Annotated in this window: 46 protein-coding genes (2 of these 46 only partly in view); 20 read left to right on the top strand and 26 right to left on the bottom strand. The window is 68.1% G+C overall.

The window, feature by feature from the left end:
* Nucleotides 1–401 carry the 3' portion of a hypothetical protein gene (locus Q368_RS0105030; RefSeq protein WP_029457824.1) on the top strand. It extends 1,870 nt beyond the left edge of the window, so only the last 401 of its 2,271 coding nucleotides appear in the window; its start codon lies beyond the left edge, outside the window; it ends in the stop codon at nucleotides 399–401.
* 63 nt (nucleotides 402–464) lie between these two features.
* Here the strand turns inward: Q368_RS0105030 and Q368_RS0105035 are convergent, their stop codons facing one another.
* The 20 genes from Q368_RS0105035 to Q368_RS0105130 form a co-directional block, all read right to left on the bottom strand.
* Nucleotides 465–1,529 (bottom strand): methyltransferase domain-containing protein, encoded by a 1,065-nt coding sequence (locus Q368_RS0105035; protein WP_084158684.1) that lies wholly within the window; start codon nucleotides 1,527–1,529, stop codon nucleotides 465–467.
* Between the two features lie 32 nt (nucleotides 1,530–1,561).
* Nucleotides 1,562–2,947, bottom strand: a complete 1,386-nt coding sequence (locus Q368_RS0105040; protein ID WP_029457827.1) for an NADH-quinone oxidoreductase subunit N — start codon at nucleotides 2,945–2,947, stop codon at nucleotides 1,562–1,564.
* A gap of 17 nt (nucleotides 2,948–2,964) precedes the next feature.
* Nucleotides 2,965–4,461: a complex I subunit 4 family protein gene (locus Q368_RS0105045; protein WP_029457828.1), complete on the bottom strand. Its 1,497-nt coding sequence runs from the start codon at nucleotides 4,459–4,461 to the stop codon at nucleotides 2,965–2,967.
* An 11-nt stretch (nucleotides 4,462–4,472) separates the two neighbouring features.
* Nucleotides 4,473–6,344, bottom strand: a complete 1,872-nt coding sequence (locus Q368_RS0105050; RefSeq protein ID WP_029457829.1) for an NADH-quinone oxidoreductase subunit 5 family protein — start codon at nucleotides 6,342–6,344, stop codon at nucleotides 4,473–4,475.
* Nucleotides 6,344–6,658, bottom strand: a complete 315-nt coding sequence (gene nuoK / locus Q368_RS0105055; protein ID WP_029457830.1) for an NADH-quinone oxidoreductase subunit NuoK — start codon at nucleotides 6,656–6,658, stop codon at nucleotides 6,344–6,346. The genes Q368_RS0105050 and nuoK overlap by 1 nt, the downstream gene beginning before the upstream one ends.
* Nucleotides 6,655–7,173, bottom strand: a complete 519-nt coding sequence (locus tag Q368_RS0105060; RefSeq protein ID WP_029457831.1) for an NADH-quinone oxidoreductase subunit J family protein — start codon at nucleotides 7,171–7,173, stop codon at nucleotides 6,655–6,657. The genes nuoK and Q368_RS0105060 overlap by 4 nt, the downstream gene beginning before the upstream one ends.
* 174 nt (nucleotides 7,174–7,347) lie before the next feature.
* Complete coding sequence (nuoI, locus tag Q368_RS0105065) at nucleotides 7,348–7,911, bottom strand: NADH-quinone oxidoreductase subunit NuoI (RefSeq protein WP_029457832.1); 564 nt, start codon at nucleotides 7,909–7,911, stop codon at nucleotides 7,348–7,350.
* A gap of 9 nt (nucleotides 7,912–7,920) precedes the next feature.
* Nucleotides 7,921–8,913 carry an NADH-quinone oxidoreductase subunit NuoH gene (gene nuoH, locus Q368_RS0105070; RefSeq protein WP_029457833.1) on the bottom strand — a complete coding sequence of 331 codons (993 nt, stop codon included), beginning with the start codon at nucleotides 8,911–8,913 and terminating at the stop codon, nucleotides 7,921–7,923.
* A complete protein-coding gene (gene nuoG / locus Q368_RS0105075) occupies nucleotides 8,910–11,279 on the bottom strand; it encodes an NADH-quinone oxidoreductase subunit NuoG (protein WP_029457834.1) in 2,370 nt (789 codons plus the stop codon). The genes nuoH and nuoG overlap by 4 nt, the downstream gene beginning before the upstream one ends.
* Nucleotides 11,267–12,628, bottom strand: coding sequence for a complex I 51 kDa subunit family protein (locus tag Q368_RS0105080; protein WP_029457835.1), 1,362 nt, complete (start codon nucleotides 12,626–12,628; stop codon nucleotides 11,267–11,269). The genes nuoG and Q368_RS0105080 overlap by 13 nt, the downstream gene beginning before the upstream one ends.
* Nucleotides 12,619–13,119 (bottom strand): NADH-quinone oxidoreductase subunit NuoE, encoded by a 501-nt coding sequence (nuoE, locus tag Q368_RS0105085; protein ID WP_029457836.1) that lies wholly within the window; start codon nucleotides 13,117–13,119, stop codon nucleotides 12,619–12,621. Before nuoE ends, Q368_RS0105080 begins: the two co-directional genes overlap by 10 nt.
* 111 nt (nucleotides 13,120–13,230) lie before the next feature.
* Entirely contained in the window at nucleotides 13,231–15,603 is a 2,373-nt protein-coding gene (locus Q368_RS0105090; protein WP_043785051.1) for an NADH-quinone oxidoreductase subunit B/C/D, read from the bottom strand.
* Nucleotides 15,600–16,019 (bottom strand): NADH-quinone oxidoreductase subunit A, encoded by a 420-nt coding sequence (locus Q368_RS0105095; protein WP_029457838.1) that lies wholly within the window; start codon nucleotides 16,017–16,019, stop codon nucleotides 15,600–15,602. Before Q368_RS0105095 ends, Q368_RS0105090 begins: the two co-directional genes overlap by 4 nt.
* Nucleotides 16,020–16,219: 200 nt before the next feature.
* On the bottom strand, nucleotides 16,220–16,447 hold the full coding sequence (locus Q368_RS0105100; RefSeq protein ID WP_029457839.1) for a hypothetical protein: 228 nt from the start codon (nucleotides 16,445–16,447) through the stop codon (nucleotides 16,220–16,222).
* A gap of 117 nt (nucleotides 16,448–16,564) precedes the next feature.
* The gene (locus tag Q368_RS0105105; protein WP_245611284.1) at nucleotides 16,565–18,517 is read right to left on the bottom strand and encodes a glycosyltransferase; all 1,953 of its coding nucleotides are present in this window, start codon (nucleotides 18,515–18,517) and stop codon (nucleotides 16,565–16,567) included.
* Nucleotides 18,510–19,811, bottom strand: coding sequence for a tetratricopeptide repeat protein (locus tag Q368_RS23740; RefSeq protein ID WP_052360028.1), 1,302 nt, complete (start codon nucleotides 19,809–19,811; stop codon nucleotides 18,510–18,512). Before Q368_RS23740 ends, Q368_RS0105105 begins: the two co-directional genes overlap by 8 nt.
* Entirely contained in the window at nucleotides 19,798–21,048 is a 1,251-nt protein-coding gene (locus Q368_RS0105115) for a glycosyltransferase (protein WP_029457843.1), read from the bottom strand. Before Q368_RS0105115 ends, Q368_RS23740 begins: the two co-directional genes overlap by 14 nt.
* A gap of 123 nt (nucleotides 21,049–21,171) precedes the next feature.
* Nucleotides 21,172–22,398 carry a hypothetical protein gene (locus Q368_RS0105120; RefSeq protein ID WP_029457845.1) on the bottom strand — a complete coding sequence of 409 codons (1,227 nt, stop codon included), beginning with the start codon at nucleotides 22,396–22,398 and terminating at the stop codon, nucleotides 21,172–21,174.
* Between the two features lie 28 nt (nucleotides 22,399–22,426).
* Nucleotides 22,427–23,788: an HlyD family type I secretion periplasmic adaptor subunit gene (locus tag Q368_RS0105125; protein ID WP_245611285.1), complete on the bottom strand. Its 1,362-nt coding sequence runs from the start codon at nucleotides 23,786–23,788 to the stop codon at nucleotides 22,427–22,429.
* Between the two features lie 79 nt (nucleotides 23,789–23,867).
* Nucleotides 23,868–26,048, bottom strand: a complete 2,181-nt coding sequence (locus Q368_RS0105130) for a peptidase domain-containing ABC transporter (RefSeq protein ID WP_029457849.1) — start codon at nucleotides 26,046–26,048, stop codon at nucleotides 23,868–23,870.
* Nucleotides 26,049–26,316: 268 nt separating this feature from the next.
* Here Q368_RS0105130 and Q368_RS0105135 point away from each other — a divergent pair, with 268 nt between their 5' ends.
* A complete protein-coding gene (locus Q368_RS0105135) occupies nucleotides 26,317–26,580 on the top strand; it encodes a hypothetical protein (protein ID WP_029457850.1) in 264 nt (87 codons plus the stop codon).
* Between the two features lie 9 nt (nucleotides 26,581–26,589).
* Here Q368_RS0105135 and Q368_RS23745 read toward each other — a convergent pair whose 3' ends face one another.
* Nucleotides 26,590–28,545, bottom strand: a complete 1,956-nt coding sequence (locus tag Q368_RS23745; protein ID WP_052360029.1) for a glycosyltransferase family 4 protein — start codon at nucleotides 28,543–28,545, stop codon at nucleotides 26,590–26,592.
* Nucleotides 28,546–28,726: 181 nt separating this feature from the next.
* Here Q368_RS23745 and Q368_RS0105145 point away from each other — a divergent pair, with 181 nt between their 5' ends.
* The 5 genes from Q368_RS0105145 (at nucleotide 28,727) to Q368_RS0105165 (ending at nucleotide 35,658) form a co-directional block, all read left to right on the top strand.
* Nucleotides 28,727–31,075, top strand: a complete 2,349-nt coding sequence (locus Q368_RS0105145; RefSeq protein ID WP_029457853.1) for a GGDEF domain-containing protein — start codon at nucleotides 28,727–28,729, stop codon at nucleotides 31,073–31,075.
* A gap of 106 nt (nucleotides 31,076–31,181) precedes the next feature.
* Nucleotides 31,182–31,943 carry an ABC transporter ATP-binding protein gene (locus tag Q368_RS0105150; RefSeq protein ID WP_029457854.1) on the top strand — a complete coding sequence of 254 codons (762 nt, stop codon included), beginning with the start codon at nucleotides 31,182–31,184 and terminating at the stop codon, nucleotides 31,941–31,943.
* 31 nt (nucleotides 31,944–31,974) lie between these two features.
* Nucleotides 31,975–32,736, top strand: a complete 762-nt coding sequence (gene budA / locus Q368_RS0105155; protein WP_029457855.1) for an acetolactate decarboxylase — start codon at nucleotides 31,975–31,977, stop codon at nucleotides 32,734–32,736.
* Nucleotides 32,737–33,669 (top strand): hypothetical protein, encoded by a 933-nt coding sequence (locus tag Q368_RS0105160; RefSeq protein WP_029457856.1) that lies wholly within the window; start codon nucleotides 32,737–32,739, stop codon nucleotides 33,667–33,669.
* Between the two features lie 9 nt (nucleotides 33,670–33,678).
* Nucleotides 33,679–35,658 (top strand): O-antigen ligase family protein, encoded by a 1,980-nt coding sequence (locus Q368_RS0105165; RefSeq protein WP_052360030.1) that lies wholly within the window; start codon nucleotides 33,679–33,681, stop codon nucleotides 35,656–35,658.
* A gap of 9 nt (nucleotides 35,659–35,667) precedes the next feature.
* Here Q368_RS0105165 and Q368_RS0105170 read toward each other — a convergent pair whose 3' ends face one another.
* Nucleotides 35,668–36,123, bottom strand: coding sequence for a hypothetical protein (locus Q368_RS0105170; RefSeq protein ID WP_029457861.1), 456 nt, complete (start codon nucleotides 36,121–36,123; stop codon nucleotides 35,668–35,670).
* Between the two features lie 254 nt (nucleotides 36,124–36,377).
* Here Q368_RS0105170 and Q368_RS0105175 point away from each other — a divergent pair, with 254 nt between their 5' ends.
* From Q368_RS0105175 to Q368_RS0105190, 4 genes are all read left to right on the top strand, one after another.
* Nucleotides 36,378–37,373, top strand: coding sequence for a polysaccharide deacetylase family protein (locus tag Q368_RS0105175; protein ID WP_084158685.1), 996 nt, complete (start codon nucleotides 36,378–36,380; stop codon nucleotides 37,371–37,373).
* A 13-nt stretch (nucleotides 37,374–37,386) separates the two neighbouring features.
* On the top strand, nucleotides 37,387–38,553 hold the full coding sequence (locus tag Q368_RS0105180; RefSeq protein ID WP_029457865.1) for a hypothetical protein: 1,167 nt from the start codon (nucleotides 37,387–37,389) through the stop codon (nucleotides 38,551–38,553).
* A gap of 77 nt (nucleotides 38,554–38,630) precedes the next feature.
* Nucleotides 38,631–40,154 (top strand): sigma-54 dependent transcriptional regulator, encoded by a 1,524-nt coding sequence (locus tag Q368_RS0105185; RefSeq protein ID WP_029457867.1) that lies wholly within the window; start codon nucleotides 38,631–38,633, stop codon nucleotides 40,152–40,154.
* A gap of 6 nt (nucleotides 40,155–40,160) precedes the next feature.
* Complete coding sequence (locus Q368_RS0105190) at nucleotides 40,161–41,375, top strand: glycosyltransferase family protein (protein ID WP_029457869.1); 1,215 nt, start codon at nucleotides 40,161–40,163, stop codon at nucleotides 41,373–41,375.
* 152 nt (nucleotides 41,376–41,527) lie between these two features.
* Here Q368_RS0105190 and Q368_RS0105200 read toward each other — a convergent pair whose 3' ends face one another.
* The 4 genes from Q368_RS0105200 to Q368_RS0105215 form a co-directional block, all read right to left on the bottom strand.
* Nucleotides 41,528–42,136, bottom strand: a complete 609-nt coding sequence (locus Q368_RS0105200; protein ID WP_029457870.1) for a LysE family translocator — start codon at nucleotides 42,134–42,136, stop codon at nucleotides 41,528–41,530.
* An 81-nt stretch (nucleotides 42,137–42,217) separates the two neighbouring features.
* A complete protein-coding gene (locus Q368_RS0105205; RefSeq protein WP_029457872.1) occupies nucleotides 42,218–42,733 on the bottom strand; it encodes a DinB family protein in 516 nt (171 codons plus the stop codon).
* Complete coding sequence (locus Q368_RS23750; RefSeq protein WP_162179627.1) at nucleotides 42,730–44,658, bottom strand: response regulator; 1,929 nt, start codon at nucleotides 44,656–44,658, stop codon at nucleotides 42,730–42,732. Before Q368_RS23750 ends, Q368_RS0105205 begins: the two co-directional genes overlap by 4 nt.
* A gap of 158 nt (nucleotides 44,659–44,816) precedes the next feature.
* The gene (locus tag Q368_RS0105215; protein ID WP_052360032.1) at nucleotides 44,817–46,754 is read right to left on the bottom strand and encodes a B12-binding domain-containing radical SAM protein; all 1,938 of its coding nucleotides are present in this window, start codon (nucleotides 46,752–46,754) and stop codon (nucleotides 44,817–44,819) included.
* Between the two features lie 232 nt (nucleotides 46,755–46,986).
* Between Q368_RS0105215 and Q368_RS0105220 the strand changes: the two genes are divergently transcribed.
* From Q368_RS0105220 to Q368_RS0105260, 9 genes are all read left to right on the top strand, one after another.
* Entirely contained in the window at nucleotides 46,987–47,436 is a 450-nt protein-coding gene (locus Q368_RS0105220) for a VOC family protein (RefSeq protein WP_029457877.1), read from the top strand.
* 185 nt (nucleotides 47,437–47,621) lie between these two features.
* Nucleotides 47,622–51,080 (top strand): DNA polymerase III subunit alpha, encoded by a 3,459-nt coding sequence (gene dnaE, locus Q368_RS0105225; protein WP_029457879.1) that lies wholly within the window; start codon nucleotides 47,622–47,624, stop codon nucleotides 51,078–51,080.
* 324 nt (nucleotides 51,081–51,404) lie between these two features.
* Complete coding sequence (locus tag Q368_RS0105230) at nucleotides 51,405–51,794, top strand: 6-carboxytetrahydropterin synthase (RefSeq protein WP_029457880.1); 390 nt, start codon at nucleotides 51,405–51,407, stop codon at nucleotides 51,792–51,794.
* A gap of 3 nt (nucleotides 51,795–51,797) precedes the next feature.
* Nucleotides 51,798–52,271 carry a D-aminoacyl-tRNA deacylase gene (gene dtd, locus Q368_RS0105235; RefSeq protein WP_029457882.1) on the top strand — a complete coding sequence of 158 codons (474 nt, stop codon included), beginning with the start codon at nucleotides 51,798–51,800 and terminating at the stop codon, nucleotides 52,269–52,271.
* Between the two features lie 75 nt (nucleotides 52,272–52,346).
* Nucleotides 52,347–52,778: an ATP-binding protein gene (locus Q368_RS0105240; RefSeq protein ID WP_029457884.1), complete on the top strand. Its 432-nt coding sequence runs from the start codon at nucleotides 52,347–52,349 to the stop codon at nucleotides 52,776–52,778.
* A complete protein-coding gene (locus Q368_RS0105245) occupies nucleotides 52,766–53,110 on the top strand; it encodes an STAS domain-containing protein (protein ID WP_029457885.1) in 345 nt (114 codons plus the stop codon). Before Q368_RS0105240 ends, Q368_RS0105245 begins: the two co-directional genes overlap by 13 nt.
* Nucleotides 53,111–53,117: 7 nt before the next feature.
* Nucleotides 53,118–54,806, top strand: a complete 1,689-nt coding sequence (locus tag Q368_RS0105250; protein ID WP_043785055.1) for a CgeB family protein — start codon at nucleotides 53,118–53,120, stop codon at nucleotides 54,804–54,806.
* Between the two features lie 17 nt (nucleotides 54,807–54,823).
* Nucleotides 54,824–56,521: a glycosyltransferase family 2 protein gene (locus Q368_RS0105255; RefSeq protein WP_245611286.1), complete on the top strand. Its 1,698-nt coding sequence runs from the start codon at nucleotides 54,824–54,826 to the stop codon at nucleotides 56,519–56,521.
* Nucleotides 56,511–57,428, top strand: partial view of a glycosyltransferase family 9 protein gene (locus Q368_RS0105260; RefSeq protein WP_029457890.1) — the 5' portion only. Its footprint extends 501 nt past the window's final position; the window shows 918 of its 1,419 coding nt (coding positions 1–918); the start codon lies at nucleotides 56,511–56,513; its stop codon lies beyond the right edge, outside the window. Before Q368_RS0105255 ends, Q368_RS0105260 begins: the two co-directional genes overlap by 11 nt.

Here is a 57,428-nt window from a genome sequence, read left to right on the forward strand (position 1 = left end):
TCGGCACGAGCTACGAGATCAACATGGCGTTGACGTTCATGAAGATCGGCCAGTGCCTGCCCGCGCCGTACATCTTCATCGACCCTGTGGGCCTTGGGCCCGGCGGCGCGCCCTTCTGGCGGCAGACGCTCGAACAGTTCCGCGAGCTCTCGGGCGACCTGTCCGGCGGCGGACACGAACTCGGCCCTCTGGGGCCGCGTTGGATCGTCAACTGCTGCCACGAGGTCGGCAGCTACGAGGAAGGCTACGCGGTCATGGCCGCGTTCCTGGACGACCCGGGCGCCTACTGGCGCGAGCGGGGGATTCCTTTGGAAAAGGTGCGCACGGCGCGCGAGAACCTGCGCGCGGCGGGCATGCCCATCCCGCCCTACATCGACGAGGCGCTGGAGGCGGACTCCTGACGCGGCCCTGAAAAATACGTCAGTGGTCTTTAGGATAATAACTATTCGAGACGGTTGTCCTCGTTACCGGTCCTCATCGAGGACGGGACTCGAGGCCGGCGAACGTCGCGCCACGATCGTTTCGCTGCGGATGCGCTCGAAACGGTTCGCGTGGTCGCGGATGCTCCAGGCAACGCCGACGCTTTCCTGGGCCATCCAGCCGGGGACGCCTTCCAGCAGCGCGGCGAGGCGGGGACCGCTCGGTCCGGTTTCCGGCGTGCCACCGATCCAGTCCCCGGGCGCGGCGATTTCCGGCGACCAGGAAAAGGGATCGGCCACGAGGAGCGTCGCAGGCGCGGCGCAGACCCGTTGGCACTCCGTGATGTGGCGGCGGGGCGCGGGCAGCTTGTCCACGACGTTGAGCGATGCCGCGACGCCGAAGCGCTCCCGGGCAAAGGGCAGGCGCAGGGCGTCGGCGCGCACGAATTCCGCCGTGCCCCGGCGCAGCCGCTGCGGCAGGGCGAAGTCGAAGCGGGTGGTGATGCGGCCCTGCCAGGGCGCGTCGAAACTGAGCCCGCCGTCGCGTGCGATGCGCCGGGCCAGCGCCACGAAATTGCGCGAGAGGTCGATGCCGACGGCAAGCCCTGTGCGCGCGGCCAGTTCCAGCGTGAAGCGGCCCACGGCGCAACCGGCGTCGAGTCCCGCTCCGGCGCAGTCCCCGAGCGCCGCCATCCAGGCCGCGTAGGCCCCGGTCGCTTCGGGATCGTCCCAGAGATCGGAAAAATGGCTCCAGAGGTAGGAGGCGGCGAGCCGCTCCCGCTCGTACTTCGCCTGGGGCGCGGGCACGTCCGTCCCCGCCGTAACGAGGTCGGCGATGCCGTCTTCTATGGCATACGCTGCGCCGCAGGCCGGGCACGTGAGCGCGCCCGCGATGATGTCCCCGCCTTCGCGCTTTCCCGCCGTCAGGTGCAAGGCATGTTCCTGCGGCAGACACGCCGGACACACCAGAAAATCCAATATTGCTTCAATCATAACGAAAGAATTCGCCGCTTTTCCCTTCGGAGAGATCGGAATACGCTCTGACCCCGCCCTTCCCCCCCTTTCGGGAGGTCCAGGAGGGGCAGTGCCCCTCCTGGCCGCCGGAGGCATCTTTTCTCTCTTTCCTCTCCCTCTTCCACTCCCTATCCCACTACGCGCGCTATCGCGGCGAGCAAGGGGCCGGGGAACAGCCCCAGCGCGAGGACGCCGGCGGCCACGGCCCAGAGCGCGGCGGAGGCCGCCGGCCCGGCCGGGGCGGGCACGGCCGGGTAGGCTTCGACGCCGTCGCGCATGTAGAGCGCGGCGACCAGGCGCAGGGCGTAGAAGACGCCGACGGCGGCCATGAGGATGCCGAAGACGGCAAGGCCCGTGTAGCCGGCGCGCAGCGCCGCGCCGAAGACCAGGAATTTGCCGATGAACCCGGCCGTCGGCGGAAGCCCGGCCAGGGAGAGCAGGCAGGCGCAAAGCGCGCCCGCGCGCCAGGGATGGACGTAGCCGAGGCCGCGGTAAGAGGCGATGGCGTCGCGGTCGCCGCTTTCGCCGGAGAGCGTGCCCACCGCGCCGAACGCGCCGAGGTCCATCAGCGCGTAGGCCGCGAGGTAGAACAGCGCGGCCTCGCCGCCGCCGTCGTTGACGCCGAGCGCGGCCATGGCGATGTAGCCCATCTGGCCGATGGAGGAAAACGCCAGCATGCGCTTGACGCTTTTTTGCAGCAGCGCGCCGATGTTGCCGACCGCCATGGTCAGGGCGGAAATGGCGACGAGCGCCGGCCCGAGCACGTCCCAGGCGTCACCCGGGGCGTCGGCGCAGACGTGGAGCAGGGCGGCGGCCACGGCGGCCTTGGAGCCCGTGGAGAGAAACGCGGCAATGGGCGCCGGCGCGCCCTGGTAGACGTCGGGCGTCCAGAGGTGGACCGGGGCCAGGGAGAGCTTGAAGGCCAGCCCGACGAGGATGAGCCCCAGGCCCGCGGCGACGATGGGGCCGCCGGCGGCCAGGGAATCGCTGATGTCGAGGCTGCCGCTGCCGGCGTAGACGAGGCTTATGCCAAAGGTCATGACCGCAAGCGCCACCGCGCCGGGCAGGAAGTATTTGAGCGCCGCCTCGGCCCCCGGGACGTCGCCCGGGCGCGCGGCGACCAGGGCGTAGAGGCAAAGCGAGGACAGTTCCAGGCCGATCAGCAGCATGATCCAGTCCGTGGATTCGGCAAGGAGCAGCATGCCGAGCGCCGACCACAGGAGCAGGCCGTAGAGCGCGTCGCCAGCGAAATCGCGCCGCTCGGCGTAGCGGGCGAGCAGGGCGATGGTCGCCAGGGTGACGCCGGATAGAAGCGCGGCGTAAAAACGCGTCATGCCGCTCGGGTCGCCGGCGGGCCAGAGGGCCCACACTCCCGGGACGAGCGCGAAGCAGGCGGCGAGGACGGGGAGCGCCCTGCGCGCGGCGTCGCGATGGAGCCATGCCGCGCCGAGGGCGGCCAGGCCGCCGGCGGCCAGGGCGAGGTGGGGCGCAAGATCGAGCAGGGCGGCTGCCATGGCGTTTCCTTGTCGGGTTACAAGCCGGCTCCGGTTGCCGCCGGCCAGACATGGCCGGCCACGGCGTCCAGGGGCAGGGCGATCAGGTGCAGCACCGGGCCGGGGAACAGTCCGAGCCAGAGGATGGCCAGGGCCAGGGCGACGAGCAGCGCCGTTTCCCGGGAGTCCAGGTCCGGGAAGGGCAGGGCGCTCTGGGCCGGGCCGAAAAGCGTGTCCCGGGCCAGACGCAGCAGGTAGACGAGCGTCGCGGCCATGCCGGCCACGGCGAAGCCGCCCGCCAGTACGTTCGTCTTGAACAGGCCGAAGACCATCATGGCTTCGCCGACGAAGCCCGAGAGTCCGGGCAGGGCGGCGGCGGCCAGGATGCAGAAGAGGAAGGCCGCGCCAAATCCCGGGGCCTTGTTCCAGATGCCGCCGAGGACCGCGAAGCGCCGGCTGCCCAGGCGCTCGCCGATCATGCCGGCCTGGGCGAAGAGCCCGCCCGAAGTCAGGGCGTGACTGAGCATCATGACGACCGCGCCGCCGAGCGCCAGGCGCGAGCCCGAGACCACGGCGGCCACGGCCAGGCCCATGTGGCCGATGCTCGAATAGGCGATCAGCCGTTTGACGTCCTCCTGGGCCAGGGCCACGGCCGAGGCGTAGAAGAGGCCGGTCAGGCCGAGCACGGTGAGCAGCGGGGCGAAGGCCACGGCCGCTTCCGGGAAAAGCGGCAGGGCGAAGCGGATCAGCGCGTAGCCGCCGGTTTTGAGCAGCAGCCCGGCCAGGATGAGACTGCCGGCCGTGGGCGCTTCGGTGTGGGCGTCGGGCAGCCACATGTGCACCGGCACGAGCGGAATCTTGATGGCGAACGAGAGCACGAAGGCGGCAAAGAGCCAGCGGCCGGTCGCGACGGGCAGTTGCAGGCGCGTGAGGTCGAAAAGCGCGAAGGTCGGCCCGCCCGGCAGGTCGGCGGAAAAAACGCCGAGCGCGATGACGGCCAGGAACATGAGCAGCCCGCCCACGGCGGAAAAGAGAAAGAATTTGATGGCCACGCGCATGCGCTCGCCGTGCCCGAACACGCCGATGAGGAAAAAGACCGGGATGAGCTGCGCTTCCCAGAAAAGCGCGAACAGGAACACGTCCGACGCCAGGAACACGCCCTGCACCGTGGCGAGCGAGGCGAGGATGAGCGCGTGGTAGAGCGCCGGGCGCTTGGCGTCGTCGTGGCGCGAGGCGAGCATGCAGCACACGCCGATGAAGGCCGTGAGCACGACGAAGACGAGGCTTAGGCCGTCGCAGGCGAGCGCGTAGCGGATGCCGAGCGAGGGTATCCAGGCCATGTCCTCGACCACGGGCAGATCGGACCTGCCGGCGGCGAAAAGGAGGACGACCAGTGCGGCCAGGGCCAGTTCCGCCAGGGCGGCCCCCAGGGCGAAGCGGCGGCAGGCCTCCCGGGAGCGCCGCAGCAGGGGCATGGCCAGGGCGGCGGCCAGGGGCCAGAAGATGAGCAGGGTAAGCCAGGGCAGTTGCCGCATGCGCGCTCCGTTTAGGATGGGCTCCAGCCTGTCGCGACCCAAAGCAGCAGGGCGGCCGCGGCGGCGAACAGGGTGAGCAGCGAGGCGGCGATCCGTCCGTTGCCCAACCGGGCGACGGCGCCGGACAAGCCGTCGATTCCCGAGGCCAGGGCCGCGGTCGCGCCGTCGAGGACGTCCTCGTCGATGCCGCGCCAGGCAAAGGCGGCCAGCCGCGCATAGGGCGCGGCCAGGCGCTTGAGGTACAGGGCGTCGAGCCCGAGCCCGGCCGTGAGCATGCCCGCCGGGGCCGGCTCGGGCCGGCGCGCGGGCCGGTACAGGCCCCAGGCGATGGTGAGGCCGGCGAGCGCGAGCAGGCCGTCGAGGAGTTCCACGAACAGTTCCGCGTGTTCCACCGCAGGCGGCACCGGTCCGGTCACGCCGAGGAGGTAATGGTCGAGCCAGGCGCGCAGGTGCAGGAATTCCGGCGGATTGACGAAGCCGTAGAACAGCGCCAGCACGGCCAGGGGCCACAGGGGCAGCTGCATTTTGAGAAGGGCCGGATCGGAATGCAGCGGGGCCGGGTCGGCGGGCTCGGCGAAAAAGGCCACGAAATACATGCGGAAGACGTAGATGGCCGTGATCAGGGCGGCCAGCGTGCCCAGGGCGAAGGCGACCAGGAAGACCGGATCGGGATGGCTCAGGGCATCGGCCAGGGTGCGGCCCTTGCTGAAGTAGCCCGAGGTGAAGGGAAGGCCTGCCAGGGCCGCCGCGCCGCAGGTAAAGAGCGTGAACAAGCCCGGATAGCGCCGCCGCAGGTGCGCGCCCATGCGGAAGATGTCGTGTTCCTCGCCGCAGGCCTGGATCATGATGCCCGCGCACATGAACAGCAGCGATTTGAAAAACGCGTGGGTTTGCAGGTGGAAAAGCGCGCCGGTCACGTCGGCGCTGCCTGCGGCCAGGAACATGTAGCCGACCTGGCTGATGGTGGAATAGGCCAGGATGCGTTTGACGTCGCGCTGGCCCAGGGCGCAGCACGCGCCGTAGAGGGCCGTGGCCCCGCCGAGCAGCGCCGCCGTCGCGCCGACGCTCGGCGCGTAGGCGAGCAACGGGTCCAGGCGCATGAGCAGGTAGACGCCGGCCGTGACCATGGTCGCGGCGTGAATCAGCGCCGAAACCGGGGTCGGGCCGGCCATGGCGTCGGGCAGCCACGAGGAAAGCGGCAGCTGGGCGGATTTGCCGAGCGCCGCGAACAGGAAACAGAAGCCGATGGCCGCGGCCATGCCCGGCGAGAGCTTTTCCGCGCCGGCAGCCAGGCCCGAAAGCGACGCCTCGCCGAAAATTCCCACGACCATGGCCAACGCGGCCACATAGCCGAGGTCGCCGATGCGCGTGGTGATGAACGCCTTGACCCCGGCATTCACGTTCTTGCGCTCCTCGTGCCAGAAGCCGATGAGCGCGAACGAACAGAACCCCACGCCCTCCCAGCCCATGAACAGCAGCAGCAGGTCGTCGGCCAGGGCGATGAGCAGCATGAAGAAGACGAACAGGTTCAAGTAGCAGAAATAGCGCGAAAAAGACTTGTCCTCGCGCATGTAGCCGGCGGAATAGAGGTGGATGAGCAGGGCGGTAAAGGTGACCGTGACCGTCATCACCGCGGCCACGCGGTCGTAGAGCAGCGAAAAGGCGGCGGAAAAGCCGGCGAAGGAAAACCAGCCGCCAAAGGAGACGCGGGTCGGCGCGATGCCGCAGTGGGCGAAGGCGTAAAGCGCGGCCGCAAGCGCCCCGGCCACGGCCGCGGCCGCGATGACGGCGCTCGCCCGCCGGCCGGCGGACAGGCCCCACACGGCCTGGAACACGGCCCCGGCCAGGGGAACAAGCAGCATCAGGGCAAGGGCGGCGTCCATCATTCCCCCGAAAGCCGGTTGTAGGCGTCGATTTCGGCCGATCCCGCGCCGCTGCGCCGGGCGTGCACGAGCAGCGCCAGCCCCAGGGCGGCCTCGGCTGCGGCCAGGCCCATGACGAGGATGATCGCCGCCTGTCCGTCCAGGTTGCCGTGGGCCAGCGCACCGCCGGCAAAGGCGACGGACGCGGCCGTGAGCATGAATTCCACGCCGACGAGGATCATCAGCACATTGCGCCGGGAGGCGGCGCACACCGCGCCGATGGTGAAAAGCAGCGCGGCCACGGCCAGAACATGGGAAAGGGGCACCTGCATCATGCCGGGTGGCCTCCTTTGGAGGTCTCCCGCCCGGCCTTGCCGAGAAGCAGCACGGCGGCCAGGGCGGCGAAGAGCAGCAGGGAAACGGCCTCCACGGCAAGCCAGTAGTCGCCGAAAAGCACCACCCCCACGGCCGTCGGGGACGCCGTGGCCGCCTGCAGGGAAATCTGTCCCGTGGGGTCCATGGCGATCAGCGAAAAAAGCGCGGTCAGCGTGGCCGCGGCGAACACCCCGGGCGCGACGAGCCGCGCCGCCGGCACCATGCCCTTGCCCACGGGCAGGCCGAGCAGCATGATGATGAAGAGAAACAGCACCATGATCGCGCCGGCGTAGACCACCACCTGCAACGCGCCGGGCAGCGGCGCGCCGAGCGTCACGAACACGCCCGCCGAGGCGAGAAAGGCGATGACGGCGCAGCATACGGCGTGGATGGGGTTGCGCCGGGTGGCCGCAAGCGCCGCCGCGGCGAGCATCACGGCGGAGAGCAGGTAGAAAAGCGCGCCCAGGGCGGTCATGCCGGCCTCCCGGTGATGCGGCGACAGGGGGCGGGAAGAGCGCCTCCGGCGGCCAAAGGGCTGGCGCCCTCTGGACTCCCATGAAGGGGGACAGGGCGTTCCGATGCGGCCCGGAAGGTCGTTTGTTGCTGTGCGTTGTTTTTCATGGGCGAATGGCCTCGTTGCCGGGTGGCGTCAGGGCAGGATGCTCTTGACGTCCACGGGTTCGTCCTCGCCGATGTGCTCGCCCTTGGGGCGTCCGGCGGCCACGCCCGCGTGGGCGTAGAAGTCGTAATCCGCGTTCTTGCCGCCGTGGTCCACGAGCAGGTCTTCCTTTTCGTACACGAAATCCTCGATGGCGTCCTTGCAAAAGGCGAATTCCGGCGTGAGCTGGATGGCGAGGGTGGGACAGGCCTCCTCGCACAGGCCGCAGTAGATGCAGCGGGCGAAGTTGATGCGGAACCAGGCCGCGCGCCGCCGGCCGTCCGGACCCTCCTCGGACTGCATGGAGATGCAGTTGACCGGGCAGGCCCCGGAGCAGAGGTAGCAGGCCACGCAACGCTCGTTGCCGTCGGGCGAACGGGTGAGGATGATGCGCCCGCGCGTGCGCGCCGGCATGGGCCGCTTGTAGTCCGGGTACTGCTCGGTCACGGGCTTGCGAAAGAGATGCGTGAGCGTGGCCGCGTAGGAGCCGACGAGGCCGCTTGCGCCGTCGAGGACTTCGCGCAACAGCCCGGGCTTGTTTTTTATGTCTTCCATGTGTGGTCCTTACAGCCCGGCCGCGAGCAGCGCCCCGGTGACGAGGATGTTGGCAAGCCCAAGCGGCACCAGGCACTTCCAGCCGAGCGCCATGAGCTGGTCGTAGCGCAGGCGCGGCAGCGAGGCCCGGGTCCAGATGAGGAACACGGGCACGGCCAGCACCTTGAGCCCGAACCAGAGGATCGGCGGCAGAAACGGCCCGTGCCAGCCGCCCAGGAAAAAGATGGCCGTGACGGAGCCCAGGAGGATCATGTTGACGTATTCGCCGACGAAGAAAAGCGCGAAGCGCATGCCGGAGTATTCGGTGTGGAAGCCGGCCTGCAACTCGTTTTCGGCCTCGGGCAGGTCGAAGGGGATGCGGTTGGTTTCGGCCAGGGAGCTGATGACGAAGATGAGGAAGGCCACGGGCTGGGTGATGGCGAAGGGGAGTCTGGCCTGGGCGTTTACGATGTCGGTGAGGTTCAGCGAATGCGCGGTCATGGCCACGGGCACGAGCGCGAGCCCGAGCGCCAGCTCGTAGCTGATCATCTGCGCCGCGCCGCGCACGCCGCCGAGCAGGCTGTACTTGTTGTCCGAGGTCCAGCCGCCGAGCGCCACGCCGTAGACGGCGAGCGAGGACAGGCCGAAGATGAGGAGCAGCCCGACGTCGGTGTCGGTGATGACCTGCGGCACAGGTCGGCCAAAGAGCGTGAACGCGGGGCCAAAAGGCACCACGGCGAAGGCGAAGAGTGCCGCGCCGGCGACGATGGCCGGGGCGACGAGAAAGATGCGCCGGTCCACGCCGTCCGGGATGATGTCTTCCTTGAGCAGCATCTTGAGCCCGTCGGCGATGGGTTGGAGCAGGCCGAAAAGCCCCACGCGGTTGGGGCCGTAGCGGACCTGGAAGCGGCCCAGGAGCTTGCGTTCGACGAGGATCATGTACGCGGCCAGGCCAAAGACCACGGCCAGGACCACGGCCATGCGCACGAGCATGATCAGGATGCCGAGGAGGATGTCGGTCATGGCTGCCTCCGGCGCAGGCTCGTTGGGTCGAGGACGGGCGGCAGGCCGGCCCACTGCGGCAGGCGCGGCGCCACGAGCACGCCCCGGGCCATGTTGTCGTGTACGGCAAGCACGGCGTCGCAGGCGCGTTCGCCCAAGGTGACGGCGACGGCCGCGCCGTCATGAAGTCCGAGTGTTGCGGCGTCGGCCGTGTGCAGGCGCACGACCGGCACGGCCGGGGCCTGCGCGCGGGCCAGGGCGGCGTAGCGGCCGGGTTCGTCCGTGCCGAAGAGCGCGTCGTCGCGCACCACGACGAGTCCTTTGGCGGCGTCGAGGGGTTCCGGGAGCACTGCCGGCGGGAATGCGGGAAATTGCGTGACGCGCGCGCCGCTTGCGCCGAGGGCGCCCGGCGCGATGCCCGTCGCGGCGGCAAAGGAGGGCGCGGACATGCTAAGGCCCATGGCGGCGGCCAGGGCGGCGCACAGGCCGGCTGCGGGCTGCGGGTCCGTGCCCGGGAGCTTGCGCGCGTAGTCGCGGGGCGGATGGTCGCCGTGGCCGTCGCGGGAGACGGGCTCGCCCGGCGGCGCGACCGGGGCGGCGTATTGCAGCCGGCCTTCGTTGTTGCACAGTGTGCCGCCGGCTTCAAAAAGCGTCTGCGTGGGTAAAAAGACTTTCGCGGCGGCAAAGCCCGGCGTCGGCAGGTTGTCGAGGACGACGAGGGTTTCCAGGCGGCCGAGCATGGCGGCGAGTTTCGGGGAAGCGGCGGCCGCGTCGGCTTCGGCCAGGATGAGCGCGCGGACGTCCCCGGTCTCGATGGCCGCGGCCAGCGCGTCGAGGCTCGGCGCGTCGGGAGCGGCCAGCAGGGCCGCGCCGGCGGCATTCGGACCGGAGAGCACCGGGAAAAGCCCCGTGCGCGCGTCGTCTCGCAGGATGGCGGCGACCTGTGCGGCGAAGGGCGGCGCGAAGACGATCACCGGGCGCTTGGCCGCGGCAAAGGTTTGCGACGCCTGCTCCACGGCGGCCCACAGATGCGGGAAAAGCGGCAGCCACTGCTGGATCGCGGCGGCGTCCGCAGGCGCGGGGCCGGCAAGCAGCGTAAGCGCCTCGGCCAGGCTCGTCGGCGGCAGCGGCAGGTGCGTAAAAGGCAGCGGCAGGGTGACGGGCCGGGGATCGGCGACGATCACGGCCGCGTCGGCCCGCGTCGCCTGGCGCAGGGAAAGCGCGAGCATGGGCGCGTCGCACAGCGCCGAAACGCCGAGGCACAGCACGGCGTCGGCCTTTGCGACCTCGGCCAGGGAGCGGGCGCGCCCGCCATCAAGCAGGGCCAGGGCGGTCGTGACCGCGGCTTGCGTCGCCCGGTCGGGGAAAACGGCCGGTCCCTGCCAGCCGCCGGCCCGGGCCAGGGCCGCAAGCGCCGCCAGGGTTTCGAGGCTTGAGCGCGCTCCCGCGGTCACAGCCACGGCGGACTGGCCATGGGTCGCGACCACCGCGCCCAGGCGCGCGGCGGCCTGGGTGACGGCCGCGTCCACGTCCGTGGGCACGCCGTCCACGCGCGCCTGGCGCGGCCGTTCGGCGCTCGTGGCGAAGCCGAAGGAATAGCGGCCCCGGTCGCAGATGAAGTGGCCGTTGACGGCCGGGTTTTCCCGCGCCTCGATGCGAGTGATCGCCCGGTAGCGCGAGAGCGCCACGGTGTTGCAGCCAAGGGAGCAGTGCAGGCACACGGACGGGGCGCGCTGGCAGTCCCAGCGGCGGGAGGTGAACCGCGCCGGCTTGTCCGTCAGCGTGCCGGTCGGGCAGATGTCGGCGAGGTTGCCGGAAAAGGGGTTCTCCAGGGGGCCGCTTGCGAACCGGCCGAAATAGACCCGGTTGGCGTTCTGCATGGGCCCGAAATCGAAATAGCCGCAGTATTCCTGGTAGAAGCGCACGCAGCGGTAGCAGTGGATGCAGCGGTTCATCTCGTGCTGGACGAAAGGCCCCAGGTCCTGGTCCAGGTAGGTGCGCTTGCGTCCCGGGAAACGGCGCAGGGCGTGGCCGCCGGAGATGGTTTCGTCCTGGAGCAGGCAATGCCCGCCCTCGTCGCACACCGGGCAGTCGTGGGGGTGGTTGGTCATGAGCAGTTCGACGACGCGGCTGCGGAAGGCCACGGCTTCGGGGTGGCCGGTGGAAACCACCATGCCGTCGGCGGCCGGCACCATGCAGCTCATTTCCAGGCCCTTGACCGGCCCCTCCAGGAACATGACCGCGCACATGCGGCAGGCCCCGGCCGCGCCGAGCGCCGGATGCCAGCAGAAGCGGGGGATGACGATCCCGAGCGCCTCGGCCGCCGCGATGACAGGCGTGCCCTTGGGCACGGTCACGGGCCGACCGTCGATGATCAGATCGGGCATTGGTCCTCCGGGCAGAGGGTGGGGCCGAAGGGCGCGGGGCGCGTGCCGCAGGCCTTGCCGCGCAAGGCCGGGGGCGGGTTGCCGAAGGGGCAGCGTTTTTGCCGCAGGTGCTCGCGCACCTCGGGCTCGAAGTACTTGAAGAGGCTAAGGAGCGGTTCGGCCGCGCCCGGGGCGAACGCGCAGTATGCCGACTGCATGGCCTTGGCCATGTCCTTGATCATGTCGATGTGCTCTTCCTGTCCCTGCCCGCCCTCGATTAGGCGCAGCAGGTGGCGCACGTAGGGCAGGCCCTCGCGGCAGGGCGTGCACCAGCCGCAGGATTCGCGGGTAAAAAATTCGATCAGGTTGAGCGTGGCCCCGACCAGGCAGGTGTTCTGGTCGAAGACCATGATGGAGGCCGTGCCGAAGCGCTGGCCGGCCTTTTTCATGGGCTCGAAGTCCATTTCCAGGTCGAGGTACTTGTCGGGCATGAAAGGGGTCGAGGCCCCGCCCGGAATCACTGCCTTGAGCGCGCGCCCGGGCGGCATGCCGCCGGCGTGGTCGAGGATCTCGCGCAGCGGCGTGCCGATGGGCAGCTCGTAGCAGCCGGGCCTCGCGATGCGCCCGGAGACGCTGAAGAGTTTCGTGCCCGAGCCCCCTTCGGAGCGGGCCAGCGACTTGAACCAGTCCGGGCCGTTTCGCACGATGCCGGGCAGGTTGGCGAGCGTCTCCAGGTTGTTGACGATGGTCGGGCAGTCCCACAACCCCTTGACGCTCGTGCGCGGGCCGCCCTTGCGCGGATTGGGCCGCAGGCCGGAGATGGCCTTGATCTGCGCCGAGGCCTCGCCGCAGATGTAGCGGCCGGCGCTTCTGTGCACGTGGATGTCGAAGGAAAAGTCCGAACCGAGGATGTTCTTGCCGAGAAGGCCCTGCTCCCGGGCCACCTGGGACTGCTCCTCGAGGAGCACGGCGTCGGATTCGTAGGAGGGCCGGATGAAGCACACGCCTTCGGTGGCCTGCACGGCGTAGGCGCAGAGAATGATGCCCTCGATGACGAGGTGCGGATCGGCGTTGACCAGGATGCGGTCCTTGAACGTGCCGGGCTCCATCTCGTCGGTGTTGATGACGACGTAGCGCGGGCCGACGTAATCTTTCGGAATCCCCTGCCATTTCTTGCCGGCGGGAAAGCCCGCGCCGCCGCGGCCGCGCAGGTCCGCGTCGAGGACCAGTTGCAGCACCTCGGCCGGGGTGCGCTTGCCGATGGTGGCGGCGAGCGCCTCGTAGCCGCCGCCGGCCCGGTATTCGTCGATGGTCGCCGGGCGGCCGAGGTGGCGGTTTTTCAGCAGGATTTGCGGTGTGTCTACTTGCATCGCACCGGCTCCTCGGTGGATTGGCGCAGTTCGGCGAGCACCGCGTCGATGCGCTCGGGGGTGAGCCTGTTGTAGAAGCGGCCGTTGATAAGCATCGTCGGGGCGTTGTGGCAGTTGCCGATGCAGGCCGCCGGCAGCACGGTAAAAAGGCCGTCGTCCGTGGTGCCGCCGGGCGGTACGCCGAGCGTGCGGCAGAGGTAGTCGAAGATGGAATCCTGGTGGAACATCCAGCAGACCACGGAATCGCAGACGTGGATGACGTATCGCCCCACGGGCCGGCGGTAGAGGTAGTCGTAGAAGGTGGCCAGGGATTCGAGCTCGAGCGTGGTCATGCCGAGAACCTTGCTCGCGTAGTGCATGGCCTCGTCGCACAGGTAGCCGTAGTGGCGCTGCAGGGCGTACATGACGTCCACCGCCGCCTCGCGCGGATGGTGCGAAGCTGCGGCGACGAGGTGGTCGAGCTCGGCCACGAGGGCGTCAGGGAGCGACATGGAGCGCCTCCGGCGGCCAGGAGAGGCGCGGCCTCTCCTGGCCCTCTCCGCCGGGGGGGATCATCCCCCCCGGACCCCCTGGATAAGGGGTATGTGTGTAGGAATTATAGTTCATCGGTCGATGTCCGGGAGGATGTAGTCGTAGGAGGCGAGCACGGCGACGAAGTCGGCGATGCGAAGGCCCTCGGCGATGAGCGGCAGGGCCTGGATGTTGGCGAAGCCGGGCGTGCGCACGCGCAGCCTGTAGGCATGGCTGCCGCCGTCGGAGACGAGGTAGTAGCCCTGTTCGCCGCGCGGGGCTTCGGTGGCGGCGTAGGCCTGGCCGGCCGGCAGCCTCGGGCCGCGCGTCACGTTCACGAAATGGTGGATGAGGCTTTCGATGTCGCGCAGGGCCTCGTCTTTTTGCGGCAGGCAGTAGCGCACGTCCTCGGACAGATAGCGCCCGCCGGGCATATTGCTTGCGGCCTGTTCGATGATGCGCAGGCTCTGCTCCATCTCGTCCATGCGCACGAGGTAGCGGGCGAAGCAGTCGCCGCCTTCGCGCGTAGGCACGTCGAAATCGAAGTCGGCGTACGCGCCGTAGGGCATGGCCTTGCGCCGGTCCCAGGCGACGCCGGCCGCGCGCAGGTTGGGGCCGGTGACGCCCCAGTCGATGGCGTCCGCCGCGGAAATGCCGCCGACGCCCACGCAACGCGCCCTGACGATGGGATTCTTCGTCACCCCGGCGTGGTATTCCTTGAGCCGTCCCGGGAAGATTTTGACGAAGGCGTCCACCATCTCCTTCCAGCCCTCGGGCAGGTCGGCCGCCATGCCGCCGATGCGCAGCCACGACGGATGCAGCCTGCCGCCCGTGATCGTCTCGATGATGTCGAGCACCATCTCGCGTTCGCGAAGCGCGTAGAAGATGGGACTCATCATGCCGAGGTCCTGGAGGAACGTGCCGAAATACATGAGGTGGTTGGACAGGCGGAACAGTTCGGAAAGCATGACCCGGGCGTAGGCGGCGCGCGGCGGCACGGCAATGCCGGCCAGCGTCTCCACGGCCGTGACGTAGGAGAGGTTGTTGGCCACGCCCGAAAGGTAGTCCACGCGGTCGGTGTAGGGGATGAACTGGTGCCAGGTCTGGCGCTCGCCGATTTTTTCCACGCCGCGGTGGTGGTAGCCGATGTCGAGTCCCACGGCCTTGATGCGTTCGCCGCGAAGGGCCAGGGCGTAGCGCAGGATGCCATGGGTGGCGTAGTGGTGGGGGCCGAAATTGAGGATGTAGTCCCCGTCGTCGGCGTGGGAGCCGAGGATTTCCCGGGCGTCCACGGGCTCCAGGCGTCTGGCTTCCTCCTCGGTGAAGGGGGCCATGTTCGTGGCCCGGCCTTCGGAGTCCTTGCGCAGGGGATGTCCCTGCCAGTCGCGGTGGGTGAGAAGCCGCCTGGGATCGGGGTGGCCGGCAAAGGCGAGGCCGAACATTTCGGCGACCTCGCGTTCGTACCACGCGGCCGCGGGCCACACGCCCGTGGCCGTGGCGATGGACGCGTCGCGCGTGGGCAGTGCGCAGGTCAGGCGCACCATGCCGGGCGCGGACAGGGAGGTGAGCGTATAGACCACCGTGGCGTCGTGGCCGGGACGGTCCTTGCGCGCCGTCTCGTCGATGGCCGTCAGGTCCTCCAGGCGCGTAAAGCGCGTGGGGGAGGCGTGCTTGAGGCGGTCGAGCACCTCGACGATGCGCGCCGGGGCCACGGCGTAGGTCGGCATGTCCTGGCTGTCCGGCACGAGGGCCACGTCCTCGCCGAAGGCGGCGAGCAGGTCGGCGGCCACGGCTTCCTGGTCCGGGCGCAGGGCGATGCGCGGCGCGGCCGGCGTCCACATGCCCGCGGTGCGGGAGCCGTGAAAAAACGGTTCGGTCGCGGCCGTGCCCCGGATGGGGATGCCGGCGTAGCCCGGGCCGCGCGTGTCGCGGCATTTGTTCACGCCGTCGATCAGGTGGTCGCGCCGGCCACCCTCGCAGCCGCCCGGCAGGTGTAGCACGGGGCGCGTGGGGCGCTCGCCGGCGGCGATCTTCTTTTGCAGCAGCAGCAGGCCCTCGAACAGAGCCTCCGGACGCGGCGGACAGCCCGGGATGTAGACGTCCACGGGCAGGATCGCATCCGAGCCCTGGACCACGGAATAGACGTCGTACATGCCGCCGGAATTGCTGCACGAGCCCATGGAGATGACCCATTTGGGGTCGGCCATCTGCTCGTAGAGTCGAAGCGCCACGGGCGCGACTTTTTTGAACATCGTGCCCGAGATGATGAGCACGTCGGCCTGGCGCGGCGAACCCCGGAAGACCTCGGAACCGAAGCGCGCGATGTCGTAGCGTGGCCCCCAGGCCGTGGCTTCCTCCACGAAGCAGCAGGACAGGCCGAAGAAGAAGGGCCAGAGGCTGTTTTTACGCGCCCAGTTGATGATGCAATCGGCCGGGGCGAAGGCGGCGTCGCGGATGTCCGTCACAGTCCCTGCTCCTCGTTCCAGTCGAGTCCGCCCTTTTTCCAGGCGTAGGCGAGCCCCAGGCCGAGCACCACGACGAAGACGGCCAGCCGCAGGTAGCCGGGGAGGCCGAGCTCCGGCCAGGCTGCGGCATAGGCCATGATGTAGGCGGTTTCCACGTCGAAGATGAGGAAGAAGACGGCCATGAGGAAAAAGGGCACCGGATAGCGGAAGCGGCCCTGGCCCGTGGGCAGGATGCCGCATTCGTAGGGGCGCTGTTTTTCGGGCGTGGGGCGACGGCGCACCAGGAAGCCGGAGAGGAACAGAATGAGCGCGAGGATGGCCAGCACGATGCAGAAAAAAACCGTGAAGCCGAGTGCGCCCGGTTCCCAGGGGGAAAACGGGGAGGCAAGGGGGACGAAGGCGTTTTCCGGCGGCATGGGACCTCGCTTGCCGGCGCGCTGCGGCAACGATTGCGCAGGGCCGGATAGAACCTATTGCAACCGATACTACCCGCAACGGATTTTTTTGCAACAGGTCGGCGTGCGCAACGGCGCATTCGGAGCGCGATCGGCCATGCGCCCAGGCGCTCCGGGAGACCCGGGGCGTCGGTCGCAGGTTGCGGCAGGGGCAGGCGGACTCAGGCGGCGGGCCGGCTGGCGGCGAAAGCGGCGGGAACGGTGATGAGGGCAAGGCTCGGCGGCAGGCAGGTCTTGGCGGCGTGCAGCCTGGCGCAGGCCGGGCAGGGGAAGGTTTGCAGCCGGTCGCAGCCGGCCTGCCGGGAAACGGTCACCGTGAAGACCGCGCCGCAGGCGCAGGTCATGGTGCTTTTTTCCTGGCTGAGGACTCGCGGATCGATTTCGCGCATGGTGGCACCTCGCTTTTGTATTGTGGGCGAGCATGCGCCGGGCGGGAACGAAAATGGCGACGCGCGGCAGACGGTTGCGTGACGTTTCCTTGCTGGCGGGGGTTTTCCGGGGGCGCGTCAGGCCACGAGCGACCCCGGAGCCGGCGGGGCGGCGCAAAGCGCGAGCAGCCGGTCGTTGACCGTCCCCCCGTCGCGGCAGGGCGGCATGCGCCAGCCGAACCCGGTGGCCGCGATGCGCTCGCTTACGGCCCCGAGGTCGAACCCCACGGCCCAAAGCCCGGCCCGCCATGCCTCGGTCAGGGTGTAGCAGTAGGTTTCCGGCCACACCGACAGAAAAAGCGCGGCATGGCAGTCGAGCTCGCGGATGACGTCCACGGCGTCCTCCTCGCGGTAGCGCCCGGAAACGAAGACCTTGCCCGTGGCGAAAAGCGGAAAGTCGTCCTGGGTGAACCCGGCCACGAGGAAACGCAGCGGCAGGCCGCGCCGGTTGGCGTCGCGGGCCATGGACAGCAGCACGCCGTAGCCCTTGTGTTCGCCGATGGCCCCGACCACGGCCAGGCGTATCTCCGTCGCGCCGTCCCAGGGCAGGATCGCTGGCTGTGGCGGCGGGGCGAAGGCCGGTTCGGGATGGGGCGCGAATTCCACATGGGCCGCGGGGAAACGCCGGGCGATGCGCCCGGCCGCATCGGCGCTCGGCGCGGTGACGCGGTTTGCCCCCTCGAGGATGCGCCGGGACTGGGCGAGAAGGGCGGCCACGGTCAGGTGCGGCATGTCCGAGCCGTTGACGTCGGCGCAGCGCTGGCAGGCGGCGGGATCGGGCTCGCCGCAGGCAAGCCCCGAGTCGTCGATGCAGTTGATGCTCGGGCAAAACCAGCCGAAGTCGTGGATGCGCGCCTCGTGGGGCACGCCGCATAGCCCGGGCAGGTCGAGCAACTGCGGCGGCAGGTCCAGGAAATGGTGGAAGATGACGCCCGCGATGCCGAGCGCCTGCAAATCCGTGACGAGTCGCGGCAGTTCGGCGGAGACGTCGTAGAGGAGCTCCGCCGGGATGTCGGGATGCTCCACCCGCAGGCGCACGCGCGTATCCGGGGCGTCCTTCTCCGCCGGGGAGAGCGAGGCCGGCAGGTAGCCTGCGGCGACCAGTTCCCGGCCTTCGTCGGCCAGGCGCTTCGCCGTGCCGCCGTCCTTGGCGTGGCACAGGCGCACGACCAGGGGCGCGGCATTTACGCGGCGCAGCCGGGCCACGTCCACGCCCCGGCGCAGGGGCGCGACGGGATCGGCGCGGGTGAACGCGGCCACGGCCGGCAGGTAGCCGGGGTGGCGTGCGGCGAGCACGGCCAGGTTGCGCGCCAGGGCCGGATTTTTGTCCTTGCCGAAGGAGGCCCCGCCGGCGTGCACGGCAAAGACGTCGCCGGCCAGTACGTGCCGCCAGCCCAGGCACGTCGCGCGCAGGCAGAAATCGTTTTCCTCGCCGTACCCCGCACCGAAGGCGTCGGCGTTGAACAGCCCGACATCGCGCAGGCATGCGCCCCGGATGTACATGCAAAATCCGACGGCCGTGGGCAGGTCCACGGCGCGCCCGGCGTTGACGGCGGCAAAGAGCGTGTCGAGCCCGGCGGCGGAGATGTCCGCGGGCAGGGGATTGTCGCGGTTTGGCAGCGGATAGGAGCAGATGGTGGCGTTGTTGGAAAAGGGCGTGGCCGTGCCGATGTCCGGCGCGGCATAGGCGGCTGCGGCGAGCCGGTCGAGCCAGCCGTCGAAGACGAGGACGTCGCTGTTGACGAGAACCTTGTCGCCCCCTTCGCCTCCGGCGAGGCCCCGGTTGGCTGTGGCCGGGAAGCCCATGTTGCGGGAATTTTCCAGGAGCGTGATGCGCCCTTCTGCGGCCAGGGCGCGCAGATGTGCCGTAAGCTCGGGCTCGGGGGAACGGTCGTTGACCGCCACGATGCGGTGCGGCGTGTGGCAGGAGGCGGCAAGAAGCGATTCCAGGCAGGCGCGCGTCAGGCCGTATCCTTTGTAGACCGGGACGACGACGTCCACAGGGGCGCGGGAGGGCATGACGTCAGGCATGGGCGTCTCCGGGCGTTTCCGGTTCTGGCGCGGCGGCGGCATGTCCGCCGGCCAGGGCCGCCAGGGCGGCGCGGGCAAGATCGAGCAGGGGGCCCCGGCAGTCTTCGGGCAGGGGCGGCGGTGCGTCCGGGGTATTGCCGGCCTGATGCAGCCAGGCACTGAAGCGCGACAACGCCATGGCGGCCTCCCGAGGATTTGCGGCCAGGACCGGTGACCCGGCCAGGGGGAGCCGCGTGGCCGCATCGAGCACGTGCACGCGGCGGCAGGAAGTGCCCGGCGTCGCGGGCCAGGGCAGGGAAAAGGCGCAGCTTCCGTCGCCGTAGCCCCGGGCGAGGAGGGTTGCGTCGAAGTCCGCGGCCGTGACGGTCACGGCCTTGGCAGGATCGTCCTCGGGCACGAGGGCGACGCGTTGTCGCGCAAGCGGCCGGGCCGGGTCGAACAGGTGGCCGACGATGCGGCCGTCCGGCAAGGCTCTCACCGCGCCGCGCACCGGTCCCGGAGACGCCATGCGGGGTGTGGTCACCATTTGCGGGGAGGCGAAAAACGGCGCGCCGGTTGCGGTGAGCGTGGCCGCGACCTCGGTCCCGGCGGCGAGCGGTTCTGGCGGCGCGTAGCGAAAGGCGAAAAGTCCCGCTTCGGGAGGGCCGACGGGGATGGCGGCCGCGACGCGGGCCAGCCGTTTGCCCCCGGCGGTCAGGTCCGCCTGGACAGCGCCCTCTCCGGCGTCGCGCGCCAGGAAGATGCGGCCGCCGATCTCCCGGCCGTCCGTCGGGAGCAGCACGCCGCAGGGCCCGCCGCCGGCCAGGGCGGCCAGCGTCTGCGCGGCAAGGGGCGCAAGTTCCGTTCCGGGCTGCGCTGCGGCCAACACGGCCACGGCCGTATCCCGGGCCGCCTGCGGGCGGCCCAGGCGGCAGGCGGCCAAAAGCTGCGCCGCCGTGGCCAGTTTCTCTTCGGGGTCCCGGGCCAGGGCGTTCCGGGCCGTGGCCAGCGCCGCCTCGTGCCGTCCGGCGTCGGTTTGCGCCATGGCGCAAAGACCTAGCGCGCGCGGGCTTTCGGGAGCAAGCCGGGCGGCCCTGGCGGCCAGGCGCAGGGCCTCGGCCGCGTCGCCTTCGCGCCGGGCCAGATCGTGCAGGAGCATGAGCGCCGGGACGTGCAGGGCAGGCTCCCCGAGCAGGGGCAGGGCGCGCTTTCTGGCCTCCCGCGTCTTGCCTGCCGTGGCCAGGGCCCGCGCCGCGTCAAGGGCCTGTACGGCGGCCGTCCCAGGCGGGAGGAGGGCTGCGTCAGGAGTTGGCATCGCAACCTCCGGCAAGGACCTGCTCGGCCAGGCGCACGTGCGCAGGCAGGCAGACCCGTTTCTTGTCGTAACGGGAGAGCACGGTTTCCCGGGCGGCCCGGCGCACATGCCCCAGTTCATGACGGTGCGCCAGCGCCTCGGCGATGCGCCGCGCCAGGGCGTGGGGGTCGAAAAAGTCGGTCAGGAAGCCGTTGACCCCGTCCTCGACCACTTCGCGCACGGGCGCGGTGTCGGAGCCGACCAGCAGGCAGCCGGTAGCCATGGCCTCCAGCGCCGACCAGGACAGCACGAAGGGATAGGTCAGGTAGACGTGGCAGGCCGAGACCTGAAGCACCTTGAGGTAATCCGGGTAGGGCAGGGTGTCGAGAAAGCAGACCCGGCCCGGATCGACCGGGTACTGCGCCTTGTAGCGGCGGGCGTAGCTCTGGCCGAAGGGCGGCTTCATGCCGTAGCTCACCCCCTCGCGTCCGACCACGAGTACGCGGCAGTGGGGGCGCAGGCGCAGCAGTTCCGGCAGGGCGCGCATGAAGGTGTGGAAACCGCGGTAGGGTTCGAGGTCGCGGGCCACGTAGGTGACGAGTTCGTCGCCGCAGGCCATGTCCAGGCCCGGGCCGTTGACGCGCAGGCTGGCCGTCGGGTCCGGGTGGACGGCGTCGGTGTCCACGCCTTCATGGATCACCGCGATTTTGTCGTGCCATTCGCGCGGGTAGTTGCCGCGTTGCCAGAAGGTGGGCGACACGCCCCGGTCGCACGCGGCCAGGGCGAGCAGGCCCGACGTGTTTTGCAGGTCGAGGATGGGCCAATGGTATTCCGCGATGGGGAACTCGGGATCGAAGGCCGCGTCGTTGGCGCGCGGCAGGTAGTAGTGCTCGCAGTAGCAGAGGAGCCGGGCGTTCGGAAAGACGTCCTTGAGGAAAAGCGCCTCGCCCCAGCCGGGATGGGCGTAGATGAGGTCGGGAACCACGCCTGCCCGGCGCAGGGCCTTGGCAGCTTCCATGACGGCCACGCCGCGGCGGATGTGTTCCTCGACGTGACGGGCGTACTGGTGCAGGCCCTCCGGGCGTTCGCCGATGTCGCCGTAGGCCGCTTCGATGACGCCCGGGATGGGCGTCCTTTGGGAGGCGCGGCTGATGGCGCACACGCGCGTGTCCGGCCGGCGCAGGTAATGTTCGAGCAGCCCACGGTACTGGCTCGGGAAGTCCTTGTGGACGAACAAGACGGTCAGTTCCGGCTGCATGTCATCCTCATGCCCGGCGTCGCCGTGGTCCAAAGCGTACGGCCGCCGTCGCCCGGGTTGCCCCATGCGAAGGCGGCCGTACGCGGTGCGGCGGCGTGCGGGCCTTGTCGCTGCCTTGCGGCCTTAGGCCTTTTTGGACGTGAGCGTCACGCGCAGGGATTCCAGGGGATCGCCCGGGACCGGGGATTTGAGGAATTCCCCGTTGCCGACCGGTCCGGCCTGGCCGCCCTGGAAGAAGCTCCCGGAATAGACGATGTCGTACCGGGCGGCGGTTTCGCCCGAGAGCCTGGCGGCAAAGCCGATCAGCGGCGCGCCCATGCCCCGGGAGCCGGTGAATTGCGGCGGGCAGACCCAGGGCAGCAGATGGCCGTCGCGGCTGACGGCGGCGTATTCGAGTTCGTGCAGGTTGAGCCCTTCGGCGTAGAGCGCCACGGCCTCGAGGCGGCGTCTGGAGCCGGGGACGCCGGCGGTCTGTCCGGGTTCGAAGGCCTTGTCGCCTTCCATTTCGATGTGCCCGGCCATGCGGATGCCGGGGACGGATGCGTCGGAGGGTGTCGGTGCGGCCTGCTCGTGCCTGGGCGCGGCCTGCGGTGTGAAAGGCTGGGGCGCGGCGGGCCGCAATCCCGGATTGGTTGCGCCGAATCCACCGGGGGCTTGGCCGCCGAGGAAGCCGGCTCCGGGCGACGGCTGGAAGGGCTGGGACTGGAAACCCTGGGCGGGAAACTGGGGCTGGGAAAACCCTCCCCCCGCGGCAGGGAAGCCTCCGCCTGCGGGAGGCGTCAGGGAAAAGCCCTGGGGTGAGGCGGGATTTTGGAAGGCGCCGGGCTGCTGGAACGCGGCCGGTTGCGCATAGGGTTGCGCCTGGGGGAAGCCCGGAGCCTGTGGGAACGACGGTGCCTGGAGAAAACCGGGGGCCTGCATGGCGGGGCTCAGGGGAGGCGTCATGGGAGGCTTGGGAGCGGCCTGGGCTTCGGGCTGTTTGAGCCGTTCGACGTCCATCCGGATGCCCGTGGTCGGGTAGTCATGGGGCCGATAGGCCGTAAACAGCACCAGTCCCCCGGGAGCGGCCACGCGCAGCAGGGTTTGCCCGCCCGCGCGGTCCAGCCAGGCAGTGACCCCGTCGGCCGTATCGAGGCGGGCGGCCTGGCGGCAGCCGGGGAGCACGGTCACCTGCATGGCCGGGAACGCGGTGTCGGCCACGGTCTTTGCGGGATGCTCCATGCCCCCGACGGCGAGCCGGTACGCGCCAGGGGGGAAAGGAACGAGCGTGGTTTCGCTGCACAGCACGGTTTCCAGCTTCGGGCCTTGTGGGGACGCGTTTTGTTGCGTCTGGGGATCGGAAAATGGCATGTTGCGCTCCTTGGCAGGGAGTTGAGCGTTAGGGTTCGCGGATGGATTCACCGAAAACGCGGATAAGCGGCCAAGTGATGTAGGTAATGACCGTACGGCTGCCGACCTTGATGTCCGCGGACAGCGTCATACCGGGCACCAGCCTGAAATCCGAGGGAAGGTTGACCATGTGCTCCATGCCGGTGATGCGCAGACGCCCCTCGTAGGCATAGTGCCGACCTCCGGCCGTATCGATGTTCTGGGCGTCCTCGGCCACGGTCCGCAGCGTGGCGTCGAGGTAGCCGAATTTCTGGTAGGGGTAGGTGTCGAGTTTTATTTCCGTGGGGTCGCCCTGGCGGATATAGCCGATGTCGGACGGCTCGATGTACACCGAGGCTTCCAGGGGGGTGTTGAGGGGGACAAGGGTCATGAAGGTTTCGCCGCTCTTGATCACCGTGCCGGGGTTGTAGTTGGCGATGTCCAGGACAATGGCGTCGCTTGGCGCGGTCAGGGTGGACAGTTCCTGGAGGCGCTCGGCCTTCGCCAGATCTTCCAGGACGGACTGCAGGTCCTTGCGCCCCAGGGTGAGCTGGCTGGAGAGGTCGTTGCGCCAGTTTTCGATGAAGGCCTCCTTCTCGGAGAGCGCCTGGGTCAGGTCGTGCCGTTTGGACTCCAAGGCGCCCTGGAGTTGTTCCATGGAGGCGTTGGTCTGGGCCAGGTGGTTCTCGGCCTCGAGCAGGGAGAGGCGTGAATCCGACCCTTGCTCGTAGACCTTGACGCGCATGCCGACCAGCTCCTTGGCCACGGACACCTGCTTGTCCATCTGCGAAAGCTGACGCAGCAGCGCCTGGATGTTCTGCTGCAACTGGGAGATCTTGGCGTTGCTGAGGCGCAGCTTGGCCGAAAATTCCTCCAGGCGGCCGGCGAGCAGCTTCCGCTGGGTGGCGATGTCCTGTTCGGAAGCACCGGGTGGCGGCGTGAAAGGCGTGCCGGCCAGTTCGCTGGCCATGCGCGCAAGCTGCAACTGGTCGTAGATTTTTGTTTTCTGCAGGCGGGCAAGGTCTGCCGTGGTGAAGGTCGGGTCGAGGTGCGCGAGCACGTCGCCCTGGCGCACGGTGGCCCCGAGCCGGACGTCGATGCTGCGGATGATGGCGTCGTTGAGCGGTGCGACGATGATGTTCTTGCCCGAGGAGACGATCTTGCCGCTGGCGGTGATGATCTTGTCGACCTTGGCGAAAAACGACCAGACCAGAAAGACCAGGAACAGGGCGAGGATGACGTGCAGGGTGAGCCTTGCGGCGACAGGCAGCGCCGCGAGCTCGAGCGCCTCGGCGTCGGGTTGGAATTCCAGCGCCTCTTTGGGCAGTGCGGGCTTGTTGTTCTTCGGGATGAATTTTTGCAGCATGTGCATGCGATCCGTGATCCTCGAAAGGGCTTGGTTCGGGCGCGTCGCCCCGGTCTCTGAGCAGGCGCGTGAAGCGCGGCCGTGCTCACATGGCGGGCTGATTATGCAATACGCCCATCAGGTGCCGGTTTTGTTTGTACCAGAGATCGGCGTAGATCGGACAGGTCTTGAGCAGTTCGTCGTGGGGGGCGTTGCCGATCAGCTTCCCTTTCTCCAGGACGATGATGCTGTGGCACATGGTCAGCATGGACAGGCGGTGGCTGACGATGAGCATGGTGCGCCCCTGGGCGATGGCCGTAAGGTTGGCCTGGATGATGGCTTCGGATTCGGCGTCTAGGGCGCTGGTCGCCTCGTCGAGGATGAGGATGGGCGGCTGCGTGAGCAGGGCCCGGGCGATGGACAGGCGCTGGCGCTGGCCGCCGGAAAGGTTCGAACCGCCCTCGAACAGCGGGGTGTCGTAGCCCTGGGGGAGGAGCTGGATGAATTCGTCGGCCCCGGCCATGCGCGCGGCGAAGACGATCTCCTCGAAGGTGGCCGTGGGCTTGGTGATGGCGATGTTTTCGCGGATGCTGCCTTCGAACAGGAAGCTTTCCTGGAGCACCACGCCGATGGAGCGGCGCAGGTGGGCGATGTCGTAGTCGCGCATGTCCAGGCCGTCGATGGTGATGCGCCCCTGTTGCAGGGGATAGAGCCCCTGGATGAGCCGGGTCAGGGTCGATTTGCCGGAACCGGAGCGGCCGACGATGCCGATGATCGAGCCTGCGGGGAAGTGCACGGAGATGTCGGAAAGCGCCGGCGGCGCCGTCTGGGCGTAGCGGAAATTGATGGATTCGATGCCGATGCTGCCGTTGATGGGCGAGACGAGGCCGCGGTTGCTTTGCGCATGCTCCACGGGGCGATTGAGTATGACGCCCAAAAGGTTCACGGAGACGGCGACTTCCTGGTATTCGTGCAGGATGCCGACGAGGGACACCAGCGGGGAGGTGATCATGCCGCTGAGCATGACGAAGGCGATCAGCCCGCCAGCGGTGATTTCCTGGTCCACGGCCAGGTAGCAGCCATACCAGATGATGGCCACGCGCATGAGCCCTTGCAGCAGTTCGCTGATGAAGCTGACCTTGAGGGAAAGGTTTTTGATCGCATGATGCTTGGAAAGGGTGTTCGCGGCATCCTGTTCCGTTTTCCTGTAGCGCTGGGGCTCCAGGGCCAGGGATTTGATGGTGCCGATGCCGCGTAGCGTCTCCACGATGTACTTGTTCTTGAGGGCTTCGTAGGTCTGCACCTCATGCATCATATAGCGGAAAACGCGCATGGTGCCGAGCATGACCGCCAGGATGCCACAGGTGAACGCGATAACGACAAAGGCCAGCTTCCAGGAATAGAAAAAAAGGATCGGCAAAACGAAGGCGATGAGGCTCAGGTCGAACAGGGTCGTGAGCAGCTTTCCCGTCATGAATTCGCGGATGCGTTCTTTCTGGAAGAGATAGCGCAGGATCAGTCCGATGGGGGTGAAGTCGAAAAAATCGATGGGCAGCCGGAGGATGTGGCTGTGTAGAATCTTGTCCATACGCAGATCGATCTTATTCGTGGCGTAGAGCGTGATATAATTCTTTAAGTATTTCAAAATGCCGTCGAATACGGTGACGATAGTGATGGCCACGGACAGCACGACCAGTGTGGAAAGCGCCCTGTGCCCGACGGCCTTGTCGAACATCAACTGGATGTAGATCGGGAAACAGATGGCCAACATGTTGACGCATATGGTGGCCAGGCCGACGTCGCGGAACATTTTCTTTTGCCGCAACATCTCCGGGATGAACCAGTCCAGGCCGAACGGTTTGTGCGTGTCCGCAATCTTGTAAATCTTCTTGAAAAGAAAGGTTTCGCCGTCCCAGAGTTGCTCGAAATCCGCACGCGGGAGAAAAACGAATTCAAGCGATCCACGGCTGGGATCGACGATGGCGACCTCTCCGGACTCCGTCGTTCCGCGCACGCCGGATACGATGATGTATTTCCCGTCGCGGAGGCGGGCCAGCAGGGGGAATACGTTGCCAATATAAAACAGCTTTTTCCATGAGAGGTGGCTGTTTTTACTCTTGAAGCCGAAATCCTTGGCGATGCGCAGCAGGAGGATAGGATCCAGGTTGCTGTCGTGGATGCTGTACTTGTGCGCTATGGATTCGGCGGTCAAATCGATGTGATGATGCCGTGCCAGGAGTAGAAAGCAAAGCAGTCCTGAATTGTTGCGCAACTGGTCGGTCGTCATGTTTTTTGCATTCCCTGAGGCGGCCGGAACCACGGCTCACGCAAAAAAAACTATGGTTTTCTATCGTACAACTTTTGAGCATGCCAAAAGTCTGCTACCTATGTCAATATGCCATACTTCGGTTTCGCCGGTCCTGTCGGCGCGGACGGACGCCGCAACGCCTGCTCGCCTTGCGCGGCTTGCTCCACGGCTGCGTTCCACGTAACATTGTGCGCATGCTGGCGGCGTGCTGCGATGCCAGATGGAACTGTTACGCCGAGGGTTGAATATGACTGAAAAAAATAATTTCGAAGGGATTGACCTCGTGTTCAAGGAGGCCCCGGCTGCGCCCGAAAAAACGACCGCGTCCGCCAAGCCCCATGAGGACGTGGGACCGTCGAGCCTGTGCGGTCGGGTCGGGGACAACGTGACGTACCATGCCCAGGGAGCCATATTCTATGGGTATAAGGAACGTTTGTGGGGCTGGGCCTGGAAGGAGCTTGGCGGCGCGTTCGTCGGGCTTTTGCGTTTGTTCTCCTTTCGCGGAAAGTAATACCGCGGTTCAGCGGCAAAGCGCCTCGAGGCGTTCCTTGTATGCGTGTCCGATCGCCAGGGGATGGTGCCGCTCGGCCACCATGTCGCGCCCGGCGCGCGCCCGGCGCGCGGCCTCCTCCGGCGCGTCCGCGACGCGGCGCATGGCCTTGGCCAGGGCGTCGGCGTCGGGTTCGGCCCAGACGAGCCCCTGGCCGAAGGGGTATTCCCCGTCCCCGATGGGCACGAAGCGGTAGGGCACGGGATAGCCCGTCTCCGGCGTGAGGAAATCCGCATTTCCCGAATACCCCGTGGCGATGACCGGCTTGCCGAGCAGCATGGCCTCGGCCAGCGTCCTGCCGAAGCCCTCGGCCCGGTGGGGCGAGACATAGGCGTCGCAGGCGGCGAACAGCCCGAGCACGTCGCCGCGGTCCAGGGTCCCGTGCAGGAAGACGATGCGCGCGTCGGCCGCGGCCGACGCGGCAAGGGCCAGCCAGCGCGGGTCGTCCTCGCGGGCGTTCATGGTCTTGAGCACGAGCCCGGCCGGTTCCGTGCCCCGCGGAAAAGCGGCCCGGAAGGCCCTGATGGCGGCCAGCGGGTTCTTGCGCGCGAGGTAGGAATTGCAGTCGAACGTGTACAGGAACAGGAATCGGTCCCGGGGCAGCCCGAAAGCCTCTCGCGGGCGGGGCGTGATCCGGTCCACGGAAACGGCCATGGGCATCAGCCGCACCGGGATCGGCGCGCTTTTCACAAACGCGTCGCGCGTGTAGGCGCTCGACACCCACAGTTCGTCCACGAGGGTGTAGGCATCGGCCATGGCTTCGGGCCAGGCCGGCAGTTCCCAGGGCCAGTAGCCCACGTTTTTGCGTCCGGAAAAGAGCGCCTCCCCGCGTTCCAGCCACATCCTGGCCGTATCGAGCCCCGTGAGGCAGAAGATGTTGACCGGATACGGGGTGTCCTCGACCAGGCAGGCGTCGAGGAAGGCGTCCTGTTCCCGGGTGTTGGAGCCCACGGGGATGTTGACCACGGCAAACGGCGCTTTGGCCTCGGACAAGGCCAGGGCGCACATGCGCGAATCCTCGCCGATGCCGAGTTCCCCCCGGGCGTAGCCGATGACGTTGGCCCCGAAGGAATGGGCCGGCGGCGGAGGCGGCGGGGGACAGGCGTGCCCGGCCGGCGCTTCGAGCAGTGCCTGCGCCAGGCGGGGGAGCGTCCGGGTTTCCTCGAGCCAGGCGGCGAGGGCCGCTTTGCCGGCAGGAGTCGCGGGATTGATGCGGGCGCGTTGCGCGTCGTCCGCCTGCCAGGCGAAAAGCGCCATGTGCGGGAGGCCGCCAAGCTCCGGCCGGGGCGAAAAGAGCTCCCGGGCGGACAGCCAAGCGGCATAGGTCCGATGCCCCATTTCCGCCGCGCCGTAGATCCAGTACCAGGCCAGCAGGGCCCAGGTCCCGTCCTGTTGGGACAGGTCGAATGTCTGGCGCACGTCGGTCCGGTTTTCCCAGGTCAGCCGGACGAGCCGGGGCAGGGGCAGCCCGGCGGGCGCCAGCGGCGGGGTGACGGGATCGAGCAGCCAGGCCCGTTCACTGGCGTCGAGCAGGGGAAACAGGGACAATTCCGGCACGACGCAGGCGTAATACCAGGCGGCCAGGGCCCTGCGCCCCTGCGGCATCGCGACGTCGAACCCCGCCGCTTCTTTGTGGCGCAGGCGCCGGATGAAGTCCATGAGCCGGGTGACTGCGGCGTCCTCCTCCCCTGCGGCAGGAATGATGACCTCGCCGGCCAGGGCCGCATCCTCGGCTTGCGGCGAGCACGCCACGGCGGGAAATTCCCGGGCGGCCGAGGTGAGCCACCACAGCCGGAAATCCAGGCGTGCCTCCGGATCGTCGATGTCTCGTCCGGAGCGGATATCTTCGCGTAGCCCCCACGCCAGCCGCATTTCCCGGGTCATGGCGGAGGGCGCTGTCTCGCGGGAGGGAAGAAAAGCGTTCATCTTCTCAAGGGTGTAAGCAAGACGATGTGCGCTGGCAAGCGTCGTCGCCGCGCGACGCGGGCGTCACGGAATCGTCACGGTATCGTTTGGAAGGTGCGGCCGAGGGGCGCGGGGGGGCGTGCTAGCACTGTCCGATTCACGAGGGGCCCCGGCCCGACCCGGGCAATGCGGTAAGGTGGTTATGCAGTTTTCACCATGCCTTGACGAGGCTTCCCGACGGGATGGCGTGCTCGTCGATGTCGGTCCGGGGGGCGGGTTGTTGCAGGGAAGGGAGCGGGAACTGGTCGCGGACCATGTCGCCGGGGGAGGGGCCCTCGGCGTGGTCCTGCTCGAGATCCAGGACTTTTCCCTGTTGCGACGCCTGGTCCGCCCCGATGTGGCCGCGGCGCTGGCCGAGGCCCTTGCCGTGGCGGCCGCCCGCGCCGCGGGGAGGCGGCTGGCGGACCATGCCATTTGCCTGACCGAACCGCTCGAACCCGGCCGCGTGCTCGTGTGCGTCGGCGGCCGGGACGACGATGCCGACGCCCTGGACCGGGTGGCGGCGATACTGCGCCTGGAAACGCGCGGCGGCCTGCGCGAGGAGGCGTTGCGCCTGACCGGCCAGGCCCTGGATGTGCGCAGCGGCGCGGCCGTGGTCATCTGCAAGGCCCCCATCGCCCTGGACATGGCCCTGGCCGCGGCGGTGGCCGAGGCGCTGCGTCTGGCTGGCGGCGGCGAGGGCGGCAGCGCCCCGGCCCTGCGCGAATTCCGCGAGATCCTGGAACTCGGCCGCGTGCGGGCCGTCTACCAGCCCATCGTCAATCTGCGCGGCGGCAGCGTGTTCGCCTGGGAGGCCCTGGCCAGGGGCCCGGCGCAAAGTCCGCTCGAATCCCCGGCCATGCTCTTCGACGTGGCCGAGGAGGCCGGGGCCATCTTCGCCCTGGAAAAAATCTGCCGCGAGGCCGCCATCCGCGGCTTCGCCCGGCGCGGCCAGGGCGCGCGGCTCTTTTGCAACGTCCATCCCCGCACGCTGCTCGATCCCCAGTTCACGCCCGGCGAGACGCGACGGCTGCTCGACAAGTACGGCATGGAGCCGAGGGATGTGGTGCTCGAGATCACCGAACGGCACAGCGTCAAGGATTTCAACCTGTTCCACCGCACGCTGGACCACTACCGTGACGCCGGCTACGGCGTGGCCGTGGACGACGTGGGCACCGGCTATTCCGGGCTTTTTTCCATCGCCGAGATCAAGCCCGATTTCATGAAGATCGACATGTCCCTCGTGCGCGGCATCGACGCCAACCCGGTGAAACGGGCACTCTTGGAGACGCTGCTCACCTTCGCGGACAAGATCGGCTGCCGTATCGTGACCGAGGGCATCGAGACCGAGGCGGAGCTTGCCTGTTGCATCCGCCTGGGCGCGCATTTCGGGCAGGGTTTTTTCCTGGGCCGGCCCGAAGCGCCGGCCGCCGACCTGCGCGAGGAAACGCGCCTGGCCATCGTGCGGGGCGCAAGCCAGGCCGCCGACGGTTTCAAGTGCTCCTCGCCCATAAACGATTTGGCCGAGCGGCCTCGCCAGATCCCGCCCCACGCCAGCGTCGGCGAGGTCAAGCAGTTCTTCGACGGCAACGAGTCCGTGCACGCCGTGGCAGTGGTCCGCGACGGCCGGCCCGAGGGGCTCATCATGCGCCACCACCTCGACCGGGTTCTCAGCACGCCCTACGGCTTGGCGCTTTTTCTGCGCCGCGACGTCACCCGCATCATGGACCCCTCGCCGCTGGCCGTGGAATGGGACACTCCCGTGGAAGTGGCGGCCCAGGCGGCCATGGCCCGGGACCGGGAAAAGCTCTACGACCCCATCCTCGTCACCTGCCGTGGCCGGCTTGCCGGCATGGTCTCGGTGCAGCGCATCCTCGACGCCCTCGCCTGCGTGCAGGTGGAGATGGCCAAGGGGGCCAATCCCCTGACCGGTCTGCCCGGCAATGTGGCCATCGAGCGCGAGATCGCGCGGCGCGCCGAGGCCGGCCGCCATACCTCGTTCATTTACGCCGACATCGACAATTTCAAGGTCTTCAACGACGTCTACGGCTTCCAGGACGGGGACAAGGCCATCCTCATGACCGCGCGCATCCTGGGCGAGGCCTTGGCCTCCCACGGCGCGCAGGACGACTTCCTGGGGCATGTCGGCGGCGACGATTTCGTTCTCCTGTGCGACGCCGTTTCGGTTGCGCCCGTGTGCGAAGCGGCGCTTGCGGCCTTCGCCGCCGCCTCGCCGGCCCTTTTCACGCCCGCGGACCGGGAGCGCGGCTACATCGAGGGTCAGGGCCGCGACGGCCGGGCGGGACGCTTTCCGCTTCTGACCATCTCCATGGGCGTCATCGACTGCGCCTTTGCCGTGCCCGTGACCATGGACGAACTGGGCGTGCGTGCGGCGGCCGTCAAGAAATACGCCAAGTCCTGTTCGGGCAATTCCTTCGTGCGCGACCGCCGCGCGCCCCTTGGCCTGCCCGAGGCCCCGGACGCCGACGCGCCTGCCTCCGAAACGTCCTGACCGCCGCCGCGCGCTCCCCGGCGGTGTCGTCGATCGCGCCGCGGTCCTTGCCTTTGGCCGCGATTGCGGTCAAAGTGGCGCGGTTTTCCAAACGGGGCAATCCGCCATGACGTCGCAACCCATGATCGAAATCCGGGGCCTGACCAAGGCCTTTGCCGGGCAGCCCGTGCTGCGCGGCATAGACATGACCGTGCCCGAGGGCATGGTCACCGCCGTGATCGGCAAGTCCGGCGAGGGCAAGAGCGTGCTCCTCAAGCACATCATCGGCCTGCTCAAGCCCGACGCCGGCGACATCCTGTTCCGGGGCGGCTCGTTGGCCTCGGTCGGGGCCTCCGAACGCCGGGCCTTTCGTCGCCGCTGCAGCTACATGTTCCAGAACATGGCCCTTTTCGATTCCATGACCGTGCGCGACAACATCGCCTTGCCGCTGCGCGAGACCGCGAAGCTGCCCGAGGCCACGGTCGCGAAACGGGTGGGCGAACTGGCCGAGCGTCTGGAACTCGTCGCGATCCTCGACAAGTTTCCGTCCCAGATTTCCGGCGGCATGCAAAAGCGGGTCGCCCTGGCCCGGGCGCTCGTGACCGAGCCGGGTCTCGTGCTCTTCGACGAGCCGACCACCGGTCTCGACCCCATCCGCAAGGCCGCCGTGCTGGCGCTGATCGACCAGTCGCGCAGACAGTTCGGCTTCACGGCCGTGCTCGTCAGCCACGACATCCCCGACGTCTTTGGCGTGGCCGGACACGTGGCCATGCTCGACGCCGGCCGCATCGTCTGGGAAGGTTCGCCAGAGGCCATCAGGGCCTGCGACGATCCCGTGGTGCGCCGGTTCCTCTCCGGCCAGCCCGACCCGGAAGACGCCAACATTTAAGCATTTCCCGCCGGGAAAGGAGGCACGTAGCATGCCGCGCATCGCACGTACCGTTCGGGCGGCGTTTGGGGCCGTCCTTTTCGTCGTTCTGGTCAGCGCTTCCTGCCTGGCTGGCGAACTCTACCAAGTGGGGATGATCGAAGCCCTGCTCGCCGGGGACTATGCCGGCCGGGAGACCTTCGCCACGCTCGCCCGCCACGGCGACTGCGGCCTCGGCACCTTCGCCGGCCTCGACGGCGAAATGGTCGCCCTGGACGGCCGCTTCTACCAAGTGAAAACCGACGGCAAGGCCTACCCCGTCGCGCCGTCGCGAAAGACCCCGTTCGCCCAGGTGGCTTTTTGCGCCGGCACCCTCGACCTCGGCCGCCTGGACGGCCTGGACCTCGCCGGCCTCGGCGCGGCGCTCGCCAAGCGCCTGCCCGATCCGACGCGCTTTTACGTCGTGCGCGTGGACGGGTTTTTTACGGCGATAAGGACTCGCAGCGTGCCGGCCCAGCGGCAGCCCTGGCCGCCCCTGGCCACGGCCTGCAAGGCGCAAGCCGAATTTCCCATGCACGATGTCGCCGGGACCATGGTCGGCGTTTACACGCCGCCGAACGTTGCCGCGCTGTCCCCCGTGGGCTGGCACTTCCATTTTCTGACCACCGACCGCACGCGTGGCGGCCATGTGCTGGCCGTGAATATTGCCGTGGCCAAGGCGCGCGGCGAGCAGATCACCTCCCTGCGCGTCGTCTTTCCCGCCGGCCCGACGCCCCGCATGGACGGGCCACGCCCGGCCGCCGGAACCGAATAGATGCGCTTCGATTTCCTCGCGCTTTTCATGCCCGGCCAGCGCCGGCCGCCTGCCCGCGCCACGGAAGCGGCCGCGCGCGAGGGTTGCCGCCGCGCGGCCCAGGGCCTTGCGCGCCTGGAAAACCGCCTCGACGGCCTGTATGCGCTCCTTGACGCCGGCGATGTGCGCGACGCCGCGCTGCTTGCTTCCCTTGCCGCCGAGGACGGCGACGGCGTGGCCACCGCGCTTGACTGGAGCGCGGAATCAACCCTGGCCGAGGACCGTGGCCAGCTTGGGCCGCTGCCCGATGCCGCCGCCCTGGCCGCCTTCGCCGGCCGCGTCGAAAAAAGGCTCTCGCGCCTGCGCCGGGTCCTTGCCGCCAGGAAGGCCGGGAAATGGGCCACGGCCGAGGGCCGCTTCGACGCCGTCGCCCTCTCCCGGGCCAGGCTCGCCCTGGTCGTGGTGCTCGTTCTCGTCGCCGGAGGCATGCTCTTCGGTGAAACCCTCGCCAAGAAAGAGCGCGAACATGCCGCGCACGTGGCTCTGCTCCTTAAGCGGGAAGACGCCGCCGCATCGCTTGCCCGGATTTCCAGGCTCGCCTCCCGGGCCAAGGCCGCGACAGGCCGCATGCTGTGGGAGATCACCGGCAGCAACTGTTCGCGCTGCGGCTGCGACGGCTACGATCTGCGAAACGCCCCGGCCGGCGACGTCTGCGCGCGCCAGTGGGACGCGGCGCTGGCGCGCCTCGGCGCGGCCGCCGGAGCCGCGCCGGAAGACCTTGCCGGGCTCGCCCGCGACCCCTGGGGCGCGCCGTATCTGCTCAATGAAAACGAAGGCGAATCCCCGGACCTGCCCCATGTGCGGGACACCGTGACCTCGGTCGGGCAAAACGGCCTTGCCGGCGACGTCGACGACATCGAGGTCGCCGTGCCCCAGGCCGGCAGGAAGCGGTAGGGCGCAGCCGTGGCCGCGTGCTCCCGTTTCGCCGCCTTGCCCGCCCGCGCGGCGACCCTTGCCGGCGTGGCCCTTGCCGGCGGGCATTTCCTGCTCAGCGCCGCCGCCCTGGTCCCCGCGGGACGTGCCGCCGCGGCGCTCGTCGCCCTGGTCGCGGCGGGCTGCGCGGCCATGGCCTTTTCCCGGCGCGGCCTGCGCCTGGGCCTGTACCTGCTCGGCTTTTCCCTGTTTCTTTTCGGCGCGCAGGCCTACGTCTATCCGGCCGTGGTCTTCGGGCTGGTCATCGACGGCGCGGCGCTGGCCCTTTTATGGCGCAACGCCGGCCGCGACGGGGACGCGGGCACGGGACTTTCCGGCGTGCTGCTTGCCGCTCTGGCCGCGCTGGCCCTGGCCTCGACGTGGCTCTTGCCCTGGGACCGTTTTTTCGCCGAATTGCATCTTTTCGGGCCACGCGCCTTTTTCGCGGCCATGGCCTTTTCCCCGGCCGACGCGCCGGCCTACAGCCTGGCCTGCGCCTGGCGGCTGGCCGTATTCGCGGTGTTCGCCCGGGAGCTCGCCCGCGTCGAGGCGTCCGGGAAATTCGCCATCCTTCTCCGCGGGCTGGCCGGCGGGCTGCTGACGGCCATCGCCGTCGGGCTCTACGAGCATTTCCAGGGCGACCACTATCTGCTGCACTACCGCTTCACCTCGCTTTTCGCCAATCCCGGCTGGTTCGCCGAATACGCCTCCATCGCCGCGCCGTATCTGCTCTTGCCACTCTCCCGGCGCGACGGCGCGCGCCACCGCATCGTGGCCGCCGCCGCCCTGGCCCTTGTCGGCGCGGCCCTGCTGCTGACGCTCGCCCGCGCCGGCTGGATCGTCGGCGCTCTGACCTTCGCCGCCGCGGCCTGGCTCTATTTCCGGCCCGGCCCCCTGGCCCGGTTCGCGCGGCCCTACGGTCACCTGCCCACCCTGGTCGCGGCCGGAGTGTTGTTCCTTGGCGTTTCCTTCTGGGCTTCGGGCAAGGAACTGGCCGCCATCAGCCGTCCGATCAACGCGCTGCTCGCCGAGCGGGTGGGCAATTTCACCGAGTCGCCGCGGCCGGGCCTGTTTCGGGCCGGGCTTTGCATCGCGGCCGAACGGCCCCTTTTCGGCATGGGCTTCGAGACCTACGCCAGGCACTACCCGGTGCTGCTCGCGACGCCGGGCGCGTGGCTGCACCGCTTCGGCGACCCCAGGGCGGAGGTGTTCGAGACCTCCCACAACATGTACGTGCAGCTCGCTTCGGGCCTCGGCGCGGCGGGGCTTTGCCTGTGGCTGGCCCTGGCCGGGCGGGCGGGATTGCTGCTCTGGCGGCGGGCGCGGGCGTTCGGGAGCCTGGCCGACGCGGCCATGCTCCTGTCCCTGGTCGCTTTCCATCTCTATGCGGTCTTCCAGGAGATGTTCTACGTGCCGGCGGTGTGGTTTCTGCTGTTCGTGCCCCTGGCGCGGGCCATGGCCCTGGAGGCACAGGCGGCGGAGCGGGACTCGCGGGCGGCGCGCCTGATCGGTCTGGCCGCCTGGGCGCTCGTTGCGGCGGGCGGGCTCTCCTACGCCCTGGACGCGGGACTTCGCGCCACGGCGGCGCGGCTCGATCTTGCCGATTGGCGACCGGCGGGGCAGGAGCTGGTTTTCGAGGGCTTCCACCCGACGGAAGCCGCTACGGACGGAAGGCTTTTTCGCTGGAGCGCCGGGGCCGGGGCGCTGCTCGTCGCGCCGGGGACCGACGCCGTGACCCTGACCCTGGCCGCGCCGAAACCGGCTTCCGTGGCTGTTTACTCCGAAGCGGGGCTCGTCGGCACGGCGCAACTGGACGCCCGGCCGCAGCGCCTGCGCGTGGCGCTTCCCCCGGGCGGGGACGGGCGCGGCAAACCCCTTTACCTTTTGCCCGACCGGACGTATCTGCCGCAGGCGGCCACGGGCGCTCCCGACCCGAGGCGCCTTGGCCTGTCGGTAGGTGTCGCGCCGTGACGGCGGACGCTACAGGTTTTCGGTATTGCGCTCGAACACCCGTATTTCGTTGACCACCTGATTGCCGAGATCCCGGATGTCCTGATTTTCATGATTTTCCACCAGATCCGCCAGCAGTTTGACGTCCTGGGGCACGCCGGCCAGGGTCTCGCGCTTGACTTCGGCCAGGCGGTCCATGACGAAGGCCCGGTCGCGCTTGGCGGCCATGTGCTCGAGGATGTCGACGATGTTCATGACCACGTATGCTTTTTCGGCATAGATCGCGGAAATGGCGGTCAGGTGGGAGAGGATGTTCTTCTCGCCGGCCTGATTGGTTTTGAAGTACAGGTCCGCGGCCTTGGAGGCGCAGGTGTTGAAATGCTCGTAGGAAACGCGGAAGTGCTTGGCTGCGCCTTGCGCCTGGGTGGCGAACGCCGCGAGCAACGCGAGGCACAGGACGCAGGACGGGGGGAATCGGTGACGCATGGGAACTCCGTAAACAAGGGAACCCGCCGGGGAACGTGCCCCCGGACGGCAAGCGCCACATACCAGTTTTTCCCCCCCCGTCAAAGCGTGACCCGCCGGGTCGGTCCGGCCGGCCGGCGCGCCGGCCTCACTGCCGGGCGCAAGCTCCCGGACGTGGCGGCCGCGACAAGGAGCCGCCATTGACTTTTGGCTTTTTTCACCTAGTATGCAAACGCTTTTGTCACTTTGCAGCTCTACCGCGTTTGGGATGTGTTATGGAAAACCCCCGCTTTGGCCGCATTGTTGCTTTCATATTTGTTATTTTGTTTGGCGTAATGGGTGCCGGAGCCCATGCCGGCATGGTTTCACTGGTTTTTGATGATGGCCTTGAGAGTGTTTATCAATACGCGTTCCCGGTATTGTCCAATCTGGACCTGCCGGCCACCGTGGGCATCATTGCCGGGCGCGTGGATACCGGCGATCCGGACTTCATGGACTCGAACCAGATACGGCAACTGCAAAAGAGCGGTTGGGAAATCGCGTCACACAGCCTGACCCACAAACGGCCTATCGATATTCCGAAGTTCCTCGCAGAAGAAAAATGCCTGCTGTTGCGTCCGGTCAACGGACAACGCGGGTTGTACGATGCAAAATACAAGTACGATGAACTCGGGGGACTGTTGGAAAACGGCCGCTTGCTCAAGGAACGCTCCAGCGTCAGGCTCGTGAAAGGGGAGCCAGGCAGCTACTACTTTGACGAACTCATCGGTGAGGTCACGGTCCATCCATTCGATCCGGAGAGTGCGGAGAAACAGCAGATTCGCGCTGTCTCCTACGAGCGCGAACTGGAGGAATCCAAGAACGTGCTTGAAGGCATGGGCTTTCAGGTGAGCACCTACATCACGCCGCACAACTATTGGACGCCGGAGATGAGCGCCTTGTCACGGCGTTTTTACAGCCAGGTCGCCGACGGCGGCGACGATTGCAACCGCAAGGGTTCGACCGACCGCTACTGGATCAAACGGTACGTGGTCCATACCAACGACCCGGCCGAGTCCATCATCGCCCTGGTCAAGGAACACGCCATCCGCGAGAACGCCTGGGTCGTCTTCTGCCTGCACGGCGTCGGTTCGGACCTCGGCTGGGAGCCCTGGGACGCGGCCAAGCTGGCGCAGCTCGCGGCCTTCCTCAAGCAAAAGGCCGTGCCCGTGGTCACCGTGGCCCAGGGCGCGAAACTGTGGTTCGGCGACAAGGCCGCGCCCGGAAAGTAGAGTAGCAGGGAGCATGAAACGTTCGCTTCGCATCGTGTTGGCCGGGTTCGCCGTGGGCTTTCCCCTGGGCGGGCAGTTGTGGATGATGCTGCATTTCGCCGAGGGCCTCACCCGCCTGGGCCATGAAGTGGTTTTCCTGGAGGACACCTCCAACTGGGCTTATCCCTTCGATCCGGTGCTCGGCTATCCCGTGGCCGAGTCCGCGCGTGGCCGCGAAACCGTAGACAGGATGTTCCGCCGTGCCGGACTGGGCGGACGCTGGGCCTACGTGAGCGAAATCGAGAAAACGATCTACGGCATGGACCGGGCGACCCTCGACCGCCATCTGGCCGAGGCCGACTTCTTCCTGAACGTCTCCGGGGTGTTGCCCCTCAAGGAAGAGTACTACCAGGCTCCGGTCAAGGCCGTCATCGACACCGACCCCGTCTTCACCCAGGTCAAGGTGGCGTCGGATCCCTGGACCCACGACTACTACAAACGCCACGACGTCTGCTTCACCTACGGCTACAACCTGCCCGGCGGCGCGACCGAAGTACCCCTGTCCGACGTGGACTGGAAGCCGTTGCTGCCGCCCGTGGTCCTGGACCACTGGCCCGTTGGGCAGGGCAGGGGTGAACGCTACACCACCATCGGCACCTGGGAGGCCCGGGACCGGGACGTGGAAATATGCGGCCGCCGGCTTTCCTGGCGCAAGAACGTCAAGTACGAGGCCATTCTCGACCTGGCCGAGACCCTGCGCGACATTCCCCTCGGCATGGCCATGAGCGGCATGTGCGACGACGCCTGGCGTTACGCGACCGCCGGCTGGGAAGTGCGCGACGCCCTGAACCTCTCGCGCGACCCGGACGTCTACCGCGACTACATTCGCGGCTCGCGCGGCGAGTTCACCATCGCCAAGGACCAGAACGTGGTGCTCAAAAGCGGCTGGTTTTCCGACCGCACCGCCACCTATCTGGCCGCCGGTCGGCCGGCGGTGGTGGAGGACACCGGATTCGGCGCGTATTTGCCCGTGGGCGAGGCGCTCTTCCCCTTCGAAGGCCGCGAAGGGGCCATCGAAGCCTTGCAAGCCGCCGAAATCGACCCCGAACGCGCCGGCCGGGTCGCCCGGGAGATCGCCGGGGACTACTTCGACAGCGACAAGGTGCTCACGGGGCTTTTGCGGGAGTGCGGGCTCGTGTGACGGCCGATTGCGACATTATGGAGGAAGCGGCTCGTAATTGATTGAAAACCGTTTGACTTGGGGCTAATAGGTCGCCGATGGCGGAAAAGACGATTCTTTTTGTCGCCCCGGCCCAGGCGGTGACCACTTTTTTCCCGTTCTTCAAGGACGCAGGGCTTGCCGTCGGCATCGTCGATTCCCTGCCCGCCGCCCTGGCCGCCATCCGCAAGTCCCCTCCCTGCCTGATCTTTTCCCAAGCCAAGATCGGCGTCTACACCGCCGAGGCCCTGCTCGGCGAGGCACAGAAAGAGCCCGGCTTTCCGCCGGTGATCGTCTTCACGGACCGGGGCACCGCCTCCGAGGCGGCGCGTTGCCTGGAACTCGGGGCCAAGGACTACTGGCTCGAGCCGCTGACCTGGGAGAAGATCCTGGCCGTGGTGCCGGGTGGGGAGACTGCCGCGCCGCCTCCAGGAGCTCCCGCGCCAGGGCCCGGCCATGGCGCGCCGCACGCCGCGCCCGACGTCGGTCAGACAGGGGACGCCGCCGGCAAGGGGTTCGCCATCGTCGGCGAACACCCGCTCATCCGCCGCGTGCTCGGTCTGGCCAGGCAGGTGGCCCGGTCCAAGGCCACAGTGCTCATTTCCGGCGAATCCGGCACGGGCAAGGAGATGTTCGCCCGCTACCTCCACGCCTGCTCCGACCGGGCCGACGGGCCGTTCGTGGCCATCAACTGCGCCGCGCTGCCCGAACACCTCCTCGAGTCCGAACTGTTCGGCCACGAAAAAGGCGCGTTCACCGGGGCCATCGCGCGCAAGCTCGGCAAGTTCGAGCTTGCCTCGGGCGGCACGCTCCTGCTCGACGAAATTTCCGAGATGGACCTGGGCCTGCAAGCCAAGCTCCTGCGCGTGCTCCAGGAAAGCGAATTCGACCGCGTGGGCGGCACCGAGACCGTGCACGTGGACGTGCGCGTGCTCGCCACCACCAACCGCCGCATGGAAGACGCCGTGGGCGAAGGCAAGTTCCGCCAGGATCTCTACTACCGCCTTAACGTCATTCCGCTCAAGCTTCCGCCGCTTCGCGAGCGCGGCGAGGACGTGCCGCGCCTGGCGCTCTATTTCGTGGACAAGTACCGCAAGGCCTACAACCTGCCGCGGCTGTCTTTCGCCGCCGACGCCCGGGAGTGGCTGCTCGGCTACGACTGGCCGGGCAACGTGCGCGAGCTGCAAAATCTCATGGAACGCGCCGTGCTGCTGGCCGGTTCCGGCCCCATCCGCAAGTCCCATTTCCTCCTCGACGGCGAGGGCTGGCAGGAGCAGGCCCCCGAGGAGGCTTTTGCCGCGCCTGATTCCGGGGGCGCCGTGAGCGCCGAGGACGCCGCCGGCGAGGACGCGGCCGGGGACGCCTTCGACCAGGCGGCCGCGGCCCGGCTCTTCGCGGCAGAGGGCGCGCCGGGCACGGGCGAGGTGGTGCCGCTTGACGTCATGGAACGCCACATGATCATCAAAAGCCTGGACCGCACCGAAGGCAACCGCACGCAGGCGGCCCAGCTGCTCGGCATCTCCGTGCGCACCCTGCGCAACAAGCTCAACGAATACCGCAAGCTCGGCATCGACGTCCCCTGATTTTCGATGGCATCCCCCGCGACCTACAACATCCTGATGTATTCCCACGACACCTACGGTCTGGGACATCTGCGCCGCACCATGGCCATCGCCGAGCACCTGCGCCAGCGCGGGGTCAATATCCTCATCCTCACCGGCTCGCCCCTGGCCGGGCGCTACGAGACGCCGGAAGGCGTCGATTTCGTGCGCATCCCGGGCATGATCAAGAAGACCAACGAGGAGTACCTGCCCCTTTCCATCAAGATCAACGCCCGCCATGCCCTGAACATCCGGCGCAACATCATCGTGGCCACGGCCAAGGCCTTCCAGCCCCACCTGTTCATCGTGGACAAGGCGCCCATGGGGCTGCGCCGCGAGGTCATCCCCACGCTCAAGTGGCTGAAGCGCCGCCTGCCGCGTACCCGCACCATCCTCGGGCTTCGCGACATCATGGACGACGCCGCCTCCACCACCCGCGAATGGGCCGAAAAGGGCGTCTACGACGTGCTCGAGCAGTTCTATTCGGAAATCTGGGTCTACGGAAACAAGGAGATCTACGACCCCATCACGGAATACGCCATCCCGCCGGTCATCAGCGACAAGATGGTGTTCACCGGCTACATTCCCCGCCACGTGCCCTCGCCCCAGTCCATGACGCAGGTGCGCCGCGAGGAGCGGTTCGGGGCCGGCGAGAAGCTGGTGGTGGTCACCACCGGCGGCGGCGGGGACGGCTATCCGCTCATGGACGCCTATCTCTCCATGCTGGAGCAGGGCGGCGCGCCGGCGCACCGGGCGATCTTCGTCTCCGGCCCCTTCATGCCCAAGCCCGAGCGCGAGGCCGTGGCCCGCCGCGCCGCACGCCAGCACGCCCGCTTCCACCATTTCTACCGGCGCATGGAGACGCTCATGGGTCTTGCCGATGCGGTGGTCACCATGGGCGGCTACAACACCACCTGCGAGATCCTCTCGCAGTGCATCCCGTGTCTTGTGGTGCCGCGCGAGGTGCCGCGCCTGGAGCAGCGCATCCGGGCCGAGGTCTTAAGCGCCCGGGGGCTCATCGAATTCCTGCCCTGGGACGCCCTGTCGCCCGAAGGCCTGCGCGACAAGCTGCGCCGCTTGCTCGGCGCGCCCGAGCCCTACAGGGAGGCCATGGCGCGCTTTCCCTTCACCGGGCTTTCCGTCATTTCACAGCGGGTCGGCGCGTTTCGCCGCGCGCCGTGCGGCCAGGACGCCGACGCCTGACGCGGGAGCGCATGGGGGGGGATGCCTCCGGCGGCCAGGAGGGGATGATCCCCCTGGACCTTCCCGACGGTGATGTCAACGGGACAGCTCGATTGCGGTGGCGTGCGTTTCGTTTTCGAGGAGCAGGCGCTTTTTGAAACGCGACGGCTGCGCTAACGGCCGAAAAAGACCGCCCAGAGCCCGAACAGGATGATGGCCGCGCCGCAGACGCGCTTGATGGCGCGCATCTGTGACAGCAGGCGCAGCCGCAGCAGTTTCCCGCCGAACGCGATGGCCGCCCACCAGACCATGGAGCCGCAAAAGACCCCCGCCACCACGGCCGAGGCCTCGCTGGCCCGCGCCTCGATCTGCCCCAGGCCGAAGCCCGCGAAGATGGCCAGGAACCCGACCACGGTCAGGGGATTGGTGAGCGTGAGCAAAAAGACGCTCACGAATGCGCCGGCGTAGCGCCGCTTGGGTATTTCGGCGGGTTTGGGCGCGCTTTTGGCGAAGCAGAGCCGCGCGCCCATGGCCACCAGGAACGCACCGCCCGCCGCCTGGAGCACGCGTGCGTTCGCCGCCAGGAAATCCGAGATGAACGTCAGGCCGAACGCCGCCACCGCCCCGTAGAAGGCGTCCGCCGCGGCCGCGCCCATGCCCGATAAAAGTCCCACGCGCAGCCCCATGGCGATGGCCCGTTGCAGGCAGAGCATGCCGACCGCGCCGAAGGGCATGGCGATGATCGCGCCGATGGCCAGCCCCTTGAGGAAAAAGGTGAGCATGGCGCAGGGGTACAGGGTTTCGGCAAGGGGAGCAAGGCGGCGCGGCGGGGGGCTAAGCCGTCTCCGCCGCGCGGGAAAGCGTCAGCCGGCAAGGCCCGCGAAAGTCGCGGTCTCGCGCTCGAACCCGAGCAGATCGATGTCCGCCGCCTTGAGGCCATAGGCCCCGAGCAGGCCGTGGATCTGGCCGCGGTGGTGGGTCTGGTGGTTGAAGAAGTGGTCGAGGCAAAGGGCCAGGGGCAGGGACATGGGTGTGCCTTCGGTGGTGACGTAATGGAGCGTCTCGCCGCAGCGTGCCGGGTCGAGCGCGCGGCAAAAGGCCAGGGCGCGCCGCTCCTCGACTTCGCGCGCGTTCCCGAGCGCGGCGAGGTCGGGGTAGGGCACAGCGTCAACCGTGGGCACGGGCGCGCCCTGGCCGGTGAAGCGGTTGAGCCACAGCCGGTCGGCCAGCACGAGATGGTTGGCGATGGCGAGGATGGAACCGAAATTGACGGCGCTCGGCGCGGCCAGGGTTTCGGGCGCAAGGGCCGCCATGGCGGCGTAAAGGCGTGCGTTGGCCCATTGGTTGTAGAGGGAGCGGCTGACGAAAAGGCGTTTCATGCGTCGGACTCCTCGCTTGCGGGAAGGCGGCAGAAGCCGTGATCCACGGTTTCCATGACGCGGGCGATGGTAGCGCGAAGGCTCGATTTGTCCACCGGTTTGGGCAGGTAGTCGTCCATGGCCGCGGCGAGGAAATGTGCCTTGTCCCCGGCCATGGCGTGGGCGGTCATGGCGACGATGGGCATGCTCGCCCTGGGCCCGTGGGCCTCTCGTTCCCGGATGCTCCGTGTCGCCTCCAGGCCGTCGAGTTCCGGCATCTGGATGTCCATGAGCACGAGGTCGAAATCCGCCTTGCCGCACGCGTTCACGGCCTCCCGGCCGTTTGCGGCCGCAACGACCGTATGCCCCATCTTTTCCAGCAGCCGCCGGGCCGCCAGGGCGCTGATGGCGTCGTCCTCGGCGAGCAGGATGCGCAGGCTCCGGCATGCTCCGGTCTCGTCGCGGGACGGGCACGGCGGGAGGACGCCGGCGGTCACGGGGATGTGCAGCGGCAGGGTGACATAGATGTCCGTACCGCGACCGTCCTCGCTGTCGATGGCGAGTTCCCCGCCGAGCAGCGTCGTGAGGCGCCTGACGATGGAAAGCCCGAGTCCGGCCCCGGGCGGGCCGTGGAAGCTGGCGCGCGGGCCCTGGGTGAAGGGCTGGCAGAGGTTCTCGAGCAGGGAGTTCGGAATGCCCGAGCCGCTGTCGGAGACCGTGCACAGCAGCCGTAGCGAATTTTCCCGGCGGTGCAGGGCCGCAATGGTCACGTCGACGCCGCCGCGCCGGGTGAACTTGATGGCGTTGCCGACGAGGTTGAACAGCACCTGCCGAATCCTGGTTTCGTCGCCGAGCAGGATCTCCGGCAGGCCGTCTTCCAGGCGGCAGGCCAGGGTCAGGCCTTTTTTCTCGGCGGCGACGCGGAAGAGGTCGTCGATGGCGGCGACGAGTTCCCGGGGAGCGAAGGGCGCGGCGGCCACGGGCAGTTTGCCCGATTCGACGCGGGAAAGGTCGAGGATGTCGTTGAGCAGCTGCGTCAGGCGGCCGGAGGCGGTGACGGCCATGGACAGGAGGCGCTGTTGCTCGGGCGACAGGGGCGTGTCCTCGATGGCTTGCAGCATGCCCAGGATGCCGTTTAAGGGCGTGCGGATCTCGTGGCTCATGTTGGCCAGGAATTCACTTTTGGTCCGGTTGGCAGCTTCCGCCTTTTTCCGGGCGGCCACGAGTTCCGCCTCGGTTTTCTTCTGGGCGGTGACGTCCTGGATAGTGCCGAAGACCTTTCTGTCGGCAGGGTCGTAGGTGGCGCGGGAGTGGATGTCGACGAGCACGCCGTCGGTCGGGCGGCGGATCTTGAAGAAAATGTCGTATCCGCCGCTTCCGTTCAGGATGCCCCGCATGGCCGCGTCGAGGGAGGCGCGGTATTGCGGCAGCGGGATTTCCTGGACGTCGCGCAGTATATAATTCCCGTCGGAGAGGCCGTAGATGCGCCGTGCGCCTTCGGAGGTGTAGAGCGACCCGTCCGCGACGTCGACCTCCCAGTTTCCCGTGCCGGCGACGATCTCCGCGCGTTGCAGGCGCTTCTTGCTTGCTTCCAGCTCTTTCGTTTTCTCTTCTATTTCATGTATCTTGATTCTGTTTTTTCTTTCGAGGACACCGACGATCAGGGCCATGGCCGGCATGGTGGCGATGAAAACGATGAGGCGGAGGGTATTGCGCTGGTCGTAGGTGAACCATCTTCCAGGTGTGGACCAATAGAAGAGGAGAAAGGCGAAGCACAGTGCCACGCTCAAAAAGCCGGATGGCAGTCCCCCCAGATAGGCGGACAGGACAATGGCGAGGGAAAGGAAAAGGGCGGGATTGGGAACCGTGATTCCCAGAATGAGGAACAGGGCCAGGATGCCGCAGATGCAGACGAGGAATGCCGGGCCGGCCAGGATTTTTTTCATGCGCGCGTTCTCGTGCACCATATCCTCTGCGTGGATGCTGCAACCCCTGCGCACTGCCATTGCGCATCGCCTGTCAAGAGAAAGACAAAAATCTTTCTAAAAATGTAACAGGGACGAGCCGCGAAAGGAAGAAAAAAGGGGGGGCGGAGCGGGTCGCGTCAGCGCGGGCAGTCGGCGAAAACGAGTTCGGGAAACGGCAGCGCCGCCAACTCCCTGGTCCGGGCGAGCAGGCGGGCAAGGGACGGGGAGAGGTTGGGCCCGAACCGGGCGCAACAGGCCTCCAGGGCGGGGAGCAGCGCGGCCGGTCCGGCAGGACGCGCGGCCTCGGCGCACAGCGCGGCCATGGTTTCGTCCCCTGCGGTGAGCAGCATTTCGAAGTGCTCTCGCCGTTTGTCGTCGCAGGTAAAGCGCATGGCCCTGGCCAGGGCCTGCCGGTTGTCCGGGGGGAGGGCGGCAAGCCGCGTGAACACGGCGTCCAGTCCCAGGCCGGGATGCGCCAGGGTGAAGGCCAGCAGACAAAGCGGGGCGTTTGTCGCGCCGGGGCATTGCAGGTCGTGAAGCAGCGCGTCACGGACCGCGGCAATGCACTGTTCCGCCGCCTGGTTGCCGGCGTTCCAGAAGGGGGCGGCCACGGCGTCGATGCGCGCGTCGAGGAGGGCGGGCGCGTCGCGGACGCCTTGGGCGAAGGCGTCGAGCCAGTCCAGAACGACGTTGTCCGCGGTGCGCCAGAAGGCCTTGCAGGCGTGGAACTGCGCCAGGAACCGGGCTTCGTGGGGCGTGTTGACGAGGTAGGGTTGCAGGGAGCCCAGCAGGAAGCGGTAGCGCTGGTACAGCCGGTAGGCCTCGTGTTCCGGGAGCGACCGGTAAAAAAGCCGGACGCATTCGTCGAACAGCGCACGCGTGGCCGCTTGCTCGAAAGCGTATTCCGTGATGCCGAGCCGGCGCGGCGCGTCGGGGGATTCCGTGACGCGGGCCTCGATGGCGGAGCCTTTGTAGCAGGTCAGTTTCGAGTTGACGGACTCCAGGGAGGCGAAATCGAGGCCGCGCATGGCCTGCAGGGTTTCGCGGGCCTCGGCGGAGGTGGTCCAGGGATCGAAGAAGATGAACCCGGGGTTGATGGTGATGCCGAGGCTGTTGAGGGTGTTTATCGCCTGCAGGTGTTCGGCCACGAGCTCCTTTTTCTGGTAGCGGTCGAGCACGGCCTGGGAAAAGGACTCGATGCCGAGGAACACCGCGCACAGGCCGGCCTTTTTGAGGAGCCTGAACACGGACTTGTCCACCGCCGCGGAGCGGCACATGAAGCCGAAACGGATCGGCGGCATCGTGGTCAGGACCAGCCGGGCGAAATGCTGTGCCCGGTTGTAGGACCCCGTGGTGTTGAGCAGGAAGTTGTCGTCCACGAAATAGAAGTGGGAGACGCCGTATTCCGTGTTGAGCCAGCGCATTTCCTCGACCACGTCCTCGATGTCGCGGGGCCGCCAGCGGCGGGAATTGGCCGGGCGGGGGATGCTGCAAAAGCCGCAGCGGTTGGGACAGCCGCGCGAGGCGGCAAGGCTCGCCTGCGGGTGCCTGGCGAGCTGCCAGGGCAGCATGTCGCGCGCGGGCCAGGCCAGGGCGTCCACGTCCAGGGGCGTGTCCTGGGACACTTCGAGCAGCGGCGTGTCCTCGCCCGCATCGAGACGCGCAAGCACGTCGCGCAGCAGAAGTTCGCCTTCGCCCCGGATGACGGCGTCCGGGGAAAATGCGGTCAGCGCGGCGCTGTCCAGGGTCGAGGGCAGGATGCCTCCGAGGATGATCTTGGCGTGGGGCACGGTTTCCCGGACGAGCTGTGCCGCCTGGACGCCGAAATGGGCGTTCATCGTGGTCAGGGACAGGCCGACGTAGTCCGGCCGCGCCGCGAGCAGGGCCTCGCGCAGCTGCGCCAAGGACCGGCCGAGGATGGGGCAGTCCCAGAGCAGGACGCGGTGGGTCGCGCCGCAGTGCTTGCGCACCGAACCGGCGAGGTAGCCGAGCCCCAGGTTTTCCAGGAAAAGCTGCGCGCCCACGTCGGGATTGGCGGGCGGATTGACGAGCAGGAGTGTTTTTTTTCCATCCATGACGAGGGTGTTCCCGGCGTACGCTGTCCGTTTCCGTGAAGAAGGCAGCCCAAGACAGCCTTGCAGGGCAAGTCGTTCCCGTCGGGAAATGGTTACGACGGCCAAGGAATCGGCAAGCCGGCGCGGGTGATCGCCGGGCGCGCCCGGCCTTGCCCTGGCCGGGGCGGCGCGCTAGCATGGGGACGGTTTCGCCCCGCCAGCGGAATACCGGCGAACCGCCAAGGAGTTTCCCATGTCCGTCCGCTACGTCCACACCAACATCATCGCCCGCGACTGGCGCGCGCTGGCTTCGTTTTACATCCGCCTCTTCGACTGCAAGCCCGTGCCGCCCGAGCGCGACCTCGCCGGCGACTGGCTCGACGCGGCGACCGGCATCGCCGGTTCCCACATCACCGGCATCCACCTGCGCCTGCCCGGCCACGGCGACACCGGCCCGACGCTCGAAATCTTTTCCTACGACGCCATGACCGACCATCCCGACATCGCCGCCAATACGCCGGGCTTTTCCCACATCGCCTTTCTCGTGGACGACGTGGACGCCGTTTCCGAGGCGGTCCTCGCCGCCGGCGGCGCGGCCGTCGGCGAAACGGCAAAGCGCGACGTGCCGGGCGTGGGGCGGCTGTCCTTTCGCTACCTGCGCGACCCCGAAGGCAACATCCTCGAGGTCCAGCGCTGGGACTAGGCCGCACGTCTTCCTGAATGGAGAGGGAATTGCCTTGAATTCCTGGTGATTCTCCCCGCGACACCGGCCCGCGCCCGTCGTTTCTCCTGATATCCCTGGCCCGTTTCCAGGCGTCGCCAGGTGCGCTATGACAACCCCGGCGGGGCTGCCCGCCCGTTCGTTTCATTTCTTACCCGAAAAGCGCCATGCCCGATTTCGTCCACCTGCACTGCCACACCGAATACAGCCTCCTCGACGGGGCCATCCGCATCGGCGACCTCGTCAAGACCGCGTCCTCCTTCGGCTCGCCGGCCGCGGCCATCACCGACCACGGCAACCTCCACGGTGCGCTCATCTTCTACGACTACGCCAAGAAGGCAGGCATCAAGCCCATCATCGGTTGCGAGGTCTACGTCACCCCGGGCAGCCGCTTCGACCGCGAGCCCAAGACCCCGCGCTACCATCTGGTGCTGCTCGCCCAGAACATGGTCGGCTACCACAACCTGCTCAAGCTCGTGACCTACGGCCACACCGAGGGCTTCCACTACAAGCCGCGCGTGGACAAGGAACTGCTCGGCAAATACGGCGAGGGCCTCATTGCCCTGTCCGCCTGCCTCAAGGGCGAGATCAACCAGAAGCTGCTGCGGGAAGGCAAGGACCAGGCCGTGGCCATGGCCCGGGAGTACATGACGCTCTTTCCGGACCGCTTCTACCTCGAGATCCAGGCCAACGGCATCCCCGAGCAGGCCACGGTCAACAACTTCCTGATCGAGCTGTCCGACCATCTGAAGCTGCCGCTCGTCGCCACCAACGACTGCCATTACCTGCACGCCGAAGACGCCGAGGCCCACGACGTCCTGCTGTGCATCCAGACGGCCGCCTGCGTGGACGACGAAAAGCGCATGCGCTTCACCACCAAGGACCTCTACTACCGCACGCCCGAGGAAATGGCCGCCGCCTTTCCCGACGTGCCGCAGGCGCTGGCCAACACCTGCGAGATCGCCGAGCGCATCGACCTCACGCTCAAGTTCGGCGACTACCATTTTCCGGTCTACAAGGCCCCGCCCGGCAAGTCCCTGGACGACGTCATGTCCGACATGGCCCGCGAGGGCCTGAAAAAGCGCCTAGCTAAAATGCCGGACGCGGACCCGAAGAAATACTGGGACCGCCTGGAGCTCGAGCTCGACGTCATCAAGCAGATGGGCTTCCCGGGCTATTTCCTCATCGTCCAGGACTTCATCAACTGGGCCAAGGACCACGATATTCCCGTCGGGCCGGGCCGTGGTTCGGCGGCCGGGTCGCTGGTGGCGTATTCGCTGCGCATCACCAACCTCGACCCCATGCCGTACGACCTCTTCTTCGAGCGCTTCCTCAATATCGAACGCGTGAGCATGCCCGATATCGACGTGGACTTCTGCGAACGCCGCCGCCATGAGGTCATCCGCTACGTCACCGAGCACTACGGCGCCGACGCCGTGGCGCAAATCACCACCTTCGGCACCATGAAGGCCAAGGGCGTGGTGCGCGACGTGGGCCGGGCGCTCGGCATGACCTTCGGCGAGACCGACCGCATCGCCAAGCTCATTCCCGAAGACCTCAAGATGACCATCGACAAGGCGCTGGAGCTCGAGCCCGAGCTCAAGGCGCTCATGCGCACCGATCCGCGCATCGCCCATCTGATCGACATCTCGCGCCGCCTGGAAGGCCTGGCCCGCCACGCCTCCACCCACGCCGCCGGTGTGGTCGTCTCCGACACGGCCATGACCGAGTACGTGCCGCTCTATAAGGGAAAAAACAACGAAACCGTGACCCAGTGGGACATGAAGCGCGTGGAGAAGTCGGGACTCGTCAAGTTCGACTTCCTGGGCCTCAAAACCATCACGGTCATCGACGACGCGCTCAAGATCATCAAGGAAATGGGGGAGGAGCCGCCCGATTTCGAAACCCTGCCCATGACCGATCCGGCCACCTACGAGCTGTTCAGCCGGGGCGACACCGACGGCATCTTCCAGGTGGAAAGCCAGGGCATGCGCAAATACCTGCGCATGCTCAAGCCCAACTGCTTTGAAGACCTGATCGCCATGCTCGCCCTCTACCGCCCGGGACCGCTCGGGTCCGGCATGGTCGAGCAGTTCATCCGCCGCAAGCACGGCCTGGACCCGGTCGAATATCCGCACCCGCTCCTGGAAGAGACCCTGAAGTCGACCTACGGGGTCATCGTCTACCAGGAACAGGTCATGAAGATCGCCCAGGTGCTGGCCAACTATTCCCTGGGCGGCGGCGACCTGCTGCGCCGGGCCATGGGCAAGAAAAACGCCGAGGAAATGGCCAAGCAGCGCGGCATCTTCGTCGAGGGCTGCGCCCAGAACAAGATCGAGGCCAAGAAAGCGAACGAAATCTTCGACTTGATGGAGAAGTTCGCGGAGTACGGCTTCAACAAGTCGCACAGCGCCGCCTACGCCCAGATTTCCTACCAGACGGCCTACCTGAAGGCCCACTACCCCGTGGCCTTCATGGCGGCGCTCATGACGTCGGATATGGAAAACCAGGACAAGCTCCTGCAATACATCGCCGCCTGCCGTGACAACGACCTCGAACTGCGTCCGCCCGACGTCAACGCCGGCTACCCCCACTTTTCCGTCAAGGACAACAAGATCCTCTACGGCCTCGCCGCCGTCAAAAACATCGGCCGCGACGCCGTGCTCGAAATCGTGGCCGAGCGCGAGGAAAACGGCCCCTTCACGTCGCTGCTCGATTTCACCAGCCGCGTGAACATGCGCAAGATCACCAAGCGCGTCATTGAATACCTGATCAAATGCGGCGCGTGCGACGGCTTCGGCTGCTCGCGCGCGGGCCTGCTCGCCGGCCTCGACCAGGCCGCGAGCCTCGGCCAGAAACGCGCTGCCGATAAAAACGACGGCCGCCTTTCGCTCATGACCCTCATGCCCGAAAAGCCCAAGCCCACCACGGGGCTGGGGCTTTCCTGTCCCGAGGCGGACATGCCCGAGATGCTCCACGAGCAGCTGATGGCCTACGAAAAAGAGGCGCTCGGCTTCTATCTCACCAGCCATCCGCTCCTGGCCTACGAACGGGACTTGCGCGCCATGCGCGCCACGACGCTCGCCCAGTGCGCCGGACTCGATCCCGGCGTCGAGGTCAAAGTCGCCTGCATCTGCGTCTCCACCAAGGAAATCATCACCAAAAAAGGCCAGAAAATGGCCTTCTGCAAGCTCGAAGACCACCTCGGCGGCGAGGCCGAAGCCGTCGTCTTCTCCGATTGCTACGCCGAATGCCGCGACCACCTCGCCGGCGATGCGCCGCTCTACCTCACGGCCAAGGTCGGCCAGTCCGAACAGGCCGAAGGCGAAGGCAAAAAACTCATCAAGCTGCAAGCCCAGCGCATCGATCCCCTGGCCAAGATCATCGGCGGCAGCGAGGAACCCGTGGAAATTATCGTCGCCTGTCCCGAGGAAAAACCCGTGCCCCTCGACCCCCTGGCCGATATCCTGCGCCGCTACCCCGGCCCCTGCGCCGTCCACCTCGTGCTCTCGCTGCCGCGGGCCGTGTGCCGGCTGCGCCTCGGACACGGCTACGGCGTCAAACGCTGCCCCGAACTGCGCCGCGAACTCGACGACTTCGAGCAGGGCGTGGGGGCGAGGCGGTAGGGGAAGCGGCGAGGCGAGGGGAGGGAGAGGAAAGGCGAAGAGGCCTCCGGCGGCCAGGAGGGGATGATCCCCTCCTGGACCTCCCCGACGGGGGGACGGATGCCGGGCGGGGATGCGGTCGGCGGGCGGTGTGTCGGGGTCTGTGGGCGCCAGCGGCGAAGCACCGCATGTGAAATGCAGGAAAGAGCGCTTCTCTTTCCGGAATCCATTGATTGGTGGCGCGGATGGGGCCGGGCTGGCTTTGCAGCCCGGCCCCATCCGCGCCACCAGGCAAGGGGGTCCGGGGGGGATTATCCCTCCCGGCCGCCGGAGGCATTCTTTATTATGACGAAACGCGGCATATGGCGGTTGACGGTGACGGAGGGGTTCTGCGCCTCCCATTGTTTGCGGGGCTACGAGGGGCCGTGCGAGAACCTGCACGGCCACAACTTCGGCGTCGAGGTCGTGGTCGAGGGTGAGCGGCTCGACCCGAAGGTGGAGTATCTGATCGATTTCAAGAAGCTGCGCGGGAAGCTGCGCGAGGTGCTGGCGTCCTTCGACCACAGGCATTTGAATGAGATCGCGCCGTTCGACGTGGAAAACCCTTCGTCGGAGAATCTGGCGCGCTTTGTTTACAGGGAGCTGGAGAAGGCTCTGGACGGCGAGGCGGCGCGGCTGGTGAGCGTTTCGGTTTCGGAAAAGGAAGCCAGCAAGGCGACCTACATGGAGCTCTAGACGATGCGGCTCGTGTTGCAGCGGGTGAGCGGCGCTTCGGTGACGGTGGCCGGGGAGGTCGTGGCGTCCATCGGGCCGGGTCTTCTCGTGCTGGTCGGCTTCGGCGGTGAGGACGGGCCGGATTTCGCAGAAGGGCCGCTGTGCCGGGCGCTTTTCGAGAAGGTTCTTGATCTGCGCATTTTCCCCGACGCTGCCGGCAAGCTCAATTTGAGCCTGCGCGAGACCGGGGGCGAGTTGTTGCTCGTGTCCCAGTTCACGCTGTATGCCGCCTGTCGCAAGGGGCGGCGGCCGTCCTTTTCCGATGCGGCCGCGCCGGATGTGGCGGCGGCGCTCTATGCGCGTTTCGTGGAGCTGGCGCGGCGGGCCTTGCCTGGCAAGGTCGCTTCGGGCGTTTTCGGCGCGGACATGGACGTGGCCCTGGTCAACCGGGGGCCGGTGACCATCGTCCTCGACAGCCGGGACTTCGCGGCCTCTTGACGGCGCGCGAGGTTTCGGCGCAAAGCGTAGTCAGGCTACGGCGGGGCGGCCCGCCGCAAACCATGGAGCAGGGCCTTGGAACAGGCGGCGGTCACAAAGGTCTTTCAGGCCATTTCCCATCCCGGCGACAGCCGCAAGCTGGCCAAGGAGGTGGTGGAGTATCTGGCGCGCGAGCACCTCGCCGACCCGGACGCCCTCCACGACCTGGACATCATCCTCACCGAAGCCTGCGCCAACGTCTGCCGCCATGCCTACGGCGGCGCGCCTGGCCGGCTGGAAGTGCGCCTGGCCGTGAACCCCCGCCACTGGGTCGAACTCGAGATCGTGGACTGGGGCAAGGGATTTGCCGGGGACGCGCGTTTCGAGAATCCCGGCCCCGAATCCGAAGGCGGGCGCGGCCTGTACATCATGCGCATGCTGTCGAGCCACTGCCGGGTGCACAAGCGCGACGGCGAGAACATTGTTTTCATTCATAAGGACATAGAGGCGACGCAGTGGAAAAGCTGACTCTTCAGCGCATCGGCAACGCGCTCATGCTGCACTACGTCGGGGAAATCACCCTGGAGATCACCGGCGACCTGAAACGGCGGCTCGACGCCGCCCTGGAAGGGGATGCCGTGGGCACGGTCGTCGTCGACCTCGGCGACGTCACCTTCATGGATTCCTCGGGCATCGGCTTTCTCGTTTCGGCCAACACCCGGATGCGCAGCGCCGGTCGCTCCTTTTTCCTCTACAGATTAAGCCCCCCCGTGGAAAAGACCCTGGGCCTCGTGCAACTGCTCCAATTCTTCCAGGTCCTTGCGGACGAAGCCGCGCTGACCGCCGCCTGCGGCCGATAGGAGCCCGGTGGCCGCCGCAGACATCGTCGCCACGCCCGTTGTCGCGGACGGGCGCGTGGTCGATGTCCGTCTGGAAACAAGCGGCAAGATCCTGAGTCTGGCCGGCCGTTTCGGGCCGGCGGCCGAGGAGCGGCTCGGGGCCGCGCGCGTGGCCGACGGCGGCGTGCCGGTTTTTCTCGGCGCGGGCCTTGGCGTGGCCGTGGCCGCCTGTCGCCGCGCCGGGCTGCCCGTTGTCGTGGCTGACCGGGATACGGCCGTAAGCGCCGCCACCGGCGTGCGCGCCGCCTGCGCCACCGATCCGGGCCTGTTGTGGGCCGACGACGCCGATCCCGCGGCAGCCGCCGCGCGGATCCGCGCTTTTGCCGCGGCCAAGGCTCCGGGCGAACCGCTTTATCCCGTCCAGCATCCGGTGCAGCGCCGTCTGGACCCGGCCTGGTACGCTTCGCTCGCCGCGCTGCTGGCCCCGCCGGCCGTCGCCGCGTCCGCCGCGCCGCACCGCCGCCTCTTCCCCAAGGCCATGCCCCGGGTGCTCTGCCTGACGAGCCGCTTTTTCCTGCTCGGCGAGGTGCTGCGCGCCTGCGAGCGCCTGGGCGCGCCGTGCCATTACCTGGAGACCGGGGACGAGCTCGACAAGGACGCCTTTGTGGCCATGGTGCGCACGGCCGTGTCCGGGTTTCGCCCGGACTGCGTGCTGACGGTCAACCACCTGGGCGTGGACCGCGAGGGCGTGCTGCTTGGGCTCTTGCACGAGTTGCGTCTGCCGCTCGCCTCCTGGTTCGTGGACAGCCCGGAGCTCACCTTGCCGCTCTACCGGCCGGCGGCCAACGAAGCAACCGTCCTTTTCACCTGGGACCGCGACAGCATCCCGCCCCTGGTCGCGGCCGGTTTCCCCCACGTCCACTACCTGCCGCTGGCCGCCGACGAGACGCGTTTCACCCCGCGCGCGCGTTGTGACGAGCCCCATCCCTGGCGCGCGCGCATCTCCTTCGTCGGCAATTCCATGTGGCGCAAGACCGCCATGCGCTTGGCCGCCGCCAGGCCGTCAAGGCGGCTTTTCGACGTGTTCGCCTCCCTGGCCGAGAGCTTCGCCGCCTCGCCCTGCCGGCTCGTGCGCGAGCATATGGAGCGCTCGCGCCCGGAGCTGCTGCCGGCCTATGCCGCGCTTGGCAGCACCGAACGCCAGCTCGCTTACGAAACGGCCGTCATCTGGGAAGCCACCCGGCGCTACCGCCAGGAGTGCCTGACGCGGCTGTTGGCGTTTACGCCCCTCGTGGTCGGCGACCCGGGCTGGCGCGACAGCCTGGACGGCGAGGGCCGCGACTGGCGCTACCTGCCGGAACTCGCCTATTACGACCAGCTGCCGGAATTCTATCCGCTCTCGGACATCAATTTCAACGCCACCAGCCGCCAGATGAAGGGCGCGGTCAACCAGCGGGTTTTCGACGTGCCGTCCTGCCGGGCGTTTCTTTTGACCGACGCCCGGGCGCAGATGGACAGCCTGTTCGAGCCAGGGCGCGAGGTGGCCGTCTACGACGACCCGGCCGAACTTCCCGAGCTCGTGGCGCGCTACCTCGCCGACGCCCCGGCGCGCGAGGCCATCGCCCGTGCCGGGCATCGCCGCGTCCTGGCTGAGCACACCTACCCCATGCGCCTGACGCAACTTTTCGACGTCATGCGCGAGACCTTCGGGGGCTAGGGGGGATGGTCGCGCCTGTGCCGCAACATATCGCGCCGCCGTTTGCCGGCCTGCCGCAGGACCTTGCCCGCCGGCTTCTGGTCGGCGGGTACGGCCCCGGGTTGGCACAGGCCCGGGACGCCGCCCTGGCAGCCGGGCCGCGGCATGCCGCCCTGGCCGACGCACTGGCGCGCGGCGTCTTCGAAGGTGCGCCGTTTTGGCCCGAGGCGGCGGCGCTCGTCCTTGCGCGCGACGCGGCCCGCCCCTTTCTGCCGCCCCCCCTGGCCGCAAGCGCCCGGGCCGTGGCCGCCGCGGCGCAGGCCCCCGCGCCGGACCCGTATTTCGACCGCCTGGCAGCGCGGCGTGACATTGCCAAGATGCTCGCCTACCTGCTTTCGCGCCACGAAAAAGCGCCGCAGGACCCGCTGCCGCTCTATCGCCTGTCCGTGTTCGCGCCCATGATCCTCGGGCCGGGCGGCGCGGGCGGGGAGCTTTTCGCCCGCGTCCGCGACGCGTTTGCCGGCCTCACCGGCGCGCTTGCTCCCCTGGGCGCGCTGACCGCGGCCGCGTGCGACCTGCTCGCCGGCCGGGCCGCCGCCGCGCGCGATGCCTGTCTGGCGCTTTTGCCCGCGTTTCCCGCCTGCGCCGCGCGCCAGCTTCTGGCCGAGGCCCTGCTGCGCCTGGGCGACCGGGACGGGGCCGTGGCCGCGCTTGCCGCCGTGGTCGCGGCGCGCCCCTGGGACGCGCTGGCCCTTGGCCGGCTGCACGATCTGGCCATGGGCGCGGACGCCGCCCATGCGCCGCTGCCGGGTACGCTTGCCGTGCTGCTCTATTCCTATAATAACGCCCGGCTCCTGGACGCGACCCTGGCCGCCCTGGCCGAAACGGAGGGAGCGTTCGCCCCGGCCGGCGGCGGGCCGCAATTTTTCGCCCTGGACAACGGCAGCGGCGACGACACGGCCGCCGTGCTCGCCGGCTGGCGGGAGCGCCTGGGCGGGCGGCTGCATGTCGTCCGGCTCCCCGTCAACATCGGCGCACCCGCGGCGCGCAATTGGCTGGCGAGCCTGCCCGAGGTGCGCGCGCGCGAGTTCGTGGCCTATCTCGACGACGACGCCCTCGCGCCGCCGGACTGGCTCGGCCGCCTGGGCGCGGCCGTGGCCGCCCATTCCGGTGCCGGGGTCTGGGGTTGCCGCATTGTCGGCCGCGACGCCCCCGCCTTCGTGCAGTGCGCCGACAGCCACATCTTTCCCACGCCGCGCCAGGGCGACGGCTTCGGCCGGGCCTTCGATCTCGCCAGCCCCTGGCTCGTCACCCCGGACTGGGGCCAGTACGCCCTGATGCGCCCCTGCGCCACGGTCACGGGCTGCTGCCACCTGTTCCGCACGGACGTGCTGGCCGAAACCGGCAATTTCGACATCCGTTTTTCGCCGACGCAGTACGACGACCTCGACCACGACCTGCGTCTGCTCCTTGCCGGCAAGGTTCCGGTCTGCCAGGGCCATCTGGCCGTGGTCCACGCCAAGGCCACGGGCGGGGCGGCGCTGCCGGGCGGGGCCAACTACGCGTTGGGTTTCGCCAACCAGTTCAAGCTCCACCACAAATACGACGATGCGGCCGTGAACCGGGCCGCGACCGCGGCCTTCGCCGCCCTGGCGGACGATGCCGTGGCCAAGCGCCGCCGGCTTTCGGAGATGGGCCTGGTTGCGGGGGAAGGGGAGGGTGCGCGTGGCTGCTGACGCCGCGCCCATCGCCGTCATCCAGACCCAGCGGATGGGCGACCTGATCCTCACGTATCCGCTGCTTCTGTGGCTGGCCCGGCGGTATCCGCGCCATCCGGTCACGGTGGTGGCCGAGCCGGATTTCGCCGCGCCGCTGGCCCCGATCAGCCCGCAGGCGGGCTACCTGCCGCTTGCGCGCGGCGTGGAGCTTTCGCGGCGCGAGCATTTCGCCGTGGTCAACCTGAGCATCCGCCCCGAGGCCGCGGCTCTGGCCGGGAGCATCCCGGCCGCCACCCGCCTGGGGCCGGTCGCCGACGCGGAAGGCGTCGTGCGCGTCGGCGGCGACTGGCAGCTCTACCGGGCGTCCGTGGTGCACAATAACCGCCACAACCGCTTTCATTGGGCCGAACTCAACGCCCTGGACCTCATTCCCGTCGCCGACATGGCGGCAACGTCCTGGCCCGCCCCCCGCGCCGGCGGCCCGGACCGGCGGCATGTCGGCGTGTTCGTGGGGGCGAGCGAGCGCGACAAGCGCCCCGGCCGCGCGTTTTTCGCCGGGCTCGTGCGGGAGCTCGTCAAACGGGGCCTCGTGCCGGTGCTGCTCGGCGGCCCGGGCGAAGTGGAACTTGGGGCGGACGTGGCGCGGCGCGCGGGCATTCCGGTCAGCAATTTGTGCGGCAAGCTGGGGCTCAAGGAACTGGCGCTTTTCGGCCAGGAACTGTCCCTGCTCGTCACCCCGGACACCGGGCCCATGCATCTGGCCGCCTGGACCGGGCTGCGCACGCTCAACATTTCCGTCGGCCCGGTCAGCGCCCACGAGACCGGCCCTTACCAGCCCGGGCACTACGTGCTGCGGCCGCGCATGTCCTGCCGCGGCTGCTGGGGCTGCGTGCGCGGCCGGCCCTATTGCCGCGAGCGCCTCGAC

It is taken from the genome of Solidesulfovibrio alcoholivorans DSM 5433, from assembly GCF_000702665.1.
Taxonomy (GTDB): domain Bacteria; phylum Desulfobacterota; class Desulfovibrionia; order Desulfovibrionales; family Desulfovibrionaceae; genus Solidesulfovibrio; species Solidesulfovibrio alcoholivorans.

What these genes read in the sequence shown, in the direction of transcription:
- Q368_RS0105215 (WP_052360032.1), bottom strand. Translation starts at nt 46,754, where the DNA reads ATGGATGGAAAAAAAACACTCCTGCTCGTCAATCCGCCCGCCAATCCC.
- Q368_RS0105175 (WP_084158685.1), top strand. Translation starts at nt 36,378, where the DNA reads ATGGAAAACCCCCGCTTTGGCCGCATTGTTGCTTTCATATTTGTTATT.
- Q368_RS0105230 (WP_029457880.1), top strand. Translation starts at nt 51,405, where the DNA reads ATGACGAAACGCGGCATATGGCGGTTGACGGTGACGGAGGGGTTCTGC.
- Q368_RS0105130 (WP_029457849.1), bottom strand. Translation starts at nt 26,048, where the DNA reads ATGACGACCGACCAGTTGCGCAACAATTCAGGACTGCTTTGCTTTCTA.
- Q368_RS0105160 (WP_029457856.1), top strand. Translation starts at nt 32,737, where the DNA reads ATGCGCTTCGATTTCCTCGCGCTTTTCATGCCCGGCCAGCGCCGGCCG.
- nuoH (WP_029457833.1), bottom strand. Translation starts at nt 8,913, where the DNA reads ATGACCGACATCCTCCTCGGCATCCTGATCATGCTCGTGCGCATGGCC.
- Q368_RS0105115 (WP_029457843.1), bottom strand. Translation starts at nt 21,048, where the DNA reads ATGCAGCCGGAACTGACCGTCTTGTTCGTCCACAAGGACTTCCCGAGC.
- Q368_RS0105185 (WP_029457867.1), top strand. Translation starts at nt 38,631, where the DNA reads ATGGCGGAAAAGACGATTCTTTTTGTCGCCCCGGCCCAGGCGGTGACC.
- Q368_RS0105040 (WP_029457827.1), bottom strand. Translation starts at nt 2,947, where the DNA reads ATGGCAGCCGCCCTGCTCGATCTTGCGCCCCACCTCGCCCTGGCCGCC.
- Q368_RS23750 (WP_162179627.1), bottom strand. Translation starts at nt 44,658, where the DNA reads ATGAAAAAAATCCTGGCCGGCCCGGCATTCCTCGTCTGCATCTGCGGC.
- nuoE (WP_029457836.1), bottom strand. Translation starts at nt 13,119, where the DNA reads ATGTCGCTCCCTGACGCCCTCGTGGCCGAGCTCGACCACCTCGTCGCC.
- nuoI (WP_029457832.1), bottom strand. Translation starts at nt 7,911, where the DNA reads ATGGAAGACATAAAAAACAAGCCCGGGCTGTTGCGCGAAGTCCTCGAC.
- Q368_RS0105120 (WP_029457845.1), bottom strand. Translation starts at nt 22,398, where the DNA reads ATGCCATTTTCCGATCCCCAGACGCAACAAAACGCGTCCCCACAAGGC.
- Q368_RS0105200 (WP_029457870.1), bottom strand. Translation starts at nt 42,136, where the DNA reads ATGCTCACCTTTTTCCTCAAGGGGCTGGCCATCGGCGCGATCATCGCC.
- Q368_RS0105220 (WP_029457877.1), top strand. Translation starts at nt 46,987, where the DNA reads ATGTCCGTCCGCTACGTCCACACCAACATCATCGCCCGCGACTGGCGC.
- Q368_RS0105145 (WP_029457853.1), top strand. Translation starts at nt 28,727, where the DNA reads ATGCAGTTTTCACCATGCCTTGACGAGGCTTCCCGACGGGATGGCGTG.
- Q368_RS0105045 (WP_029457828.1), bottom strand. Translation starts at nt 4,461, where the DNA reads ATGCGGCAACTGCCCTGGCTTACCCTGCTCATCTTCTGGCCCCTGGCC.
- Q368_RS0105080 (WP_029457835.1), bottom strand. Translation starts at nt 12,628, where the DNA reads ATGCAAGTAGACACACCGCAAATCCTGCTGAAAAACCGCCACCTCGGC.
- Q368_RS0105170 (WP_029457861.1), bottom strand. Translation starts at nt 36,123, where the DNA reads ATGCGTCACCGATTCCCCCCGTCCTGCGTCCTGTGCCTCGCGTTGCTC.
- Q368_RS0105190 (WP_029457869.1), top strand. Translation starts at nt 40,161, where the DNA reads ATGGCATCCCCCGCGACCTACAACATCCTGATGTATTCCCACGACACC.
- Q368_RS23740 (WP_052360028.1), bottom strand. Translation starts at nt 19,811, where the DNA reads ATGCCAACTCCTGACGCAGCCCTCCTCCCGCCTGGGACGGCCGCCGTA.
- nuoK (WP_029457830.1), bottom strand. Translation starts at nt 6,658, where the DNA reads ATGATGCAGGTGCCCCTTTCCCATGTTCTGGCCGTGGCCGCGCTGCTT.
- dnaE (WP_029457879.1), top strand. Translation starts at nt 47,622, where the DNA reads ATGCCCGATTTCGTCCACCTGCACTGCCACACCGAATACAGCCTCCTC.
- Q368_RS0105105 (WP_245611284.1), bottom strand. Translation starts at nt 18,517, where the DNA reads ATGCCTGACGTCATGCCCTCCCGCGCCCCTGTGGACGTCGTCGTCCCG.
- budA (WP_029457855.1), top strand. Translation starts at nt 31,975, where the DNA reads ATGCCGCGCATCGCACGTACCGTTCGGGCGGCGTTTGGGGCCGTCCTT.
- Q368_RS0105095 (WP_029457838.1), bottom strand. Translation starts at nt 16,019, where the DNA reads ATGCCGCCGGAAAACGCCTTCGTCCCCCTTGCCTCCCCGTTTTCCCCC.
- Q368_RS0105125 (WP_245611285.1), bottom strand. Translation starts at nt 23,788, where the DNA reads ATGCACATGCTGCAAAAATTCATCCCGAAGAACAACAAGCCCGCACTG.
- Q368_RS23745 (WP_052360029.1), bottom strand. Translation starts at nt 28,545, where the DNA reads ATGAACGCTTTTCTTCCCTCCCGCGAGACAGCGCCCTCCGCCATGACC.
- nuoG (WP_029457834.1), bottom strand. Translation starts at nt 11,279, where the DNA reads ATGCCCGATCTGATCATCGACGGTCGGCCCGTGACCGTGCCCAAGGGC.
- dtd (WP_029457882.1), top strand. Translation starts at nt 51,798, where the DNA reads ATGCGGCTCGTGTTGCAGCGGGTGAGCGGCGCTTCGGTGACGGTGGCC.
- Q368_RS0105060 (WP_029457831.1), bottom strand. Translation starts at nt 7,173, where the DNA reads ATGACCGCCCTGGGCGCGCTTTTCTACCTGCTCTCCGCCGTGATGCTC.
- Q368_RS0105150 (WP_029457854.1), top strand. Translation starts at nt 31,182, where the DNA reads ATGACGTCGCAACCCATGATCGAAATCCGGGGCCTGACCAAGGCCTTT.
- Q368_RS0105205 (WP_029457872.1), bottom strand. Translation starts at nt 42,733, where the DNA reads ATGAAACGCCTTTTCGTCAGCCGCTCCCTCTACAACCAATGGGCCAAC.
- Q368_RS0105035 (WP_084158684.1), bottom strand. Translation starts at nt 1,529, where the DNA reads ATGCCTCCGGCGGCCAGGAGGGGCACTGCCCCTCCTGGACCTCCCGAA.
- Q368_RS0105050 (WP_029457829.1), bottom strand. Translation starts at nt 6,344, where the DNA reads ATGGACGCCGCCCTTGCCCTGATGCTGCTTGTTCCCCTGGCCGGGGCC.
- Q368_RS0105180 (WP_029457865.1), top strand. Translation starts at nt 37,387, where the DNA reads ATGAAACGTTCGCTTCGCATCGTGTTGGCCGGGTTCGCCGTGGGCTTT.
- Q368_RS0105100 (WP_029457839.1), bottom strand. Translation starts at nt 16,447, where the DNA reads ATGCGCGAAATCGATCCGCGAGTCCTCAGCCAGGAAAAAAGCACCATG.
- Q368_RS0105135 (WP_029457850.1), top strand. Translation starts at nt 26,317, where the DNA reads ATGACTGAAAAAAATAATTTCGAAGGGATTGACCTCGTGTTCAAGGAG.